The 43,842-nt window shown below is 68.9% G+C and carries 41 protein-coding genes (1 of these 41 only partly in view); 16 read left to right on the top strand and 25 right to left on the bottom strand.

Annotation, left to right across the window (positions count from 1 at the left end):
* Positions 1 to 377 precede the first annotated feature (377 nt).
* Positions 378 to 1,631, top strand: coding sequence for a Mur ligase family protein (locus ACWDTS_RS20720; RefSeq protein ID WP_197256944.1), 1,254 nt, complete (start codon positions 378 to 380; stop codon positions 1,629 to 1,631).
* Complete coding sequence (locus ACWDTS_RS20715) at positions 1,624 to 2,337, top strand: type 1 glutamine amidotransferase (RefSeq protein ID WP_197256946.1); 714 nt, start codon at positions 1,624 to 1,626, stop codon at positions 2,335 to 2,337. Before ACWDTS_RS20720 ends, ACWDTS_RS20715 begins: the two co-directional genes overlap by 8 nt.
* 10 nt (positions 2,338 to 2,347) lie before the next feature.
* Here ACWDTS_RS20715 and ACWDTS_RS20710 read toward each other — a convergent pair whose 3' ends face one another.
* The 6 genes from ACWDTS_RS20710 to ACWDTS_RS20685 all read right to left on the bottom strand — a co-directional run bounded on the left by ACWDTS_RS20710 (position 2,348) and on the right by ACWDTS_RS20685 (position 8,130).
* The gene (locus tag ACWDTS_RS20710; protein WP_450118936.1) at positions 2,348 to 3,187 is read right to left on the bottom strand and encodes an alpha/beta fold hydrolase; all 840 of its coding nucleotides are present in this window, start codon (positions 3,185 to 3,187) and stop codon (positions 2,348 to 2,350) included.
* Positions 3,188 to 3,288: 101 nt separating this feature from the next.
* Positions 3,289 to 3,717, bottom strand: a complete 429-nt coding sequence (locus ACWDTS_RS20705) for a hypothetical protein (RefSeq protein ID WP_248674254.1) — start codon at positions 3,715 to 3,717, stop codon at positions 3,289 to 3,291.
* Between the two features lie 46 nt (positions 3,718 to 3,763).
* Positions 3,764 to 4,327, bottom strand: a complete 564-nt coding sequence (locus tag ACWDTS_RS20700) for a hypothetical protein (protein WP_197256950.1) — start codon at positions 4,325 to 4,327, stop codon at positions 3,764 to 3,766.
* A 183-nt stretch (positions 4,328 to 4,510) separates the two neighbouring features.
* Positions 4,511 to 6,094 carry a fatty-acid--CoA ligase FadD5 gene (gene fadD5 / locus ACWDTS_RS20695; RefSeq protein WP_248674255.1) on the bottom strand — a complete coding sequence of 528 codons (1,584 nt, stop codon included), beginning with the start codon at positions 6,092 to 6,094 and terminating at the stop codon, positions 4,511 to 4,513.
* A gap of 264 nt (positions 6,095 to 6,358) precedes the next feature.
* Positions 6,359 to 7,147 (bottom strand): enoyl-CoA hydratase, encoded by a 789-nt coding sequence (locus ACWDTS_RS20690; RefSeq protein WP_248674256.1) that lies wholly within the window; start codon positions 7,145 to 7,147, stop codon positions 6,359 to 6,361.
* Positions 7,144 to 8,130, bottom strand: a complete 987-nt coding sequence (locus ACWDTS_RS20685) for an NAD(P)H-dependent flavin oxidoreductase (RefSeq protein WP_450118935.1) — start codon at positions 8,128 to 8,130, stop codon at positions 7,144 to 7,146. The genes ACWDTS_RS20690 and ACWDTS_RS20685 overlap by 4 nt, the downstream gene beginning before the upstream one ends.
* Before the next feature lie 220 nt (positions 8,131 to 8,350).
* On the opposite strand from ACWDTS_RS20685, the gene ACWDTS_RS20680 reads away from it, so the two are divergent.
* From ACWDTS_RS20680 to ACWDTS_RS20670, 3 genes are read left to right on the top strand one after another with little or no spacing between them, the layout of a single operon-like run.
* Positions 8,351 to 9,628: a TetR/AcrR family transcriptional regulator gene (locus tag ACWDTS_RS20680; RefSeq protein WP_450118934.1), complete on the top strand. Its 1,278-nt coding sequence runs from the start codon at positions 8,351 to 8,353 to the stop codon at positions 9,626 to 9,628.
* Positions 9,625 to 10,731 carry an NAD(P)-dependent alcohol dehydrogenase gene (locus tag ACWDTS_RS20675; protein WP_450118933.1) on the top strand — a complete coding sequence of 369 codons (1,107 nt, stop codon included), beginning with the start codon at positions 9,625 to 9,627 and terminating at the stop codon, positions 10,729 to 10,731. Before ACWDTS_RS20680 ends, ACWDTS_RS20675 begins: the two co-directional genes overlap by 4 nt.
* An 11-nt stretch (positions 10,732 to 10,742) precedes the next feature.
* The gene (locus tag ACWDTS_RS20670; protein ID WP_197256962.1) at positions 10,743 to 11,219 is read left to right on the top strand and encodes a DUF4334 domain-containing protein; all 477 of its coding nucleotides are present in this window, start codon (positions 10,743 to 10,745) and stop codon (positions 11,217 to 11,219) included.
* Positions 11,220 to 11,318: 99 nt separating this feature from the next.
* Here the strand turns inward: ACWDTS_RS20670 and ACWDTS_RS20665 are convergent, their stop codons facing one another.
* A complete protein-coding gene (locus tag ACWDTS_RS20665; protein WP_197256964.1) occupies positions 11,319 to 12,173 on the bottom strand; it encodes an oxygenase MpaB family protein in 855 nt (284 codons plus the stop codon).
* Positions 12,174 to 12,267: 94 nt separating this feature from the next.
* Entirely contained in the window at positions 12,268 to 12,978 is a 711-nt protein-coding gene (locus ACWDTS_RS20660) for a GntR family transcriptional regulator (RefSeq protein WP_197256966.1), read from the bottom strand.
* A gap of 223 nt (positions 12,979 to 13,201) precedes the next feature.
* Between ACWDTS_RS20660 and ACWDTS_RS20655 the strand changes: the two genes are divergently transcribed.
* A complete protein-coding gene (locus ACWDTS_RS20655) occupies positions 13,202 to 14,710 on the top strand; it encodes an aldehyde dehydrogenase family protein (protein WP_197256968.1) in 1,509 nt (502 codons plus the stop codon).
* 73 nt (positions 14,711 to 14,783) lie between these two features.
* Positions 14,784 to 15,686, top strand: a complete 903-nt coding sequence (locus ACWDTS_RS20650) for an oxygenase MpaB family protein (RefSeq protein WP_450118938.1) — start codon at positions 14,784 to 14,786, stop codon at positions 15,684 to 15,686.
* Between the two features lie 94 nt (positions 15,687 to 15,780).
* Here ACWDTS_RS20650 and ACWDTS_RS20645 read toward each other — a convergent pair whose 3' ends face one another.
* The 4 genes from ACWDTS_RS20645 to ACWDTS_RS20630 all read right to left on the bottom strand — a co-directional run bounded on the left by ACWDTS_RS20645 (position 15,781) and on the right by ACWDTS_RS20630 (position 18,896).
* Positions 15,781 to 17,256 carry an MFS transporter gene (locus ACWDTS_RS20645; RefSeq protein WP_450118932.1) on the bottom strand — a complete coding sequence of 492 codons (1,476 nt, stop codon included), beginning with the start codon at positions 17,254 to 17,256 and terminating at the stop codon, positions 15,781 to 15,783.
* Positions 17,257 to 17,337: 81 nt separating this feature from the next.
* Positions 17,338 to 17,853: a TetR/AcrR family transcriptional regulator gene (locus tag ACWDTS_RS20640; protein ID WP_231611642.1), complete on the bottom strand. Its 516-nt coding sequence runs from the start codon at positions 17,851 to 17,853 to the stop codon at positions 17,338 to 17,340.
* 101 nt (positions 17,854 to 17,954) lie between these two features.
* Complete coding sequence (gene recR / locus ACWDTS_RS20635; RefSeq protein WP_450109704.1) at positions 17,955 to 18,563, bottom strand: recombination mediator RecR; 609 nt, start codon at positions 18,561 to 18,563, stop codon at positions 17,955 to 17,957.
* A 9-nt stretch (positions 18,564 to 18,572) separates the two neighbouring features.
* Positions 18,573 to 18,896 (bottom strand): YbaB/EbfC family nucleoid-associated protein, encoded by a 324-nt coding sequence (locus ACWDTS_RS20630; protein ID WP_072813514.1) that lies wholly within the window; start codon positions 18,894 to 18,896, stop codon positions 18,573 to 18,575.
* 76 nt (positions 18,897 to 18,972) lie between these two features.
* On the opposite strand from ACWDTS_RS20630, the gene ACWDTS_RS20625 reads away from it, so the two are divergent.
* A complete protein-coding gene (locus ACWDTS_RS20625) occupies positions 18,973 to 19,713 on the top strand; it encodes an Rv3717 family N-acetylmuramoyl-L-alanine amidase (protein ID WP_450118931.1) in 741 nt (246 codons plus the stop codon).
* 26 nt (positions 19,714 to 19,739) lie between these two features.
* On the opposite strand, the gene ACWDTS_RS20620 is transcribed toward ACWDTS_RS20625, so the two are convergent.
* Positions 19,740 to 20,174 (bottom strand): SRPBCC family protein, encoded by a 435-nt coding sequence (locus ACWDTS_RS20620; protein WP_450118930.1) that lies wholly within the window; start codon positions 20,172 to 20,174, stop codon positions 19,740 to 19,742.
* Between the two features lie 144 nt (positions 20,175 to 20,318).
* Here ACWDTS_RS20620 and ACWDTS_RS20615 point away from each other — a divergent pair, with 144 nt between their 5' ends.
* Positions 20,319 to 21,764 carry an FAD-binding oxidoreductase gene (locus tag ACWDTS_RS20615; RefSeq protein ID WP_450118929.1) on the top strand — a complete coding sequence of 482 codons (1,446 nt, stop codon included), beginning with the start codon at positions 20,319 to 20,321 and terminating at the stop codon, positions 21,762 to 21,764.
* On the top strand, positions 21,761 to 23,080 hold the full coding sequence (locus ACWDTS_RS20610) for a class I SAM-dependent methyltransferase (RefSeq protein WP_307846603.1): 1,320 nt from the start codon (positions 21,761 to 21,763) through the stop codon (positions 23,078 to 23,080). Before ACWDTS_RS20615 ends, ACWDTS_RS20610 begins: the two co-directional genes overlap by 4 nt.
* A gap of 38 nt (positions 23,081 to 23,118) precedes the next feature.
* Here the strand turns inward: ACWDTS_RS20610 and ACWDTS_RS20605 are convergent, their stop codons facing one another.
* The 6 genes from ACWDTS_RS20605 to ACWDTS_RS20580 form a co-directional block, all read right to left on the bottom strand.
* Positions 23,119 to 24,156, bottom strand: a complete 1,038-nt coding sequence (locus ACWDTS_RS20605) for a type IV toxin-antitoxin system AbiEi family antitoxin domain-containing protein (protein ID WP_450118928.1) — start codon at positions 24,154 to 24,156, stop codon at positions 23,119 to 23,121.
* A gap of 122 nt (positions 24,157 to 24,278) precedes the next feature.
* Positions 24,279 to 26,423, bottom strand: a complete 2,145-nt coding sequence (locus ACWDTS_RS20600) for a 3-hydroxyacyl-CoA dehydrogenase NAD-binding domain-containing protein (protein WP_450118927.1) — start codon at positions 26,421 to 26,423, stop codon at positions 24,279 to 24,281.
* 23 nt (positions 26,424 to 26,446) lie between these two features.
* Positions 26,447 to 27,661: an acetyl-CoA C-acetyltransferase gene (locus ACWDTS_RS20595; RefSeq protein ID WP_197256982.1), complete on the bottom strand. Its 1,215-nt coding sequence runs from the start codon at positions 27,659 to 27,661 to the stop codon at positions 26,447 to 26,449.
* Between the two features lie 173 nt (positions 27,662 to 27,834).
* Complete coding sequence (locus tag ACWDTS_RS20590; protein ID WP_450118926.1) at positions 27,835 to 28,473, bottom strand: response regulator; 639 nt, start codon at positions 28,471 to 28,473, stop codon at positions 27,835 to 27,837.
* Positions 28,470 to 30,431, bottom strand: coding sequence for a histidine kinase (locus tag ACWDTS_RS20585; protein WP_450118925.1), 1,962 nt, complete (start codon positions 30,429 to 30,431; stop codon positions 28,470 to 28,472). Before ACWDTS_RS20585 ends, ACWDTS_RS20590 begins: the two co-directional genes overlap by 4 nt.
* A gap of 40 nt (positions 30,432 to 30,471) precedes the next feature.
* The gene (locus tag ACWDTS_RS20580; RefSeq protein WP_450109713.1) at positions 30,472 to 31,158 is read right to left on the bottom strand and encodes a hypothetical protein; all 687 of its coding nucleotides are present in this window, start codon (positions 31,156 to 31,158) and stop codon (positions 30,472 to 30,474) included.
* A gap of 349 nt (positions 31,159 to 31,507) precedes the next feature.
* Between ACWDTS_RS20580 and ACWDTS_RS20575 the strand changes: the two genes are divergently transcribed.
* On the top strand, positions 31,508 to 33,343 hold the full coding sequence (locus ACWDTS_RS20575) for an Hsp70 family protein (RefSeq protein ID WP_450109714.1): 1,836 nt from the start codon (positions 31,508 to 31,510) through the stop codon (positions 33,341 to 33,343).
* A 79-nt stretch (positions 33,344 to 33,422) separates the two neighbouring features.
* On the top strand, positions 33,423 to 34,739 hold the full coding sequence (locus ACWDTS_RS20570; RefSeq protein ID WP_450118924.1) for a DUF7373 family lipoprotein: 1,317 nt from the start codon (positions 33,423 to 33,425) through the stop codon (positions 34,737 to 34,739).
* A 69-nt stretch (positions 34,740 to 34,808) separates the two neighbouring features.
* On the opposite strand, the gene ACWDTS_RS20565 is transcribed toward ACWDTS_RS20570, so the two are convergent.
* On the bottom strand, positions 34,809 to 37,064 hold the full coding sequence (locus tag ACWDTS_RS20565) for a DNA polymerase III subunit gamma and tau (protein ID WP_450118923.1): 2,256 nt from the start codon (positions 37,062 to 37,064) through the stop codon (positions 34,809 to 34,811).
* Between the two features lie 168 nt (positions 37,065 to 37,232).
* Here ACWDTS_RS20565 and ACWDTS_RS20560 point away from each other — a divergent pair, with 168 nt between their 5' ends.
* Complete coding sequence (locus ACWDTS_RS20560; RefSeq protein ID WP_450118922.1) at positions 37,233 to 37,868, top strand: PadR family transcriptional regulator; 636 nt, start codon at positions 37,233 to 37,235, stop codon at positions 37,866 to 37,868.
* Between the two features lie 129 nt (positions 37,869 to 37,997).
* Positions 37,998 to 39,332 carry an ammonium transporter gene (locus ACWDTS_RS20555; protein ID WP_450118921.1) on the top strand — a complete coding sequence of 445 codons (1,335 nt, stop codon included), beginning with the start codon at positions 37,998 to 38,000 and terminating at the stop codon, positions 39,330 to 39,332.
* A gap of 84 nt (positions 39,333 to 39,416) precedes the next feature.
* Here the strand turns inward: ACWDTS_RS20555 and ACWDTS_RS20550 are convergent, their stop codons facing one another.
* Both ACWDTS_RS20550 and ACWDTS_RS20545 read right to left on the bottom strand, forming a co-directional pair.
* The gene (locus ACWDTS_RS20550; RefSeq protein WP_197254479.1) at positions 39,417 to 39,779 is read right to left on the bottom strand and encodes an HPF/RaiA family ribosome-associated protein; all 363 of its coding nucleotides are present in this window, start codon (positions 39,777 to 39,779) and stop codon (positions 39,417 to 39,419) included.
* A gap of 147 nt (positions 39,780 to 39,926) precedes the next feature.
* Positions 39,927 to 40,505, bottom strand: coding sequence for an FMN-dependent NADH-azoreductase (locus ACWDTS_RS20545; protein WP_450118920.1), 579 nt, complete (start codon positions 40,503 to 40,505; stop codon positions 39,927 to 39,929).
* A 129-nt stretch (positions 40,506 to 40,634) separates the two neighbouring features.
* Between ACWDTS_RS20545 and ACWDTS_RS20540 the strand changes: the two genes are divergently transcribed.
* On the top strand, positions 40,635 to 41,405 hold the full coding sequence (locus tag ACWDTS_RS20540; protein ID WP_450109722.1) for a 2-phosphosulfolactate phosphatase: 771 nt from the start codon (positions 40,635 to 40,637) through the stop codon (positions 41,403 to 41,405).
* A 19-nt stretch (positions 41,406 to 41,424) separates the two neighbouring features.
* Here ACWDTS_RS20540 and ACWDTS_RS20535 read toward each other — a convergent pair whose 3' ends face one another.
* Positions 41,425 to 42,060: a glyoxalase gene (locus ACWDTS_RS20535; protein ID WP_450118919.1), complete on the bottom strand. Its 636-nt coding sequence runs from the start codon at positions 42,058 to 42,060 to the stop codon at positions 41,425 to 41,427.
* A gap of 162 nt (positions 42,061 to 42,222) precedes the next feature.
* On the opposite strand from ACWDTS_RS20535, the gene ACWDTS_RS20530 reads away from it, so the two are divergent.
* On the top strand, positions 42,223 to 42,741 hold the full coding sequence (locus ACWDTS_RS20530) for a DUF421 domain-containing protein (RefSeq protein WP_450118918.1): 519 nt from the start codon (positions 42,223 to 42,225) through the stop codon (positions 42,739 to 42,741).
* 95 nt (positions 42,742 to 42,836) lie between these two features.
* Here ACWDTS_RS20530 and ACWDTS_RS20525 read toward each other — a convergent pair whose 3' ends face one another.
* Both ACWDTS_RS20525 and ACWDTS_RS20520 read right to left on the bottom strand, forming a co-directional pair.
* On the bottom strand, positions 42,837 to 43,412 hold the full coding sequence (locus tag ACWDTS_RS20525; RefSeq protein ID WP_450109725.1) for an HhH-GPD-type base excision DNA repair protein: 576 nt from the start codon (positions 43,410 to 43,412) through the stop codon (positions 42,837 to 42,839).
* Positions 43,413 to 43,433: 21 nt separating this feature from the next.
* Positions 43,434 to 43,842, bottom strand: partial view of a hypothetical protein gene (locus ACWDTS_RS20520; RefSeq protein WP_248674277.1) — the end only. It continues 1,016 nt past the right edge of the window; the window shows 409 of its 1,425 coding nt (coding positions 1,017–1,425); its start codon lies beyond the right edge, outside the window; its stop codon occupies positions 43,434 to 43,436.

Below are 43,842 nucleotides of genomic sequence, written 5' to 3'. Positions count from 1 at the left end.
CCGCGGTGGTTTTCCTGGCGCTTACGGGTTCGGCTCTCTCCTAAGGCGCCTGCGGCGCCGGTGTGCCTTTGTGGCGGTCGGAGGCGCCACAAAGGCACACCGGCGCGGAGCGCCGCTCCACGTGCCGGCACCGCCCGGGCGAGGCAATCGGCAGCTCTTCGCCCCGATCCCGGTCGTCTCGTTCTCGAGCACGGAACTCACCTCCGCCGGCCGTCTCCCCCTCGATCCCTGCGTCCGGTGCCAGGGAGCACGCGCGGCACATGCTCGCACCCGCCCACGGCCGGTCTGTGAGCGATTCCGGCCGTCCGGTCGCGGTGTGACCGCACGTACACCACTCGGCTCCGCAGCCCGAACGCAGCTGTGGAAAACTCGCCGGGGTGGGTACTAGCACTGGAATCACCACGCGCGGCCGGTTGGCGTTGCGCGCGGCGAAGGCAGCCGCGTGGGCGTCGCAGAAGGCCGGACGCGGCAAGGGCTCGATGATCGGCGGGCTGATCGCCCTGAAGATCGATCCGACGCTGATGAAGCAGCTCGGTCACGGCCGGAGAACGGTGCTCGTCACCGGCACCAACGGCAAGTCCACCACGACCCGCATGACCGCGGCCGCGCTCGCAACTCTCGACGACGTCGCGACGCAGCCGGACGGGGCGAACATGGACGCCGGCATCGTCTCCACCCTCGCCTCGAACCTCACCGCGCCGCTCGCCGCGATCGAGGTCGACGAGCTGCACACACCGCACGTCGCCGACGCACTCGATCCGCAGGCGATCGTGCTGCTCAATCTCAGCCGCGACCAGCTCGACCGCGTCGGCGAGATCAACATGATCGAACGCAAATTGCGCGCGGGTCTGCAGCGTCATCCCGATGCCGTGATCGTCGCGAACTGCGACGACGTCCTCGTCACCTCCGCGGCCTACGACAACCCGAACGTCGTGTGGGTGGCGGCGGGTGCCGGCTGGGCCAACGACTCGGTCAGCTGCCCCCGCTCCGGCGAGCCCATCGTCCGCGACGGCGACCACTGGTACAGCAGTGGCTCCGATTTCGCTCGGCCCCAGCCTCATTGGTGGGTCGACGACGAGAACCTGTACGGCCCGGACGGGCTGGTGCTGCCGATGAAGCTGACCCTGCCCGGTCGCGCCAATCGGGGCAATGCCGCGCAGGCGGTCGCCGCCGCCGTCGCGCTCGGCGCCGATCCGGCCGAGGCGGTCGCCGCGGCCTCGATCGTCGAAGAGGTCGCCGGCCGGTATTCGACGGTGCAGGTGGGCCCGCATTCGGTGCGCATGCTGCTGGCGAAGAACCCCGCGGGCTGGCAGGAAGCGCTGTCCATGATCGACCCGACCGTCGACGGTCTCGTCATCGCCGTCAACGGTCAGGTGCCGGACGGCGAGGATCTGTCGTGGCTGTGGGATGTGCGGTTCGAGCACTTCGACGGTGTGCAGGTCGTCGCGTCCGGTGAACGCGGAACCGATCTCGGGGTCCGCCTCACCTACGCGGGCGTCGAACACACACTGGTGCCGGATCCGTTGCGCGCCATCGCGTCCTGCCCTCCCGGCCGGGTGGAGGTACTCGCCAACTACACCGCGTTCCGGGATCTGAACACTGCGCTCGCGAAGGGATCTGCACATGCCTGAGTCGACCGTGCGCATCGGCCTGATCCTGCCCGACGTGATGGGCACCTACGGGGACGGCGGCAACGCCCTCGTGCTGCGGCAACGTCTGCGGATGCGCGGATACGACGCCGAGATCGTCCCCATCGGCCTGGAGGATCCGGTGCCGGATTCGATGGACCTGTACACACTCGGCGGCGCCGAGGACTCGGCGCAGCGGCTCGCGACCCGGCACCTGCTGCGCTACCCGGGCCTGCAGCGCGCCGCCGAGCGCGGCGCACCGGTGCTGGCGATCTGCGCGGCCATCCAGGTGCTCGGCCACTGGTACGAGACGTCGGCGGGCGAACGCGTCGACGGTGTCGGCCTGCTCGACGTGACCACCACACCGCAGAAGACCCGCGCGATCGGCGAGATCGTGATCTCCCCCGCCGTCGAGGGCCTCACACAGCCGCTCACCGGATTCGAGAACCACCGTGGCGGAACGACTCTCGGGTCGTCGGCGCGGGGCCTGGGCCGAGTGACCCGCGGCGTCGGCAACGGTGTCGGCGACGGCCTCGAAGGCGCTGTGCAGGGCTCCGTGTTCGGTACGTACCTTCACGGCCCGGTGCTGGCCCGCAACCCGGAGTTGGCCGATCTGCTGCTGGCGCGCGCGCTCGGCGTCGACGCACTGGCACCGCTGGATCTCCCGGAGGTCGAACAGCTGCGCCGCGAGCGCCTGCGGACGAACTGACCGGACCGGTTCAGCCCCGGCCGCCGACGTGCTCGACGACGAGTTCGGCGAGCGCTTCGGGGACCTCGTCCGGGATCCAGTGGCTCACACCGGGCAGTGTCTCGAACCGGAACGGGCCGGTGACCCAGCGACCGCTCGCCGCGGGGCCGGACCGTCCGATCGCGAAGTCGCCGTCGCTCCACACCATCAGCGTGGGCACCGGCACCCGGCCGACGGCCTCGCGCGGCGACCACACCGACAACGCCCGATACCAGTTCAGACCTCCGCGCACCGCGGCACGATCCGCCAGTCGCGCCGCGTCGCGGGCGGCGGCATTCGCCGGCTGACCGCTGCGCCGCAGCACCCGGCGTGCCGTCTTCTCGTCGGCGAACAACCGCTCGGGCAGCCCGGGCAGCTGGAAGAAGAGCATGTACCAGGATCGGAACAGCTGCAGGCTCGTGCCCAGCGCCCGGACGAACGCGGCGGGATGCGGCACCGACACGGCGGTGAGCGACCGCACCAGGTGCGGATGACGGGCGGCGGTCGCCCACGCGACGACCGCGCCCCAGTCGTGTCCGACCACGTGGAGCGGCCGCCCGATCCGGTCGATGAGCGCCGCCGTGTCGGCGACGAGTTCGGACTGCCGGTAGTCACGGCGCCGGCGCGGGCGCGCGCCGGGCGAGTAGCCGCGTTGGTCCGGTGCGATCGTGCGGTACCCGCGGGCGTGCAGCAACGGTGCCACCCCGTCCCACGAGCGGGCGTCCTGCGGGAATCCGTGCAAGAGCACTATCGGTTCGCCGTCGAGCGGTCCGTGGTCGCGGACGTCGAAGGTCAGTCCCGCCCTGCTGAACGATTCGATGCGCTCCGGCACCCGGCCCCCCGTTGCGATCTGTCCCCGAACCGCGAACTGCCCCTGAACAGGGGTTCGGCCCGAATATTCGCTTTACGCGAACTCCGGGCCGGATCTCTGCTTCACGAGCCTCTGTCGTCCTCGGACGTCTGCTCGATTCGCACCAACGATGTTACGCGCGTCACAATCGAGAGCGCAAGTGCATTTCCGGCCGCGATCGCCTGATCGGCCAGCGCCGACACTTCCGGTCGTTGCACCAGCTCGCGCACGGCCGTGACCGGGGCGAAGAGCCACTCGACCGTGCCGACGATCTTCTCGACGCCGACCAGCGTCGCGTCGACCCTGTCGATCGAGCCACCGAGGCGATCGACGACGGTCTCGAAGTCCCCGAGCCTCGAATCGAAGGAGGCGAGCACCCGGTTGAACTCGTCGAGCGATGCCGCGATCCCGCCGGAGACGTCGTCGATCCGAGCGATCGTCGCGTCGGCGTTCAGCGCTGCGGCGGTGAGACGCCGCAGCCGGCTCGGATCGTTCGGCCTGGTCTGATCCACCACGTCGGCTCCCCCTCCCCCCGCTCACGGCTCTCGCCGTGGGCTGTCACTTCGCGTCGGCACCGTCCAGCAGCCACCGGTCGCCATCACGCTCCAGCGTGATCAGGAACCGCGTCGCGTCGGTGCGCCCCTCCGGCACGGCCACGTTCTTCACATCCTGGTCGAGGAACACCAGTACCGTCGCGCGGTCGCCGTCGACGGTTTCGACGGCGGCGTGATCGGCGCGCGCGACCGAGCTGCCCTGTCCGTTCTCGACCAGCGACCGCAGCTCGCCGGCGACCGTGTTGTACTTCGCCGCGAACTCGTCCGTGGAGATCTCGGTGACCGCGGCGATCGAGGCGTCGAAACCCTGGAAGTCGTAGGTGCCCAGCGTGATCGCGTACTCGCGGGCACTGTCGAGTGCCTCGGTGCGCAACCGGTCCGCCGACTCGGCCCGCCACCACAGCACGGCGAAGGTCCCGGCGGCGATCGCGAGCACGAGAACCAGGCCCCTCACGATCCACTGCCGGCCCGAACCGGCCTTGGTCGACGTCCGCTCGGGAACCTCGATCGCTTCGAAAGGTGCTGTCACCTCTGGAGCCTTGCCGTCCGACGTATCCGTCGTTGCCATCAGTCGCGCAGTCCTTCCAGCGATTTCCGCCGTTTCTTGAAACTCGACACCGGGGGCAGCGGTTTGACCGCTGCCCCCCCGGTCCGGACACGATGCCCCTGTCGTCGTGTTCCGAAATCCCCCCGACCATCCCCCGACCGGGGGCACACGGCTCCCCCCGCCATGTGCCCCCCAACTCGACCGTCAGCCCTGCACGACGGCCGAGAGTCCTCCACGCAGTTCGTGCTTGACGACCTTGCCGCTCGCGTTGCGCGGCAGGGCCTCGACGATCACCACTTCCTTCGGGTGCTTGTAGCGCGCCAGGTTCTCGTCGAGGTACGGCTGCAGTTCCTCGATCGTGAGATCGTCGGCGCCGGGAGCCAGTGCGACGACCGCGACCGGAACCTCACCCCACTTGGCATCCGGACGGCCGATCACCGCGGCCTCGAGCACCTTCTCGTGGCCGTACAGGACGTTCTCGACCTCGGCGCAGTAGATGTTCTCGCCGCCGGAGATGATCATGTCCTTCTTGCGGTCCACGACGTAGACGAAGCCTTCTTCGTCGACGCGCACGAGGTCGCCGGAGTGGAACCAGCCGCCCGCGAACGCATCCGCGGTCGCAGCCTCGTTGTTCCAGTACTCGCGCATCATGGTCGGTCCGCGGTAGACGATCTCACCGACCTCGCCGGGCGCGACGTCGTTCATCTCGTCGTCGACGACGCGAGCCTGGATCGTCGGGATGACCTGGCCGACGGAACCGAGCTTGCGAATCGCGTCCTCGCCGTTGAGAACACACGTGATCGGCGACATCTCGGTCTGCCCGAACACGGCGACGTTCGACGCCTCCGGGAAGGTCTCGGCCATGGCCCGCAGGATCGTGTCCGAACTCGGTGCCGCTCCCCAGGAGATGTTGCGCAGCGAGAGCTTGCGCGGATTCGCCTGCTGCGCAGCACACATCGCCTGCCACTGCACCGGAACGAGGAACAGACTCGTGACTTTTTCGGCCTCCAGGACGTCGAGCAGCGTGTTCGGGTCGAACGCGCCGACCGGGTAGATGACGGTCGTCTGACCGAGCATCAGACTCGGGGCCATCGAGCCGAGCGCGGCGATGTGGAACATCGGCGACGCACAGAAGCTGATCGTGTCGTCACCGAAGTTGTGGAATGCGCGGATGCAGGTGAGGGACTGTGCTTCCATATTCGAGTGCGTCAGCACCGCGCCCTTGGGCCGGCCCGTCGTTCCCGAGGTGTACATGATCAGCGCGGGCGTGTCGTTCGGAATATCCAGGGGCTCGTGCGCTTCCCCTTCTTCCGCGACGAGATCCTCGTAGGCCACGGCGTCGCCCTGCGGGTCCGCGCCGACGGTGACGACCAGGTCCAGGCCCTCCGACTGCGCACGCGCCGCATCGGCGAGCGGGACGAGCGGTCCCTCCACGACGATGGCCTTGGAACCGGAGTCCGCGATGAGGAATGCCACCTCGGGCGGCGTGAGCCGGAAGTTGACCGGTACGGCGATCGCGCCGAGCGCGTTCGCGGCGAGCACGGTCTCGAGGTACTCGGGGCGGTTGAGCATCAGGATGATGACGCGGTCGCCGAAACCGACGCCGCGCCGCGACAGTGCGTCGGCGAGCTTGTCGACCCGCTCGTCGAGCTGCGCCCAGGTGATCGACTCACCCTGGAATCGCAGCGCCGTGCGCTCGGGGATCATCAGGGCGTGGCGGGCGACCTGGTTGTTCCAGTTGTTGTTGCGGAAGCGCGTGGACTCCGAGCGTGCGGAGGTAGCGGTCATCGACTGTTCCTCTCGAGGGGACGGGGAGCGAACCGGCGAGGTCGGCACCGTTACGTTGTGACACACATTACAGATGCCGAGGGGTCTGCGCCAGGCCCTTTGTTAACGTGGATTCTCGAATTCTTCGGACGTTCACGGGCACGTGATTCCGGAGGAACTGCGGCCCGCAGCATCTCGTAATCCGCTGGCCAGAGCGGTGTGCGCCGGTAGCGTGGGCCGCCGGAGCACACCGCGAACCAGCGGTGACAAGTGCATCGTCGGTCGTCAGGCGAAACGCGGGGGTCGCTTCTGCAGCATCGCGGTGGCACCCTCGAAGAAGTCCGCGGACGTCAGCAGCTCCGTCTGGCCGGCCTTCTCCCGTTCGAGTGCCTCGTCCAGCGCACCGAGCGTCGCTGCGTTCAGCGCCTGTTTGGTCAGGGCCAAGGCGCGTCGCGGTCCCGCCGCGGTCCGTGCCGCGACCGTCCGGACGTGGTCGAGGAGCTGATCGTCCGGCAGGGTCTTCCCCACGAGACCGAACCGGTCGGCGTCCGCCGCGGAGACCCGGTTGCCGAGCAACGCCATCTCGGCTGCACGGGCCCGCCCGATCGCCGCCGGGACGAGCAGGCTCGACCCGCCGTCCGCCATCAGGCCGACGTTGACGAAGGAGAGGAAGAAGTACGCGCTCTCGGCGGCGTACGTGAAGTCTGCGGCGATGGCGATCGACACCCCGAATCCAGCGGCCGGTCCGTTGACCGCCGCGATGACCGGAACCGGCACGGTGGCGATGGAGCGGATCAATGCGTTCGCGGTGTCCATCGTGACCGCCGGATCGGACGGGTTCTCCGCTCCCGCAGCCAGATCCGCGCCGGTGCAGAACGCCGTGCCCTCGCCCGTGATGACAATTGTGCGGACGTCCGGATTCTCGCCCGCCGCGTCGACGGTGTCTCGCAGGGCGCCGATCGTGGCGAGATCGACCGCGTTCATTCGCTTGGGCCGGTCGATCGTCAGCCACAGAACGTTGTCGATCAGCTCCGACCGCAGGCCCTGCACGGCCGCCTCACCGCCGCCGGTCATGCCTGCACCGCCGCCGGATCGAGGAAGCTCGTGAGGCGACCTGCGATGATCGATTCCGCCTCCGTGACCATCCGCTCGACGAGCTCAGCCACGGTGGGGATGTCGTCGATCAGGCCCTGGCACTGCCCGGCGGTCCAGATGCCGGCGTCGATGTCGCCTTCCTCGAAGACCTTGCGACCCCGGGCGCCCGCCACCAGGTGCTGGATGTCCTTGAATTCGGCTCCGCGGGACTCGATCTCGACTACCTCGGCGCTGACCACGTTGGCCGCGACCCGTGCGGTGTTGTGCAGGGTGCGGAAGATCAGCTTCGTGTCGAGTTCGCTGTTCGCGACGATCTGCTCCTTGACCGCGTGCGCGACGGGCGACTCGACGGTGCACATGAACCGGGTCCCCATGTTGACGCCGTCGGCGCCGAGTGCGAGTGCCGCGACGAGACCGCGGGCGTCGGCGATACCGCCGGAGGCGATCACCGGAATCCGGAGCTTGCGGGTCGCGGCGGGGATCAGCACGAGGCCGGGCACATCGTCCTCACCGGGGTGGCCGGCGCACTCGAAACCGTCGATGCTCACCGCGTCGACACCCACCCGCTCGGCCTTGACGGCGTGGCGCACGCTCGTGCACTTGTGGATCACCTTGATGCCGGCGTCCTTGAAGAACGGCAGGTGATCCACCGGGTTCGACCCGGCGGTCTCGACAATCTTGATGCCGGACTTGATGATCGCCTGCCGGTATTCGGCGTAGGGCGGCGGCGTGATCGACGGCAGGATCGTCAGGTTCACGCCGAACGGCTTGTCGGTGAGTTCGCGGGTCCGTGCGATCTCGCGCACCAGATCCTCGGGTGTGGGCTGGGTGAGGGCGGTGATGAATCCGAGCGCCCCCGCGTTCGCCACCGCGGCGACGAGTTCGGCGCGGCCGACCCACATCATGCCGCCCTGAACGATCGGATGCTCGACGCCGAACGCCTCGGTAAATCGGGTTCTCACAGGTCCTCCCGGGATCCGCGCAATGTCGTCGGAAGGGCGGGGACGCACAGCCCGCCCGTCACTAAGTCTGAGAATCGTCATTAACTTTGATTCTCACCTCGCGCTTTGTCAATACGTTGTGTACTGCAGTTTTCCCGAAGTTCGGGTGCTTCCTGATGCTGTCGGGCGTGGAGTAGGATTGTTACCTTAGAGACAGAGACCCCGAACGCGAGGAGGCCCTGTGGCCGAACAGGCACAGGTCGAGAGTCGCCCGAGCCGCACCCGCGCAGCCGACGATTCCAACCGGCCCGCACCCCGGCGCCGCCCGAAGAACCGGAAGGCGCAGATAGCCACGGTCGCGGCCGAGGCGTTCAGCGAACGCGGATACCACGGGGTCAGCGTCGACGAGATCGCCGCGGCCGTCGGCATCTCCGGTCCCGCGCTCTATCGGCACTTCCCCAACAAGTACGCGTTGTTCCTGCACGCGGTGACCGCACTGACCGAGGCTCTGCAGGCCGCCGTGGCCGCGCCCGATCCGGACTCCGACGCCGCCGGACTCGGTCCGCAGGACGAACTCGACCGGCAGCTGCTCGCGACGATCCGCACCTCCATCGACAACCGCCGCACCGGCGGTCTGTACCGCTGGGATCGGCGGTACCTCACGAAGGAGGACCGCGCCGAGATCGACCGCATGATGCGGGACATCAACAGCCGCATCGGCGAGACGATCGCCGGGGTCCGGCCCGGCCTGGCCAGGTCCGACTACGTGCTGCTCAGCAGCGCGGTGCTCAGCGTCATCGGCTCCATCACCGCCCATCGGGCTCCCCTCGCGAGCCGCCGGCTCGAGCAGCTGCTGCTCGGCGCGTGCCATGCCGTGATCGGCACCGAACTCGAGCCGGACGAGCCGCAGACGGACGAGCCCACGCGGGGTCCGGGACTCGCGGTCGCCAACCGGCGTGAGGTGCTCCTGCGCGAGGCGATCCTCCTGTTCGATGCCCACGGGTACCACGAGGTGAGCATCGAGGAGATCGGTGCGGCCGCGGGTATCAACGCCTCCGGCGTCTACCGGCACTTCGCCAGCAAGGCGGATCTGCTCGCCGCGGCCTTCCACCGGGCCGCCGACCGGCTGGCCGTCGCCGTCGGTTCGGCGCTCGCCGAGTCCACGACTCCGTCCGAAGCGATCGACGCGCTCACCGAGGTCTACGTGCGATTGGCGTTCGAACGCAGCGAGCTGATGTCGGTGTACTTCGCCGAGATCGGGAATCTGCCCGACTCCCATCGCGCGGACCTTCGCAACGTGCAGCGGCTGCACGTCGACGAGTGGGCCCGCCTGGTCGGTGAGGTGCGGCCCGAACTGTCCGCGGTCGAGTGCCGTTTCCTCGTCCACGCGGCCCTCAATCTGGTCCTCGACAGCGGCCGGCTCGTGCGATTCGATCCGGCTCCGTCGAACCTGAAGCGCGTGCAGCAGTTGATGCTTGCCGTCCTGCTCGGCGACAACACCGGGCAGGCCGGCGCATGACCCGCACCGCGACCGCGGCGGTGCTGCGCGCGCACGGCAGCGCCCCCGCCCTCGAAACCGTCACCGTCCCGGACCTGCGCCCCGACGAAGTGCTCGTGCGCATCGCGGGCGTCGGCATCTGTCACACCGACCTCACCGCCGCCGACGGTGGTGTTCCCCTGCCGCTGCCCGCGGTGCTCGGGCACGAAGGCGCCGGCATCGTCGCCGAGATCGGCTCGGAGGTCACCGAACTCGCGGTCGGCGACGCGGTGGTCCTCGGATTCGACTCGTGTCGTACGTGCCGCAACTGCAGCCGCGGTCGACCCGCCTACTGCACCCGGTTCGCACCCCTCAACTACGGGGGCCGCCGACCCGACGGCAGCACCACGATGCACGACGCCGCGGGCGAACCCGTCCACGGCAACTGGTTCGGGCAGTCGTCGTTCTCGTCGCTGGCGGTCGCGACCGCGCGCAACGCCGTGCGCCTGCCCGACGACGTGCCGGTGGCGCTCGCGGGGCCCCTCGGCTGCGGCCTGCAGACCGGCGCCGGCACGGTACTGAACACGCTGCGACCCGAGCCCGGCTCGTCGATCGCGGTGTTCGGGCTCGGTGCGGTCGGCATGGCCGCGATCGCGGCGGCGAAGATCGCCGGATGCACCACGATCGTCGGAATCGATCCGAATCCGCGGCGGCACGACGTCGCGGGGCAACTGGGCGCGACCACCGTCCTGTCCCCGGACGAGAACACGGCGCGACGAATCCGCGAACTGACCGGAGGCGGAGCCGATTTCGCGGTCGAGTCGGTCGGGTCCGAGACGGTGATCCGGCAGGCGCTGTCGTCGCTGGCCAGTCCCGGAACGTGCGCCACGCTGGGCCTGCGCGCGGGACGCAACCCGATCACCGTCGACCAGACGCACCTGCTCAGCGGTCGCACCCTGACCGGGGTCATCGAGGGTGACAGCGATCCGCACGTGTTCCTGCCACAACTCGCCCGGTTGTGGCGCGAGGGCCGGTTCCCGGTGGACGCGCTGGTTCGGACGTTCCCGTTCGAGAAGTTCGGCGACGCACTCGCCGCGGTCGAGGCGGGCGAAGTCGTCAAAGCGGTACTGACATTCGAACAGTGAAGGAGTTTGGGATGACGGTCCAGGAGGACGTCGCGGCCCTGCGTGCCCGCACGGATCGCATCGATCCGCGTGAACTCGACGCGGTGTGGGACCGACTCGAACCGGCCACGATCGACGATCTGGTCGGATATCGGTGGCGCGGATTCAGTTTCGACACCGGTCACCACACGCACCAGATGCTGGGCGCGGCACGCTGGTACGGCAAGTCGTTCGCCTCCGCCGAGAGCGCCCAGCCGTTGCTGTGCTACGATGAAGACGGAAACCTCTTCTCCGACAAGGCCACCGGTCGCGGCGGCGCGTCGCTGTGGGAGGTGCGGTTCCGCGGTGAGGTCACCGCGACCATGGTGTACGACGGCATGCCGATCTTCGACCACTTCAAGAAGGTCGACGACGACACGCTGATCGGCGTGATGAACGGCAAGGGCCGGCTGGTCTTCGACAACGGCGAGCACTACTGGTTCGGCCTCGAGCGCGACGTCGCTCTCTGAAACCCGTTGGTGGGGGCCGACATCCGGCCGGACCGGATGTCGACTCCCGTTACCCGGTAGTGCGCGGGACCTCGCCGAGGCGAGCGCAACGTCCGACGATCAGATGATGTGCTTGTCGGCGGCGAAGCGGCGGCGCATGTCGCGCAGGTAGTAGGTCGCCGACAGCTGCCGGATCGGACGGGGCACCTTGACGTAGACGGCTCCGATCGTGGCCATGAGACGGTCGAAGCGGCGCTGGTCGCGGGGACTCCACGGGAGCGCGAACTCGTCCCGGATACGCTGCGGCAGAAGGCCGATCGTGAGGAACCGCTGCAGCGGCATGGCGAGGCGCACCGGCAACGGCGAGTCGCCGCCGCTGAGCAGCACGCGGGTGTACGCGCGGACCTTGTCGTCGACCTGGAGGGTTGAGATCTTCTCGTCCCAGTAGGCGTCGAACTCGGCCCGGGTCGCCGGCCACATCTCTTCCTTGACCTGCAGCGCGGTGCCGTAGACCGCGGACTGCCGGTAGATGCGCTCGGCGTCGGCGTCGGACAGCTTCCCGAAGAAGCGCTCGTACATGTTCAGACCGTTGCGGTACAGCGTTGCCGCGACCCACAACTGCAGCTCGGGATCGAATGCGCTGTAGGTCTCCGAGCGCACCGGCACGTGGGCCTTGTTGACCAGCCGGACGATCGCCTTCTTCTCCTCCTCGGTGCCGAGGGTGACGGCGTAGACGTAGGTCATCGTGGTGCGCAGACGGTCGAGCGGCCGCTGCAGGGTCGTGCTGTGGTCGGCGACGCCGTACCCGACCCCACGCTCGGCGAGCTGCAGCAGCACGGTGGCGCCGGCGCCGAGGAGCAGCATGGACTCACCGACGAAGTCGTTCAGGTTCACCGAGCCGGGCGGGATCGGCGGCACCGCCGCCGGCGTTTCCGGCGCAGACGTTTCGACACGCTCTTCCGTACGGGTCCCCATCGGTTCGTCCTCTTCTCAGCGAAATTCCGAGTGCTACACGGTCACCCAATATTGTGCACGGGTGTGTGCAGATTTCACAAGGGGTCGAACGGCCCTACTCCGCGGACCCGAAACCGACGCGCTCGAGATGCGTCACGAGGCGCTTCGCGGCGTCGTCGAACAGGGACAGGGTTTCGCCTCGCACGGCGTCGCGGTCGCGGGTACGCAGAGCGGCGATCAGGCGCCGATGCGATTCGACGGCCCGCTCGCCCCACCCGATATCCCCTGCGTAGAGGCGGTACGGGGTGTTGCGGGCGGCGCTGCCGAGGAACCAGGCCAGCTTCGGACTGTGCGCGAGGCGGTTGAGTTCCCGATGGAAGACGAACTCGGCATCCGCGATTCGCTCGACGTCCGGATCCCCACCCCGGGACGACGAAACCGCCGCAGCCAGAGCCTGATTGAGCTCGTCCAGGCGATCGAGATCGGCCTCCTTCGCACGATCGACGACGCGGAGAGCCAGCTCCACCGCGATGCGCCCCTGCAACCAGAAGACGTCGGCGACGTCGCCGGACCCGAACGGTGCGACGACGTACCCGCGGTTGGGGACCGACTCCACCATCCCCTCCCCCCGCAGCGTCAGCAGCGCCTCGCGCACGGGCGTGACGCTGACGCCCAGGTCGGAGGCGGTTTCGTCGAGCCGGACGAAGTCGCCGGGACGGAGTTCACCGGACATGATCGACCCGCGCAGATGCGCCGCGACCTCGTCGGACAGTTGCGGCCGTCGCGCCGATCCCGTGCCGCGGGACGTGCGTGTGGGTGCAGCCATCGCCTCTCCTCATCCTTCTCTCGCGCAACGATCCGATCGCGGGCAACAGGCGAATAGGGCGTGGCCGGTTGTCATTTCGCCTTTTCGCGCTCCCGGATCGGGCGAATACGGCCACACCTGCCCACGAGGGGTTGTCGACGCGGGACGCGCAGCCTAGTGTGAAACGCATTACCAGGAATCGCATCAAATATATGTGATGCGCTCGGCCAAGGAAGCGGCGCCAATGACCCAGGAACTGACCCCCACCGAGACGACAGGAGAGGCGGCCACCACGTTCGCCAGCCTCGATCCGCGCAACGGCAATGTGCTCGCCGAATATCCGATCGCCACCACCGCAGACGTCGCCGGCGCGGTCGAACGCGCTCGGACCGCCGCCCGTTGGTGGGACGCTCAGGGCTTCCGCGGCCGCCGCGACTGGCTGCTCGAATTCAAGAAGGCCATCGCGGTGGACGCCGACTCGCTCGCGAGCGTCGTCTCTGCCGAGACCGGAAAGCCGCACGGCGACGCGTTTCTCGAAGTGATGCTCGCCATCGAGCATCTCGACTGGGCGGCGAAGAACGCGAAGAAGGTTCTCAAGGCGCGCAAGGTGCCGTCCGGCCTCGCGAGCTTCAACCAGGCGGCGACGCTCGAATACAAGGCGCTCGGCGTCGTCGGCGTCATCGGGCCGTGGAACTACCCGGTGTACACCCCGATGGGTTCGATCTCGTACGCCCTCGCCGCCGGCAACGCCATCGTGTTCAAGCCCAGCGAACTCACGCCCGGCGTCGGCAAGTGGCTCGAGACCAAGTGGAACTCGATCGCCCCGACCCAGCCGGTCTTCCAGGTGATCACCGGTCTCGGTGAGACGGGCGCGGCACTCGCCCGCTCCGGCGTGGACAAGATCGCGTTCACCGGTTCCGGCCCGACCGCCCGCAAGGTCATGGCAGTGTGCGCCGAAACCCTCACCCCACTCGTCGCCGAGTGCGGCGGCAAGGACGCGATGATCGTCGCCGCGGACGCCGACCTGGACAAGGCCGTGCAGTTCGCCGCGTTCGGTGCCTTCGGCAACGCCGGCCAGACCTGCGCCGGCGTCGAGCGCGTCTACGTCGTCGAGTCGGTCTACCAGCAGTTCCTGGACAAGTTCGTCGCGGCCGTCGAGCGGGCCGTCCCCGGCGGCACGGACGATTCCACCTACGGCCCGATGACCCTGCCGCGCCAGATCGACGTCGTGCGCAGCCACGTCGAGGACGCCCTCGCCAAGGGCGGCACCGCCGTCGTCGGCGGCCCCGAGTCCGTCAAGGAGCGGTACGTCGAGCCGGTGATCCTCACGAACGTGCCGGAGACGTCCAGCGCGGTGTGTGAGGAGACGTTCGGCCCGACCGTCGTCGTCAACAAGGTGCGCGACCTCGACGAGGCCGTGGAGCGCGCGAACGGCACCAGCTACGGTCTCGGCGCGTCGATCTTCACCAAGAGCAAGTCGCGGGGTCGCGCGATCGCCGAACGCCTGAACAACGGCATGGTGTCGGTGAACTCGGTCCTCGGTTTCGCGGGCATCCCGTCGCTGCCGTTCGGTGGCATCGGCGAGTCCGGTTTCGGCCGTATCCACGGTGCCGACGGCCTGCGCGAGTTCAGCCGCCCGAAGGCCGTCACGGTCGAGAAGTTCAAGGCTCCTCTGAACCTGATGTCGCTCGAGCGGTCCGAGCGGGACATGAAGATCTCCGCCGCCATGCTCAAGTACATGCACGGTCGGTGATCGCGTGACCACGACACGTCCGTCCACCCGCCGCACCCGCAAGCCCGCGGTCGCGGCGGTGCCCGCGGCCCGCATCGAGAAGGCGGGTTCGTTCCCTGCGCCCGATCGTGATCCGCATCCGAAGCGCGGGCGCCTCGGGTGGCTGAGGGTGATCGAGGGTCTCGACCCCGTCACCCACCATCAGGACATCATGCGCATCACGGCGGGCTACGAGTTCCCGTGGGACTACCAGCGCTCGCTCGAGTTCGCTCTGTTCCGCACCTACTGCGTGCCGACGATCTCCGACTTGCTGGCGCGCACCGGGGAGTTCGAGAAGCGACCGCAAAAGCGGTACGACGACACGTCGCTGCTGATGGCCGAGCTGATCGAGCACGGCTACGACTCCGATCGGGGCCGCGAGTCGCTGCGCAACATCAACCGGATGCACGGGATGTACACGATCGACAACGACGACATGCTGTATGTCCTGTCGACGTTCATCTACGACCCGCTGGACTGGATCGACCGGTACGGCTGGCGGCGGCTGCATCCGAACGAGCGCCTCGCCTCGTTCCACTTCTACCGCCAGGTCGGGATCCGGATGGGCATCAAGGACATCCCGGAGTCCTTCCAGGAGCTCCACCGTTTCAAGACGGAGTACGAGCGGACGAAGTTCGTCTACAGCGACTCCAACAACAAGATCGGCACGTACACGCTGCGGCTGTTCGAGTCGTGGTACCCGTCGGTGCTCCGGCCGGTCGTCGCGTCGGCGGTGTATGCGCTGATCGACGAGCAGATGGCGACGGCGTTCGGATTCGAGCAGGGATCGCCGCGGTCGCGGGCGATCGCCGAGTCGGCACTGCGTGCGCGGTCGGCACTGGTGCGCCTGCTGCCGAAGCGCCGGGCGTCGGTGTCGGCGAAGAACCCGCAGAACCGCACGTATCCGGGCTATCCGGTCGGTTACCGGCCGCGCGATCTGGGCGTCGGACACCACTGATCCGGCCGGATCCCGAATCCACTCGGCCCCCGTTCCTCCGCCGGTTCGATCGAATCGGACGGGGAAACGGGGGCCGAGTGGTTGTTCGCTGTGATCAGGCGATGCAGCTGCGACGCCCGCGTGCCGGCAGCGCGAAGGCGGCGGCGAACACGATCACCGCGCATGCCCCGCACGCGAGGTAGGCGAGCGTGAATCCGGTGCCCGAGATCCCGCCGGCCAGGGTGTACGCAGCGAGGATCGAGGCGACCGTCGCGCTGCACACGGTGCTGCCGACGGTGCGCAGCAGCACGTTCACGCCGTTGGCGGCGGCATTCTGCGTGGCCGGGACCGCACCGAGGATGAGCAGCGGCAGCGTGCAGTAGACGAAGGTGGTGCCGACCGCGGCGACGAACACCGCGGCGACGACCGTCCAGACCGGCTTGTCCGGCACGGCATGGACGGCATACCCCGCGATGAGGAACAGCGCACCGGCGAACATCGCGGCGCGTGCGCCGAACCGGTCCGCGACGCGCGCCGCGACGAGCGCGAAGATCATCATCGCGAAACTCGCGGGCAGCTGGCACAGCGCGGCCTGCAGGATCGTCAGCCCGTAGCCGGCTCCCTGTTCGGGCGAGGCCTGCAGCAGCTGAGTGGTGATGAGCGTGTTGCCGTAGAACGCGAAACCGACGACGAGCGCCGTCAGGTGCGGGACCAGGACCGCCCGCTTCGCGGAGACACGCAGGTCGACGAGGGGGTTTCCGTTGCGCAGCTGCTGCATACCCCACAGCAGGAAGAGCACGATCGCGGTCGCGAACATCGTCAGCACCGCGGGACTGGTCCACCCCCACGTGCTGCCCTGGGTGATCGGCACCAGCAGGCACACCAGGGCCCCGGTGAGACCGACGGCGCCGACGGCGTCGAAGCGGCCGCCGGTGCGGGTTCGGGATTCGCGGATGAAGATCACTGCCGCGGCGAGCACACCGGCGCCGATCGCAGTGGTGACCCAGAAGAGCACGTGCCAGTCGGCGTACTCCACGATGGTCGCGGCGAACGGGATACCGACGGCGGTACCGATACCGAGGGTGGCGCTGAGCACGGCGACGGCACGGTCGACGCGCTCCCGGGGCAGTTCGTCCCGGAGGATCGACATGCCGATGGGCAGCACCGCGGCACCGGCGCCCTGCAGCCCGCGGGCCAGGATGAGCAGGCCGATCTGCGAGGTCAGCGCGCAGATCAGGGAGCCCAGCGTCATGAGTGCGAAGGCGGTGACGAGCATCCGCTTCTTGCCGATCATGTCGGCGAGGCGCCCGAAGATGGGGGTCATGATGGCGCCGACCAGCAGTGTCGTGGTCAGCAGCCAGGACGCGGCGGTGGCGCCGGCACCGGTGAGGGCCGGCATGCTCGGCAACAGCGGAACCATGACCGTCTGCATGATGGCCTGGAACACCGCGCCGACGGCGAGAATCGGGAAGACGAAACGCGACGAGCCGCCGTCGGGGGCGGTCGTGCGGGAAGGTGCGACTACTGGTGAGGACAACCGGTCTGTGCGCGGGAAGCGGATGCGCAAGGGGAGAACCGATGCCTGAGTCATCAGAAACTCCTTGCCTGTAGTAAATAATTGTTCACCACTGTAGGTGAACGGTCATTTACCTCACAAGGTGTGAGAGCTTTTTCACTCGCCGTCGAGCAGTTTCTGCACCAGAGGCGCGTACAACGGCAGCACGTCGTCGACCGTCCCGGTCGCGAGCTCTCGCATCATCCGGCGCCGCATGATCGCCAGTCCCATCACCATCGACATCGCCAACTCCGCCCGCAGCCGCGCGTCCGGGCCGGGCAGACGCGCGGCGAGCGCGTCGATCATCTGCGTCGAGTAGTTCTCCCGCAGGGTGCGGTTGCTCTCCTCGCTGGTCCCGCTCATGAACAGGATGTTCATCGACAGCGGACGATAGGGCTCGCTCGGTCGCGCGAGCAACGACACCATGTGCTCGCCGAGGCGTTCCACGGGCGCGTCGAACAGTGTTTCGGCGCCGCTGTGGAAATCGATCAGTTCCTCGAACAACTGCTCCTTGGAGCCGAAGTACTTGATGATCAGCGAGGCGCTGACCCCGGCATCCTCGGCGATGTCCTTGAGCGTGATCTCGCGGTACGGCCGGGTCGCGAACGCGACACCGGCCGCGTCGACGATCAGCTTCCGGGTCTCCTCGGCGGTCCGGCGGCGGCGGTGTTCCGGCGCTCCCGCTTCCGGCGCTCCCGCTTCCGTCGGCGCCGTGTCCCTGGGCACCGACACGGCTACAGCGTCCGGCGACCGGACAACGCCCGGCCGAGGGTCAGTTCGTCGGCGAATTCGAGGTCGCCGCCCATCGGCAGACCCGACGCGAGCCGGGTGACGGTCAGCCCCGGGAAGTCGCGCAGCATCCGCACCAGGTACGTCGCCGTCGCCTCCCCCTCGGTGTTCGGGTCCGTCGCGATGATGACCTCGGTGACGTCGACGCCGTCCTCCTGGTTGCCGATGCGGGTCAGCAACTCGCGGATGCGCAGCTGGTCCGGGCCGATCCCGTTGAGCGGATCGAGCGCACCGCCCAGCACGTGGTAGCGGCCGCGGAACTCCCGGGTGCGTTCGATGGCCTGCACGTCCTTGGGTTCTTCGACAACGCAGATCTGGGTGCGGTCGCGCCGCGGGTCCGCGCAGATCCGGCACCGTTCGTGATCGGACACGGTGCCGCACACCTCGCAGAAGCGCACGCCGTCGCGCACTCTCTGCAGGGCCGCCTGCAACCGGTCGATCTCCGGCGGCTCCACCGACAGCAGGTGGAACGCGATGCGCTGGGCGCTCTTCGGGCCGACGCCCGGCAGTTTCCCGAGTTCGTCGATCAGGTCCTGGACGGGTCCCTCGTACACGCCGGTCCTCTAGAACCCGGGCAGGCCCGGGATACCGCCCCCGAGACCGCCGGCCAGCGGGCCCAGCTTCTCCGCGGCGATTTCCTGTGCCTTCGCGGACGCGTCGGCGATCGCACCGACCACCAGATCCTGCAGCGTCTCGACGTCTTCCGGGTCGACGACCTTCGGGTCGATGTGCACGGCCACGACCTCACCGGTGCCCTTGACGGTCGCGGTCACCAGGCCGCCACCGGCCTGACCGGTCACCTCCGCCTCGGCCATCTCGGCCTGCGCGGACATCAGCTGCTGCTGCATCTGCTGGGCCTGGGCGAGGAGCTGTTGCATATCGGGCATTCCACCGGGCTGCACGAGCACGTCCTTTCAGCAAGTTTCCACCGCCAGCGTAGTCGCTCGCCGGTACCGTGACGGAATGCGTGCGCGCCGGTGGTCGGGATGGATCGTCCCAGTTGCTGTTGCTGCGGTGCTGGTTGCCGGGGGCGGCCCGGCGCCGGCGCAACCGGGAAGCGGCCCGCTCGCCGGCCGCACCGTCTATCTCGACCCGGGGCACAGCGGCGCGAACGACGGCACCCTCACCACCCAGGTCCCCACGGGACGCGGCGGCACCAAGGACTGCCAGACCACCGGGACCGCCACCGACGACGGATACGCCGAGCACACCTTCAACTGGCAGCTGGCGGAGCTGGTCCGCGACGACCTCGTCGCGCTCGGAGCCCGGGTGCTGCTGAGCCGGTCCGACGACAGCTCGGTCGGCAGCTGCGTCGACCGGCGTGCGATCGAAGCGAACGAGGCCGGGGTGGACGCCGCAGTCAGCCTGCACGCCGACGGCGCCGCCGCCGACGCCCACGGCTTCCACGTGAACTACTCGGCGCCGCCGCTCAACGAAGTACAGGCCGGGCCGTCCGTCGCGCTGGCGACCTCGATCCGCGACGCACTGCTCGCCGCAGGAGCCACGCCGTCGACCTATCTGGGCGCCGACGGGCTGCTCGGCCGCGACGACCTGGCCGGCCTGAACCTGTCGCAGCGCCCGTCCGTGCTCGTCGAGGTGGGCAACATGCGCAACCCCGGCGACGCCGCGCGCATGGCCGATCCCGCGGGCCGCGCTCAGCTGGCCGGTGCGGTCGTCGCGGGGATCGCGGCGTTCCTCGGGTGACGACCGACCCCCGTCGAACCCTGCTGTCAGTCGACTTCGCGACGAAGGTTCTCGAGCACCTGCTGCTGGATCTTGCGCAGCCCGAGCGGAGCGAAGGTGCGTTCGAAGTAGCCGCCGATGCCGCTCCCACCCTTCCACTGGGTCAGCGTCACGACGGTCGACCCGGTGCCGTTCGGCACCACGCTCCACGTGGTGACCAGCGTCGAATTCGCGTCCTCTTCGGTGATCGTGCTGCCCGACACCGACACCTTCGCCTCGATGTCGCGGACGCGCTTCTCGGTGGCGTGCAGTTTCCACCGCGCGACGGTTCCGGTGCCCTGACCGCCCGAGACGACCCGGTAGTCGGTGTAGTGGTCGGAGAGGATGCGCGGTCGCACCGTCTCGTAGTCCGCGAGGGCCGCGAGCACCCGCTCGGGAGCCGCCGCGAGCTGAATCGAACTGCTTGCGCTGACCTGCGCCATTGGGGTCCTCCTGGTGTCGTGTCTCGGCCGTCTGCGGTCGCACCGACCGGCAACTCGTCGAGTCCGCGCGGTAACCGGACGTACTCGACACTCCGGTCTATTGTGGATTGCGCCCGCAGACGCCGAGCCCGCAGGGGGAGCCGAATGCCGAGTACGCCACGTCAGATCGTTCCGACCGGTGTGCCGGCGCACCGTGAAGGCGTGGACCGCCTGCTTCGTTCCTACCGCAACATCCCCGGCGACGCACCGGTTCGGCTCGCGAAGAAGACCTCGAATCTGTTCCGCGCCCGCGCAGAGATTTCCGCACCCGGCCTGGACGTCTCCGGTCTCGGCGGGGTGATCTCCGTGGATCCGAAGGCGCGCACCGCCGATGTGGCGGGAATGTGCACCTACGAGGACCTCGTGGACGCCACGCTCCCCTACGGTCTTGTGCCGCTCGTGGTGCCGCAGCTCAAGACCATCACGCTCGGCGGTGCCGTCACCGGGCTCGGGATCGAGTCCACGTCGTTCCGCAACGGCCTTCCGCACGAGTCGGTCCTGGAGATGGACATCCTCACCGGTGCCGGTGAGATCGTCACCGCCACCCCGGACAACGAGCACGCCGACCTGTTCCGGGGCTTTCCCAACTCCTACGGTTCGCTCGGCTACGCAACGAGGCTGCGCATCGAACTCGAGCCGGTGAAACCCTATGTTGCGCTGCGGCACCTGCGGTTCGATTCGCTCGGCGCGCTGCAGGCCGCACTGGACCGCATCGTCAACGAACGCAGCCATGCGGGCGTGCCGGTCGACTATCTCGACGGCACCGTGTTCTCGGCGACCGAGAGCTACCTGACTCTCGGTACACAGACCGACGAGCCGGGTCCGGTCAGCGACTACACCGGCGAACACATCTACTACCGCTCGATCCAGCACGCTTCGGTCAACCATCCCAAGACCGACCGCCTCACGATCCGCGACTACCTGTGGCGGTGGGACACCGACTGGTTCTGGTGCTCACGCGCATTCGGCGCCCAGAACCCGCGGATCCGGCGCTGGTGGCCGAAGAGTCTGCTGCGCAGCAGCTTCTACTGGAAGCTCATCGCACTCGACCACAAGTACGGCATCGCCGACCGGATCGAGGCCCGCAAGGGGAACCCGCCCCGCGAGCGCGTCGTCCAGGACGTCGAGGTGCCCATCGAGCGCACCGCAGAGTTCATGCGGTGGTTCCTCGCCGAGATCCCGATCGAACCGGTGTGGCTGTGCCCGCTGCGGTTGCGTGATCGCAGCGCCCCGTCCGATGCGTTGTCGTTCGACGCGCAGCGGCCGTGGCCGATGTACCCGCTCGAGCCGAAGCGCACCTACGTGAACGTCGGATTCTGGTCGTCGGTTCCGGTCGTCCCCGGCAACATCGAAGGAGCCGCAAACCGGACGATCGAGCGGAAGGTCGCCGAACTCGACGGCCACAAGTCGCTGTACTCGGATTCCTACTATTCGCGGGAAGAATTCGAAAAGCTCTACTACGGCGGGGGCGAATACCCGGCGCTGAAACAGAAGTACGACCCCAGGTCCCGTCTGCTGGACCTCTTCGCGAAGGCGGTGCATCGAAAGTGACCACATTCAAATCGGCGCCGACAACCCGCAGAGCGGGTGGACACGACGACAAGCTGAATCTGGCGGAGATCGTCGAGATCGTGACCGGCGGCGACATGCCGCTGCGATTCACCGCGTACGACGGGTCCGCCGCCGGACCGGAGGACTCCCCGTTCGGCCTGGCCCTGAAGTCCCCGCGCGGTGCCACCTACATCGCGACCGCCCCCGGCGACCTCGGGATGGCCCGCGCCTACGTCGCCGGCGATCTCGAACCCGAAGGGGTGCATCCCGGCAACCCCTACGAACTGCTGAAATCGCTGGGCGACCTGCACTTCGAACGCCCGCCGGCGCTGGTCCTCGCCCAGATCGCACGGTCGCTGGGTCGTGACCTGCTGCGGCCGATCGCCCCGCCGCCGCAGGAACACCTGCCGCGCTGGCGCCGGATCGCGGAGGGCCTGAGGCATTCCCGCAGCCGCGACGCCGAGGTCATCCACCACCACTACGACGTGTCGAACGAGTTCTACGAAATGGTGCTCGGCCCGTCCATGACCTACACGTGCGCCCTGTTCGAGTCCGAGGACCAGACGCTCGAGGAGGCGCAGGAGAACAAGTACCGGATCGTCTTCGAGAAGCTGAACCTGAAGCCCGGCGACCGCCTGCTCGACATCGGTTGCGGCTGGGGCGGAATGGTCCGGTACGCGGCGCGCCGCGGCGTCAAGGCGATCGGCGCGACGCTGTCGCGCGAGCAGGCGGAGTGGGCGCAGAAGGCGATCGCCGCGGAGGGACTGAGCGATCTGGCCGAGGTGCGGTTCTCCGACTACCGGGACGTACCCGAGACCGGCTTCGACGCCATCTCCTCGATCGGGTTGACCGAGCACATCGGCGTCAGCAACTACCCTGCGTACTTCGGGTTGCTGCACAGCAAACTCCGCGAGGGTGGCCTGCTCCTCAACCACTGCATCACCCGTCCCCGCAACAACGGGAAGGTGAAGGCCGGCGGGTTCATCGACCGCTACGTCTTCCCCGACGGCGAGCTGACCGGTTCCGGCCGGATCATCACCGAGGCGCAGGACGTCGGCTTCGAGGTGCTCCACGAGGAGAACCTGCGTCAGCACTACGCCCTGACGCTCAAGGGCTGGTGCGAGTACCTCGAGGCCAACTGGGATGCGTGCGTCGCCGAGGTCGGTGAGGGCACGGCCCGCGTATGGGGCCTGTACATGGCCGGATCCCGGCTCGGATTCGAGCGCAATATCGTTCAGCTGCACCATGTTCTGGCGGTCAAGCTCGGCGCCGACCAGCGGCCCCTGACCCCGCTGCGTCCCTGGTGGAAGCCGTAGGCGGCTCCGCCGCCCGTGCGTGGTTTCGGTAGCACCCACTACCGAAACCACGCACGACACTCGCAGGGGCCGGGAGCGTCGCGCACCCACCCCAGCCTGGTCAGCACCGCTTCGACCTCCCGCGCGACCTCGCACGGCGCCGACGCGACCTCCTGATAGCCGAAGACCAGCCGCGCCCGTCCGGCCAGTTCGGCGGCGTTGTCGCGACGCCGGTCCCGGAATGCGACCTCGACCATCGAATGCGCCCACCGGCCGTCCAGCCGAACCGTGAGCGGGCATCCGGCGGCGTCGTAGGTGCAGTCCTCGTACAACGTCCGGCCGTCGACGACCGTCGGGGCCTGCCGGGTCGCGACGGGCAGTGCGTGCGCCTGCTCGACGTCGATCGCGTAGTGATATTCGAGGACGGACTGCACACCGTCCGCCAGCAACGTCAGGGCCTCGGTGATCGGACCGCGGTAGCGGTACGGTGGCCGTTCCTCGATCCGCCGGCGCACATCGTGCAGTCGCAGCCCGGCGTTCGTGACCGTGGAGATCAGCGACATGTACGCCTCTCGCGGAGACGCTTGCGCCGTCGCCAGATCCAGTGCCGTGTCGACCTTCGTCGTGCGCGGCAACCGTGCGTCGACACCGATGTAGGCGTGCGCGCGGGACCGGTGCACGACGACCCCGGGATGCAGCGAGGCGGACGGTTTCGACACCGGCAGTTTCGCCTTCGGCCCGGCTGCCCGGACGGTCGCGCGTTGTGGCAGTGCGGATTTGCCGACCGGGACCGTGATGTGGACGGGTGCGGTGTCGTCGACGGGCAGCATGCCCCAGACCTCCGCCGCCGTGCGATGACTGAGCATCGCCGGACCGCCTCCGTACAACAGCGCAGCTTCGAGCACCATCGTCCGGGTGAGCGGTCCGCTGCTGACTGCGTAGACACCCTGCAGCACCCGTTGCCAACGCCCGGTGTCGAGCAGGTGCCGGACCGCTCCCCTGCCGATACCCGCCTCCGTCAGCTCGGCCTGGGTGACCAGACCGGTGCGGTCGTCGAACAGCCTCTGTACGTTGCTTTTTCCGAAATCATCCCCCATGCGGTCGATGATGACCGACGCGGAGACGGGAAAGGCTCCCGACCGGGGTCGGGAGCCCTTTCCTGTGGATAACTCGTGCGTGGTTTTGGTAGCTGCTGCTACCAAAACCACGCACGGGCGCGCTAGCGCAGGGAAGCCGGCGGGGTGAAGCGCTCGCCGTACTTGGCGGCGAGTTCCTCGGCCCGCTTGACGAAGCCTTCCTTGCCACCCGGGTAGCCGACGATGAACTGCGCGACACCACCGGTCCAGGCCGGGAAGCCGATGCCGAGGATCGAACCGATGTTGGCGTCGGCGGTCGTCTCCAGAACGCCCTCGTCGAAGCACTTCTGGGTCTCGATCGCCTCGGCGAACAGCATGCGGTCGATCAGGTCCTGCAGCGGCACGTCGAGCGTCGCCTCGGTCTGGTAGTGGTCGCGCAGACCCTGCCAGATGCCGAGACGCTTGCCGGTCTCGTCGTACTCGTAGAAGCCGGCCTTCTCGAGGCGGCCCGGACGGCCCTGCTCGACCATCCAGTCGACGACGTCGAGCGCGGGGTGGCGGGTGGTGCCGAGCTTGGTGTCACCCTTGGCCGCGGCCTCGGCCGTTTCCTTCGCGATCTTCTGCATGAGCTTCATGTTCAGCTCGTCGGTCAGCTGCAGAGGCGGAGCCGGGTAACCGGCCTGCGAGCCGGCCTGCTCGATCGTCGAGGGCTCGATGCCCTCGCCGAGCATCGCGATGGCCTCGTTCACGAACGTGCCGATCACCCGCGAGGTGAAGAAGCCGCGGCTGTCGTTCACGACGATCGGGGTCTTGCGGATCGCGAGCGTGTAGTCGAACACGCGGGCCAGCGCCTCGTCGGAGGTCTTCTCGCCCTTGATGATCTCGACCAGCGGCATCTTGTCGACCGGGGAGAAGAAGTGGATGCCGATGAAGTCCTCGGGGCGCTTCACACCGGTCGCGAGACCCGTGATCGGCAGCGTCGAGGTGTTCGAGCCGAGCAGCGCGTCGGGATCGACGATGTCCTCGATCTCCTGGAACACCTTGTGCTTGAGCTCGGTGTTCTCGAAGACGGCCTCGATGACGAAGTCGACGCCCGCGAAGTCGGCGGCGTCGGCGGTCGGCTTGATGCGATCGAGCAGAGCCTTCGACTTCTCCTCGGTGGTCTTGCCACGCGAGAGGGCCTTGGCCTCGATCTTCTCCGAGTAGCTCTTGCCACGCTCGGCGGCCTCGAGGGTGACGTCCTTGAGGACGACCTCGAAACCGGCCTTGGCGGAGACGTACGCGATGCCGGCGCCCATCATGCCCGCGCCGAGCACGCCGACCTTCTTGATCTCACGCTTCGGCACGTCCTTCGGACGCGAGGCGCCCGAGTTGATGGCCTGCATGTCGAAGAAGAACGCCTGGATCATGTTCTTCGCGACCTGGCCGGTGGCCAGCTCGACGAAGTAGCGGGACTCGATGGTCGACGCGTTGTCGAAGTCGACCTGCGAGCCCTCGACCGCCGCGGCCATGATGGCGCGCGGAGCCGGCATCGGAGCACCCTTGAGCTGCTTGCGCAGGTTCGCGGGGAACGCCGGGAGGTTCGCGGCGAAGGCCGGCGACGACGGGGTGCCACCGGGGATCTTGTAGCCCTTGACATCCCACGGCTGCACGCCGCCCTCGGGGTTGGCCTTGATCCACGCCTTCGCGGCCGGGACGAGTTCCTCGATGCTGCCGACGACCTCGTGGATCAGGCCGAGTTCCTTGGCCTTGACCGCGTTGTACTTGTTGCCCTGCAACAGAACCGAGAGCAGCGCGGTCTGGATACCGAGCAGGCGGACGGTGCGGGTGACGCCACCGCCACCGGGCAGCAGGCCGAGGCTCGCCTCGGGCAGACCGATCTGCACGCCCTTGACGTCGGCGGCGATGCGGTGGTGGGTCGCGAGGGCGATCTCGAGGCCGCCACCGAGAGCGGCACCGTTGATCGCGGCGACGACGGGCTTGCCGAGGGTCTCGAGGCGACGCAGGTCCGCCTTGATGTCCTGCACCTCGTCGAACGTCGCCTGCGCGTCGTCGGGTCCGATGGCGATGAGGTTGCGCAGGTCGCCGCCGGCGAAGAAGGTCTTCTTCGCGGAGGTGATCACGACACCGGTGATCGAATCCTTCTCGGCGACGAGACGATCCACGGTCGCCTTCATCGAGGACTTGTAGAGCGCGTTCATCGTGTTCGCGCCCTGGTTGGGGTCGTCGAGGGTCAGCACGACGATGCCGTCGGCGTCCTTATCCCAGGAAATCATGTTGTCGCTCACTGTTTTTCAGATTCCTTCCGGTGTCAGACGCGCTCGATGATGGTGGCCACACCCATACCGCCACCGATGCACAGGGTGACGAGGGCGCGCTTGGCTCCGCGACGCTCGAGCTCGTCGACCATCGTGCCGGTGATCATGGCGCCCGTGGCGCCGAGCGGGTGGCCCATCGCGATGGCGCCGCCGTTGACGTTGAGCTTCTCGTCCGGGATGTTCAGATCCTTCTGGAACTTCAGGACGACGGAGGCGAAGGCCTCGTTGATCTCGAACAGGTCGATGTCGTCGACCGTCAGGCCCGCCGCGGCGAGGACCTTGTGCGCGGCCGGGGTGGGGCCGGTGAGCATGATCGTCGAGTCGGCACCGGAGGTGGCGGTCGCGACGACGCGGGCACGCGGGGTCAGGCCCAGGTCCTTGCCGGCCTGCTCGGAACCGACGAGCACCAGCGCGGCACCGTCGACGATGCCGGAGCTGTTGCCACCGTGGTGGACGTGGTTGATCTTCTCGACGAAGTGGTACTTCTGCATGGCCACGGCGTCGAAGCCGCCCATCTCACCGATCGTCGCGAACGACGGGGCGAGCTTGCCGAGGCCCTCGAGGGTGGTGTCGGGGCGCATGTGCTCGTCGTGGTCGAGGATGGTCAGGCCGTTCTGGTCCTTGACCGGCACGACCGACTTGGAGAAGTAGCCACCGGACCACGCGGCAGCGGCGAGCTGCTGCGAACGCAGGGCGTAGGCATCGACGTCCTCGCGGCTGAAGCCCTCGATGGTCGCGATGAGGTCGGCGGAGATGCCCTGGGGCACGAGGTAGCTGTCGTAGTTGGTGGCGGGATCGAGCATCCACGCGCCACCGTCGGAGCCCATCGGGACACGCGACATGGACTCGACACCGCCGGCGATGACCAGCTCGTCCCAGCCGGAGCGCACCTTCTGCGCAGCCAGGTTCACGGCCTCGAGGCCGGAGGCACAGAAGCGGTTGAGCTGGAAGCCGCCGGTGGTCACGGGCAGGCCGGACACGGTGACCGCGGTGCGCGCGATGTCGGCACCCTGGTCGCCGACCGGGCCGACGACGCCGAGGATCAGGTCGGAGATGCGGTTCTCGTCCAGGTCGGGGAAGCGAACACGCAGCTCGTCGATCAGGCCCGTAACCAGGGAGATCGGCTTGACGGAGTGCAGCGACCCGGTCTTCTTGCCGCGGCCGCGCGGAGTTCGGATGGCTTCATAGATGAATGCCTCTGTGGTCACAGTGCGGGGTTCCTTCCCGTGCTTTCGAATGTGACGGGCGTTGTCCGCTGTGACAGCAGCCACGCCCAACCTCCACCACCCTAGGAGCGTCCGGTCCGGCGGTTAAGGACCGAACCGATCGGAGTCCGTGACCGAAGCGAGCGAGCGCTCGGGTGCGGGACGGACGGGTCGCGTCAGATACCGAGACCGGCCTCGCGGGCCCGCACGATCGCGGTCGCGCGGTCGACGGCACCGAGTTTGCCCAGCACGTTCGACACGTGGTTGCGCACCGTCTTCTGGCTCAGGACCAGCCGCCGCGAGATCGTGGCGTTGTCGTAGCCGCGCGCGACCAGGTCCAGCACCTCGCGTTCGCGATCGGTCAGTTCGGGGAACGCACCGCGCGCGACCGTGCGGGACGTGGCCATCACACCCAGCGCCTTCTCCGCGACCGAGGCGCCGACGATCAGTTCCCCGCCCGCGACCGCACGGATCGCGCGTTCCACCCCGGACGGATCGGCACCTTTGACGAGGTATCCGCGCGCCCCGGCCCGCATCGCCGCGACGAGCAGATCCGCGTCCTCGTGCATGGTCACCATCAGCACCCGGAGTGCGGGATATTTCGCGACGAGACCGGTGGTCGCTTCGATGCCGGAACCGTCACCGAGTTCGATGTCCATCAGCACGACGTCGACGTCCGCGGTCACCACGTCGAGGGCCTGGCTCACCGAGCTGGCCTCGGCGACCACGTCGATTCCGTCGAGGGTGCCGAGCAGTGCGACCATCCCGAGCCGGAAGACGGGATGGTCGTCGACGACGGCGACACGGATGCTCATGACCCTCCTGCCGGAACTGCCGGTGACGTGGCCGTCCACGGCAGACGAGCACGCACGACGGTGCCGTGCGGGTGTGCTTCGGTGATGTCGACGACCCCGCCGACGTCGCGGGCACGTTCGCGCATGCTGTGGGTGCCGACGCCGACGCGGGCGTCCGGTCCCCTACCGCGACCGTCGTCGCTGACCTCGACGGTGAGCAGGTCTCCGGTGGTGTGGATGCGGACCGTGCATCCGCGAGCACCGGAATGCCTGCGCGCGTTCGTGACCGCTTCGACGGTGATGCCGTACGCCGCGGCGGCCACCGCCCGGGACAGTCCGGCCGGAGCGTCGGCGTCGACGTCGATTTCGAACCCGATGTGCGAATGTGTGCCGGCGAGTTCGTCGACCGCGGCGACGAGTCCCAATTCGTCGAGCACCGGCGGGAGCAGCCCCCGCGACAGTTCCCGCACGCCCTCGACCTGATGGTCGAGTTCGCGCAGCAGCGCATCGATCAGTTCCAGGGCGGCCGTCGGGTCCGTGGCGGCGAGGTTGCGGGCGCCCTGCAGCCCGAGCCGGATTCCGGCCAGGGACGGGCCGAGCCCGTCGTGCAGTTCCCGACGGATGGTGCGCCGCTCCTCGAGGCGTGCCTCCCTGAGCTGGTGCCGCGCCGCGTCGAGTTCCTCTGCGGACCGCAACACGACCAGCCCGGCTTCCACGACGGTGGCGAGCTCACCGAGCGCGCGCAGGCTGCGGGGCCCGAGGGCTTCGCCGGGCGGCGCGGTCACCGAAAGGGTTCCGGACTCGAGCGTCATCTCCTCGACGCGACCGGTGGGTTCTCCCCAGCGGGCGAGGATCTCGCCGTCCCGGCTCACCGTGACCGATTCGAGCCGCAGCGCGGTGCCGATGCCCGCGGTGAGGTCGCCGAGGAGTCGGCGGGGAGTGCCGGCGCCCGCGAAGTGACGGCCGAGATTCTGTACCGCGCGGGCGGAGTCGATACCGTCGCCGTACACGAGGCGGTGCACGCGGCGGGTCAGGTGGCTCCGCACCGGCTGCACGGCCAGCGCGACCGCGGTCGCGGCGATGGCCTGGGCGACGACCGAGCCGTCCGTCGGCAACATCAGCGACGCGGTCACCGCGACCACGAGATACCCGGCGGCGAGCACCGCGACGAGACTGCCGGCGAGCGCGGCGCGGCTGACCGCGAAATCCAATCCCCACAGTCGTTGCCGCAGCACCACCACGAGGATCGCGACGGGGTAGAACGCCTGGGTCGCCAGGTGGATCAGCGGAGTGAGCATCCACGGCAGGCCGGGGACGGCGAGCGGAATGTAGGAGGCCGTCATCAGCGCCGCGCCGAGTGCGAGCCAGCCGAGCCCGGCGGACTCCGCCGCCGGAGCGGTGCGGCGCCGCCACAGCACGTGCGCTGCGGCGAGGAACCCGACCACCACGACGGGCAGCACCAGCCACAGGTCGGCGGTTTCGGTGTACGTGCGGGCCCACCAGAACCATACGGTCGCAACAGTTCCGGCGGTCACGCCGATCCGCTCGAGCTGCCCGAGCGTGCCGTCCCGGACCAGCCACGGCACCACCAGGAACAACGCGAGCGTTCCCGGGATCCACGCCGAATTCTGCAGGGGCGCGAGCGCGCCGACGAACGGCAACTCGGGTCGCACGAGCGCGAGCCGCGACCACGCGTAGGACAGCGCCGCGATACCCGGGCCGATCGCGGCGACCGCCGTGATGATCGGCACCGGATGCACGCGACGCGCGAGCACCACCCCCGTGACCGTGCCGTACACGGCGGCACCGACGACGTCGACGAGGAAGAACAACTGATCGGCGTCCAGCGTCGGCCGGGCGCCGAAGAACACCACGACCGACACGACCGCGAGCGCCCAGGCCAGGACGGCGACGACTGCGGCGGGCACCGGTGCTCCACCGGTGCCCGCCGACCCCTCGTTCTCGTGCGCGACTGTCATGGTGCGCCGAGTATCCCCGATTCCCCCCGCATTTCGTGATTCACCGCGTCCGCGCGGCGACCGCGAAGCCGACCCCGGCCACGAGAACCCACACCGGACCGACGAATCCGGCCAGGTACTGCAGCGGCGAGATGCCGGTCAGCAGCGTGAGGCCCCCCAGCACCACGCTCGCCCAGCCCAGCCAGCGCGGGACGGCACCGTGCCGCAGCGACGCGACCGCGACCGCGAGACCACTCACCCCGGCGCCGACCCACAGCCACGGAATGGTGCCCATCCAGTGCGAGGCGACCACCGCGACCTCGGGAACCATCTGTCCCGGCTCGCCGAGCCCGAACAGCAACTCGGTGTCGAGACCGGTCCCGAGCAGGGTCGCCGCCGACGTCAGCACCAGCCCGAATGCCGCGACGGCCGGCAGGATGCTGAACTCGGGCAGCGCGATGCGTAGGCGTCGCTGCAGACCCGCCGCGAACACGAGCAGCAGCACGGTGCCGACCATGAGCGTCAGGTGCATGACGAGCATCGCCGTGCGCTGCTCCGCGAACTCGGCGGTGATGGCGACCGCGTTGCCCGCGGTTTCCTCGTTGTAGGCGGCACTCATCGCCATGCTGGCCTGGATTCCGACCACCCCGGCCAGGCCCGCGACCGCGCCTGCCCAGGCCCACATCGACCCCACCGGGGGCCGGGGACTGTCGACGGTGTCGCGCTGTGCAGCGCTGTCGATGCTCATGTTCACCCCTCCGCTCGGGCGCCCGGTGCGCCCGTCGACAAGGACAGTGCTGCGCTCGGCGTCCCGGGCACGAGGGACAGCCGTCCCGATTTCCCGGGACGGGACGGCAACCCGAGGTGATGTGCGCCACAGCGCGACTCGCGGTTCGGGGCTCCGACGTGCGCGAATGCGGTGAGGTGCCACCGATGTGGAAAATTCCCGGGGGCAAGCGGGAACTTTTCGGCGGGGCCGCCCCTCTCATCCTCGACACACGGATACGACGCGAAAGCGAGGTCGGGATGAGCAGCGGGCACCTCTCCGGTCTCGCCCGGCCGGGTCGACGTGACAACCACACCGTAAGGGGAGAACGATGAGCTGGGTCCTTGCCGTCGACTTCGGCACCTCGAACACATCGGCCGCTCACCGCATCGGACCGGACCGGGTCGAGTCGCTGCCGCTGACCCACACCAGCAACCTGATGTCGTCGTCCGTGTACATCGACCCGGCCCACGCGATCTCGACCGGCGACGTCGCGGTGAACCGGGCGTCCGTCGACCCCGCCGGCTTCGTCGTCGCCCCGAAGGCACACGTGTCCGACCGGTCCGTGCTGGTGCGCGGTCAGGAAGTTCCGGTCGCCGCGATGATCGCGGCCGTGCTGCGCACCGTGTACGGGCAGTCGCTGCAACGGCACAACAACCACCCGCCCGCGGAGGTGGTGCTCACACACCCCGAAGCGTGGTCCGAGCGGGAACTGTCGGTCCTGCGCGAAGCGGCGTCGATCGCCGGGCTCGGCGGCAACGTGTCGCTGATCTCCGAACCCCGCGCCGCGGCGTTCTACTACTCACGCCAGCACGACGCCAAGATCGTCAAGGGATCGACCATCGCGGTGTTCGACTTCGGCGGCGGCACCCTCGACGTCGCGGTGCTCACCGCGACGAACGAGTGGACGTTCGAGGTGCTGCGCGCGGGCGGCGACAACGCCCTGGGTGGCAAGAACCTCGACGCCACGATCTCGCGCTGGGTGGACCGGCAGCTCGCCGACGAGGACCCCGATCTGGCGGCATGGTTGCGCCGGCCGGAGGGTCTCGACGCCCGCCGCAACCTCGACGATCAGATCCGTCGCGCCAAAGAGCTTCTCTCCCAAGCGCCTTCGGCGACCATTCGGGTCACCGGCAACGGCGCCGACATGACGTTCACGCTGACCCGGGACGAGTTCGAGCAGCTGATCGAACCGCAGATCACCCGCGGGGTGCAGCTGGCCGCGTCGGTGCTGCGAGACGCCGGCATCGACCGCGGTGGTCTGCAGGCGCTGTATCTGACCGGCGGCTCGTCGCGCATCCCCTACGTGCACCGGCGCCTGGCCGAACTCGGCCCGATCGCCACCCTCGACGACCCGAAAACCGTCGTCGCCAAGGGCGCGGCCGGGTTCGTCGCGGGTGGCCGCGTCACCGAACCGCCGGCGGACCGGCAGACCGTGGCGCTGGCGCGCGATCACGCACCCGGCCCCCGCCACGCCGCCCCGACCGGCCGGACGCAGCCCGCACCCGCCGTCTTCGCCGACGCCGCGACCCCGGAGACCACCTCGGCCGGGAAGCGCAAGCCGCTGCTGGTCGGCGCCGGTGTTCTCGTGGCGGCCGCGGTCGCCGCCGGCGGCGTCTACGCCTTCGCCCAGAGCGGCGGAACCGGTGGAACGTCCACCGCCTCCGCGGACACCGTCGAAACGACGACGGTGCTCGCCTCCGAAGGCGGTCTGCCGCCCGCCACGGCGGACTCCACCTACATCAGCGAATCCACCGACGACGTCACCTCGATCCTGCCCGCCAAGCTCATCACGTCGTCCGTCTCGTGCGAGAAGGCCGGGTTCAGCATGGAGAACGCCCTGCGCGTCGACTGCGACATCGATCCCGCGTCGTCCCTGGGCAAGACGATCGGCATGGGAGAGCACGACTACGTGACGGTGTCCGCGTACCGCGACGACCAGTACGCCCGATCGACCCTGATCCGCATGCGCGACAAGCCGATCACCGGCTACACCTCGGTTCTCTCCGAGGATGGTAACCGCATCATCGAGTACCAGCCGTCCGACCCGTACACCTCCTTCTTCAACGGCATCGACAAGACGAAGGGTCTCGTGATCAGCTTCTCGATCGCACCCGTCGACAAGGGACTGACGCTCCTGCGAGAGCTCGGTTTCCCCACGTCCTGAACCAGTTTCACCCCCCGATCTCTCGCCGCAGTACGGCACGAGAACGACGGCACACCAGAACGACAAGGAGTTCCACATCATGCGTACGTCACGCATCCTCACGGCCGCCGCAGCGGCAGCCGCTCTCGCCCTCACCGGGTGCAGCAGCGACGTCGAGGGCACCGCCGTCGACAGCGAGACCGCCGCGCTTGCAGCAGATTCCGGTGCCGAGCAGCAGGCGGACTTCGACATCGACTCCCTCGACACCGGCGGATACAACACCGTCCCCAAGGACTTCGAGGCGGAAGGCCAGCTCGCCGGCGACTTCGGTCCCGCCGTCGAAGGCCAGCGCATGGCCGAGTTCGTGGTTGCCCCGTACACGATCGACCCGAAGCTCGTCTCGGGCGGCGGCATGAACCAGGGCGTCGGCGTCGGGGGTCTCGCGAAACTCGGGCTCCTGAGCGACAGCGTCTCCGAGATCTCCGACAAGTACGAGATCATCACCACGTTCAGCGACTTCCAGGACTACGCCGACGGCTCCCACGGCCTCGGGATCTCCGTCGTCCGACTCCCGGACGAAGCATCCGCTGCCGCCATCGTCGCCGACCTCTACGCCGACGAACTCACCGACGGCAGCGGCGGGGACGACATCTTCGCGTCGGGGGCCGGCACTCCGGCCACACTGCCCGGCCTGCCCGATACCAAGGCCGTGACCTTCCGGTGGGAAACCGGCTCCGACACGGTGTCCTCGTACACCGTCAACGGCCCTCACTTCATCTACACCTACGCCACCACCACCCCCGACGACCCCGAGTGGGCGAAAGACATCACCACGCGCGCGCTCGAGAAGCAGATTCCGCTGCTCGGCAGCTTCCCGTACACGCCGACGCCGGAAATCCCCGAACTGGTGGTCGACATGGACAAGGTCCTCGCCCGCGCCGTCGGTTACACCGAGGAGGAGACGACCCGGAACTCCGAACTCGCGGTGTACGGCCCGCTGGGCTGGCTGCACTTCGACAGCAACCCGGCACAGACGGCCGAGCTCTTCGAGAAGACCGGCACCGACCGGGTCGCCATGGCGAACTCCACCGTGTACCGCACGGCAAGCCCGGAGGACGCCGAGACCGTTCGGGACGCGTTCCTGGCGCAGACCCAGAAGAACTACTCCGAGATCACCGAGGACGCGTCGGTGCCGCAGTACGTTCCCGACACGACGTGCATGAGCGGTGACGTCGCCGAGGGCCGGATGTCGGTGTGCTACATGACCTACGGTCCGTACGTCGCCGAGATCCAAGGCTTCCGGCCGATCGGCAACACCGACCCCGAGCGGGACTCGTTGCGCACGATGTCGCAGCGCATCGCGACCCAGTACGTCAAGTTCGTCAAGGCCGAGGAAATGGGTCTGGGCGAGAACTGACCCCGTTCCCGCCTGTGCCCCTGCCGCCGACCGCGGCAGGGGCACAGCCGTTTCACCGGCAGGGCGGGACTACTTCTCCTCGATCCGCTTGGCGCCGAGGATGTCCTTCAGCAGTTCGAGGGCAACGTCCTCGGGGTCGCGACGAGTCGACGGATCGCCCGGGGTCGCGGCCTCGGCGAACATCTCCTCGACGTCGGCCTCCGTCACCGCCGACGGGTCCGGGGGCGGAGCATCGTACGCCCCTTCCGGCCCGGGATCGTCCGGAAGATCCGGTGCTTCCGGAGGCGGAATGTCGTCGTAGTTCGGCCCCGGCTGCTCGGGGCGGGCCGGACCCGGACCCTTTTGCTCGTCGGGACGCGGCTGGGCCGCAGCACGATTGGCCTGGCTCGGCCTCGAGAACCTCGGCTGCCCGCTCGGCCGCGACTGTTGCTGCACGGGAGCGGCTTTCACGGGTGCCGGAGCGGCCGACCCGTGCACACACGTGACCTCGAAGTCGACGCCGAACACCTCGCGCAGCGCATCGGCGACGACGGAGGCATTGCGCGGTTCCGCGAGACGCTTCACGAGCGGCATCGAATCGTGGACGAGGACCACGCACGTGCCCTCCACGTCGCGCACCGACGCGCCGGACAGCATGACCTCGACCGTGCGGCTGCGGGCACGCACCTTCGCGCGCACCTCCGACCACACCGCGCGCAGGCCCGCGGCGTCGGGACCCGAGGCCGGCTGCGGCGGTGCGGCGGGCCGGGGTTTCGGCTGGGGTTCCGGCTCCGGTTCGCCGCGATCGGCGACCGCGCGGGCCGGCTGTGGCGGCGAAACCGGCTCGGGCTCGGGAGTTTTCGATTCGACCGGACGCGCAGCCGGTTCGGGGACCGGCGCCGGTTCGGGCGTCACCGGTTCCGGAGGTGCCACCGCAGCGGGCTCTGCCTGCGGCGCCGGACGTGCAGGCTCCGCCTGCGGCGCCGGACGTGCAGGCTCGGCCTGCGGAGCCGGACGTGCGGGTTCCGCCTGCGGAGCGGGCGCTGCCTGTTCCATCGCCCGACGCTGCGACGGCCGCTGGAACCGGGCGGCGGGTTCGTCGGGTGCGATCGGCGCGACCGCCGGTTCCGGCACCGGGCGCGGCGCGGCCGCCGGGGCCGCAGCACCGGCAGGGGCCGCAGCACCCGCCGCCGGGACGAACCCCTGTTCGAGCCGCTCGAGCCGTTGCAGCACAGCGGTTTCCGCATCGGATACAGCCGGCAGCAGCATTCGGGCGCACATCACTTCGAGCAGCAGGCGCGGCGCGGTCGCGCCGCGCATCTCCCCGAGACCCGCGTGCACGATCTCGGCGTACCGCGTGAGCGTGGCCGGTCCGATCCGGTCGGCCTCGTCGCGCATCCGGTCCAGGATGTCGCCCGGCGCGTCGACGAGACCGCGGTCGGCGGCGTCGGGCACCGAGCGGAGCAGGATCAGGTCCCGCAGGCGCTCGAGCAGGTCCACCGCGAAGCGCCGCGGATCGTGCCCCGCGTCCATCACCTTCTCGACGGTGCCGAACAGTGCCGCCCCGTCCCCGACCGCGAGCGCGTCGACGGCCTCGTCGATGAGCGCGACGTCGGTGACACCGAGCAGCGCGAGCGCGCGCGAGTAGGTCACGCCTTCGGGCCCGGACCCGGCGAGCAACTGGTCCATCACCGACAGCGAGTCGCGGGGCGACCCTCCGCCCGCCCGGATGACCAGCGGGTACACGGCGTCCTCGACGGGCACGTTCTCCTGCGTGCAGATGCGCTCGAGCAGTCCGCGCATCGCGGTCGGCGCGAGCAACCGGAACGGATAGTGGTGGGTGCGCGACCGGATGGTCGGCAGCACCTTCTCCGGTTCGGTCGTTGCGAACACGAAGATCAGGTGCTCCGGCGGTTCCTCCACGATCTTGAGCAGAGCGTTGAAGCCCTGCGTGGTGACCATGTGCGCCTCGTCGACGATGAAGATGCGATACCGGGACTCGGCCGGGGCGTAGAACGCGCGGTCGCGCAGTTCGCGGGTGTCGTCGACACCGCCGTGGCTGGCCGCGTCGAGTTCGATGACGTCGAGGTTGCCGCCTCCACCGGGACCGAGCGCGACACACGAGGCGCAGACCCCACACGGCTTCGACGTCGGACCTTCCACGCAGTTCAGGGACCGCGCGAGGATGCGCGCCGACGAGGTCTTGCCGCAACCGCGCGGCCCGGAGAACAGGTACGCGTGATTGATACGTCCCGTGTCGAGGGCGGTGCTGAGGGGCTCGGTGACGTGCTCCTGCCCCACCACCTCGGCGAAGGTCGCCGGTCGATACTTCCGGTACAGGGCCACGCGCCGAGACTACCGGCGCACTCCGACACGAGGGCCGAGTGGTCGCCACCGGGCGGTCCGGGCAGGTGGAGACGGTCCGTGATCGAGACCACACACTCCCGACGCTTGCGTTAACGATATATCGCGTTCTATCTTGATGGTGTCGAACAAACAGAAAGGGCGTACACAATGCGCAACGAACGACACTTCGGCGGACAGCGCCGACACAGCACCCCGGATGGCGAATTCCACCGCGGCCGGCGCCGCGGCGACGGACCCCGGCGCGGCGAGCATCCCTTCGGCGGACCCCGCCCGCATCGCGGCGGCGGAGAGGCCCGGGGCGGCCGACGCCATCGCGGGCGCGCCCAGCGCGGCGACGTCCGCGCCGCCACCCTGATCCTGCTGGCCGAGCAGCCCATGCACGGCTACCAGCTGATGCAGGCCATCACCGAGCGCACGGGCGGAACCTGGCGTCCCAGCCCGGGTGCGGTCTACCCGACCATCTCCCAGCTCGAGGACGAAGGCCTCGTCCACGTCGAGGTCGACGGCGGACGCAAGCTCGCCTCGCTCACCGACGCCGGACGCCGCTACCTCGAAGACCCGGCCTCCGCGGTCACCGACCCGTTCGCGGGATTCGCGACCTCGGCGGACACGCCCGATCTGCGGAGCGCGCTGGCCGAGGTCCATCACGCCGCACGCTCGGTCGCCGTCAGCGGCACCGACGAACAGATCGCCGCGGCCCGCGACATCCTGGCCGACGCGCGACGCGCGCTCTACCTGCTCCTCGCCGAAGGCCCCGCTCCGAAAGCGTCGGACGACGCATAACGGACATAAATACGGCGGGTGAGATTTCCGTAACGCGTTCGCAACACCACCGCCCCTCGGAGGAAACGCCACGGTCGGATCGTCGAATCCCGGTGCATTGAGATTCAGTGCCCGTGAGGAGATTCGCTCGTGCCCTCGACAATCGATGCCGGTGCCACCGCGTGGTTGCTGGCAAGCACCGCCCTCGTCCTGCTGATGACCCCGGGTCTCGCGCTGTTCTACGGCGGCATGGTGCGGTCCACCGGCGTGCTCAACATGATCATGATGAGTTTCGTCTCGATCCCGCTGGTGACGGTGACCTGGCTGATCGCCGGCTACAGCCTCACCTTCGACGACGACCTCGGCGGCGGCCTGCTCGGCGGGCTCTCCCACCTCGGGATGAGCGGCATCTCCCCGACCACCGTCCACGGACAGATCCCGGAGATCCTGTTCGCCACGTTCCAGCTCACCTTCGCGATCCTCACCGCAGCACTCGTCAGCGGCGCGATCGCCGACCGCGCCAAGTTCTCCGCGTGGATGCTGTTCGTGCCGGTCTGGTCCCTGCTCGTATATGTGCCGGTGGCGCACTGGGTCTGGGGACCGGACGGCTGGATCGCGCGGCTCGGCGCACTGGACTACGCGGGCGGGCTCGTCGTCGAAATCGTCTCCGGCGCATCCGGCCTGGCACTGGCCATGGTTCTCGGCCCGCGTCTCGGTTTCAAACTCGATTCGATGCGACCACACAATCTTCCGCTGGTGCTGCTCGGCGTCGGCCTGCTGTGGTTCGGCTGGTTCGGATTCAATGCGGGCTCGGCGCTGGCAGCAGACGGCAAGGCCGCCGCGATCTTCCTCAACACGCTCGTCGCGGGGTGCACCGGCATGCTCGGCTGGCTGTTCGTCGAACAGCGCCGCGACGGACACCCCACCACGTTCGGTGCGGCCTCCGGCGTCGTCGCCGGTCTGGTCGCGATCACCCCGGCGTGCGGCACCGTCGGGGTGATGGGCGCGGTCGTCGTCGGCGCGGTTGCGGGTGTGGTCTGCTCGTTCGCGGTGGGCTGGAAGTTCCGGCTCGGTTACGACGACTCGCTCGACGTCGTCGGCGTGCACCTCGTGGGTGGCATCGTAGGCACCATCCTCATCGGACTGCTCGCGACCGCGGTGATGACCGACGGCCCGACCGGCCTGTTCTACGGCGGCGGCCTCGCCCAGCTCGGCAAGCAGATCCTCGCGGTCGCGGTGGTCGGCCTCTACGCGTTCGGGGTCACCTACGCCCTGGGCAAGGTGATCGACCGGTTCTTCGGGTTCCGTGTGGACCGGGAGGCCGAGTCGACGGGCATCGACCTCGCCCTGCACGCCGAATCCGCGTACGAGCACGGCGTCGTCGGGCACGGACCGATCGGTGGGGGCGCCGCGGCACACTCCCCCTTCTCGATCCCGCCCCGCGACCTTCGCCGGGAAAAACAGGACGAACAGCCCCAGAAGTGACCGGCTTCCGGCCGGACCCGGAACGACGATCGCCCCACCGCTGTGTGCGGTGGGGCGATCGTCGTCATGCGCGCGGTGGTCGGATCAGAGTGCGTCCTTGTCGACCGGCATGTGACGGATGGACGGTCCGCCCTTGTGGTTGCCGGAGCGACCGAGCCGGGAGTCGAGCTGCTTCTGCAGGCGGCCGACGGCACCGTCGAAGGCTTCCTTCACCGAACCGGCGTGGTGGGTGACCGCGATCGGCTGCTGACCTGCGACGCGGGCCTCGAGCACGCAGCGCTTGTCGTCGACGCCGGTCTTCGCGGCGTTCTCGTCGCCGAGATGGACCTCGACGCGGGTGATCCGATCGCCGAAGCGCTCGAGAGCGGACTCCACTTCACCTTCCAGCCTGCGGACGATGTCCTCGTCGACCTGGATGTTGCCGTCCTTGTTGAGCTGGACCTGCATGGTTATCCCTCCTTTTCGGGCGCGCCGGGACGGTGACCCGCCTCGGCGTAGTACCCACTTCGATCACACCCGATACGAGGGGGTTCGGCAAATCTCCGGCCGGTCGTGTCCGGCCCACCGGCGCCGGACGTCCCGAACCGGACAGCGTCACGCCCGGGAGCCCAGTTCGATCGCCAGGGTGCGCACGGATTCCTCTGCGGCGGAGCGGCTTTCCTTCGCCTGCCCGGCAAGCGGAGCGAGCGGTGCCAGCCGGTCGGCGAGAGTGAGTTCGGCGGTTACCACCTCGACGGCCATTCCAAGCGACACACCGAGAACCTGCTGCAGCGGCGGAACCGTGTGGTCGGTGCCCTCCCCCGGCGTGCCGGGCGCGTACGTGTTGCCCCGGCTCGACACGATCACGACGGGCTTGCCTGCGAACGGGCGGTCCGGGTTGTCGAACGGAACCGTGGTTCCGAGAACGTGGATGTAGTCGATCCACGCCTTCAGCGTCGACGGCAGCGACCAGTTGTACATCGGGGCACCGATCACGACGACGTCCGCGGCCGCTACCTCCGCGATCAGCTCGGCCTGCAGCTTCTCCGCCGCGGCATCGGAGGCTTCGCCGTCCACGCGCAGACGCGCCGCGTCGGTCAGGTGCGGCAGCGGCTCTCGGTGCAGATCGCGGCGGACGACGGTGTGATCGTCACCGAGGCCACGCCACGTCTCGGCAAACAGGGGACGAAACAATTCGCATATCCGCTCGGGCTCCAGCCATCCTTCCCCTCGATCGTCTCAGCGGATGACTGAGCCCCACGCGGATACGATTCCGCCGCATCGGTATCCGCGATCACAGCGGTGCTGTGGCACGCTGACCGGATGAATCCGGCACACACGCAACGCGACTTCGGCGTCCGATTCGAGTGGGGCCTGCCGGGAGCCGCGGCCGTCGCGGGCGGTGTCGACATCACAAGCAGCGCCGACATCGCGGTGGTCGTCGACGTGCTGTCGTTCACCACGACCCTGTCCGTCGCACTCGACCGAGGCGTGGAGGTGTTCCCGTACCGCTGGAACGACGACGGTGCCGCCGCTTATGCGGCCGAACGCGACGCGGCGCTCGCCATCGGTCGTCGAGCAGCCGGTCCGGGCGCGGTCAGCCTGTCCCCTGCCACGATTCGCGCGGCCACCGGGCTCGAGCGGCTCGTGCTGCCGTCCCCGAACGGATCGTCGATCGCGTACGAACTCGGTAGGTCGGCGCCGCTGTGCGTCGCCGCGTCGCTCCGCAATGCCGGCGCCGTGGCCCGGTGGATCGACCGGAACCACCCGGGATCGGTAGTCGCGGTCGTCGCCGGCGGGGAGAAGTGGCCCGATGGATCCCTCCGTCCGGCTATCGAGGACCTGTGGGGCGCCGGAGCCGTGATCGCCGGGCTCTCCGTTCACGGCCCGCGGTCGCCGGAGGCGCAGGTCGCGGCGGACGCCTGGGCGACGGTGTCGGAGCGGGTCGCCGATGCGCTGCACGACTGCGCGTCGGGGCGCGAACTGATCGCCGCCGGTTACGCCGGCGACGTCGCGGTCGCGGCGGAGGTCGGGCGGAGCGAGTCCGTCCCGGTCCTGCGCGACGAGCGATTCGTCGACGCAGCGCGAACCTGAGACCTGCGGATGCAGGCCCTCAACCCACGACAGCCTCCCAGACGTAACCGTCCGGATCGACGAATCCTTCTGCGGTGCAGCCGATGACGATGCGATGCGAACCGGTGCCGTCGGCCGGAACCCCGAGAAGCTTTGCCAGACCCCGGCGCTTGTACAGCGCGAGCGTGACGGGACTCGATGCGTCGGAGACGAATTCGGCGTACCTGCCACCGAAGCTCCTGCCGGCGACGAGTCCGCGCTCGACGTAGAACTTCTTGGCGACCTTCACGTCGTCGACACCGAGCAGCAGGACGAACTCGTCGATGTTGCGGGTGGCGGGGCCGGTGTCCTTCTTCGCCGACGTCGCGATCTTCCAGATCGTGCCGTCCGGCGCCTGGACGGACCCGCCGTAGCCCCAGAGGGACTTCGCCGCCGGTTTGGTCACCTCGGCGCCGGCATCGATGGCGGCGTCGAGGAATGCGTCGACGGTCGCGGGGCCGGAGACCGTCAGTGCAAGCGTGAACCCCCGGAAACCGGAGGTGTTTTCGGCGGTCTCCCGAAGTCGGATGCAGGAGTCGACCCCGAACGCCTTGTAGAAGCGACGCGCGGCGTCGACGTCGGCGACCTCGAGCGTGACGGATGTGATGGACGTGGTGGGTGCTGTTGTGGTCGTCATGTCCACCACGGTAGGAACCGAGGGGCGCCGCGGGCTTCTCGATTCCTGACCGGTTCGTCCGGCCGTCGTCCCGCGGACCGATCCCGTCCGAACAGGCCACACGCTCACGCAGTCGTGGACACCATCGATACGGCACCTGTCACCGGAACTGCGGGAGGACCCATGGACTGGACCACGACCTTGATGCCCAGCATGCCGACCGTGGAACTGATCACCCGGGGAGTCATCACCTTCCTCGCACTGATGGTGCTGCTCCGGATCATCGGTCAACGCGAATCCGGCGGCATCGGCCTGACCGATCTTCTCGTGGTCGTACTTGTTGCCGACGCGGCAGGAGCCGGGATGATGGCCGATGCCCAGTCGGTCGGCGACGGACTGGTGGTCGCGGCCACCATGTTGTTCTGCAGCGTCGGTATCGACGCGGCCGCATATCGGTGGCCGCGTCTGGCACGACTCGTCAAATCCCGGCCGCGGCCCCTCATCACCGACGGTCAGTTCAATCGCCGGGCGTTGCGTCGCGAGTTCATGACGGAACAGGAAGTGCTGTCGCAACTCCGGTTGCACGGCATCTCCGATGCGGACGAGGTCGCCCGCGCCTATCTCGAACCGAACGGGATGATCAGCATCATCCCGAGGTCGGGCGCCGGAACCGTCGAGCCGCCGGAGGGGCCACGGGTGTGAACCTTCCCCGTTTCCGAGCGAGCGGTACACCCGTCTCCTTCAACCGACCGAATGTACCGCTCGCTCGGAAGAGAAGGGGGTTGATGGACCGGACGCTAGCCCTTCTTGGCCGCCGCCTTCGCCGACTTCTTGAACTCGCGCACCTCCTGCAGCGACTTCTCGTCGACGACGTCGGCGATGGATCGGCGGGATCCCTCCTGGCCGTAGTCGCCGGCGGCCTCGCGCCAACCCGCCGGCTGCACACCCATCTGCTTGCCGAGCAGCGCCAGGAAGATGCGAGCCTTCTGGTCGCCGTAGCCGGGCAGCGCCTTCAACCGCTTCAGGACCTGCTTGCCGTCAGGATCTCCCGACGTCCAGATGGCCGACACATCGCCGTCGTATTCGTCGACGATCGCGGCGCACAGGGCCTGGATCCGCTGTGCCATCGACTTCGGGAACCGGTGCACGGCCGGGGGTTGCGCGCAGACGGTGACGAAGTCGTCGGGATCGGCTTCCGCGATCGCGTGCACGTCGAGACTGCCGAGCCGGTCGACGAGCTTCTTCGGGCCGGCGAAGGCCGTCTCCATCGGAACCTGCTGGTCGAGGAGCATGCCGATGAGCAGTGCCAGCGGGTCGGAGGCGAGCAGCGCGTCGGCGTCCGGGTCCCCGACCAGATTCAGCGTCGATGCCATGGGTTGATCATGCCCTGCCCGTTATCGCCGTCGCCACAGTACGGCGACGGCGATCGCGACGACGGTGAGCGCCAGCGTGGCGCTGAAGGCGTACAGCCAGTGCGGGAACAGCGTCGGTTCCGATTCGGCGGGAACCGCTGCGAGAGCCGCGAACAATGCGACGACCGCGATGACCGATGCCGCCGCGGACCATCCGCGGGCGAGCCGCGAGTGCCGCTGACCGCGCAGTTCCACGCTGCGTCGTACCGCGTGCTCGATCACCTCGGCCGCCTCGGCGAGTTCTCCGTCGAGGGCGGCGATGTCGTCGGCCACGCGGCGCACCAGCAGCGACCGCAGCTGCGTCGGCTGTGTCCACGAATGGAACCGGTCGTCGTGTATCGATTCCTTGCGCAGCAGTGCCCGCTCCATCTTGCGGGCCTGCATCGCGGCG

The organism is Rhodococcus sp. NPDC003383, assembly GCF_053589115.1.
Note: the sequence above shows the minus strand (reverse complement) of the source record. Positions and strands in the feature narration are given on the sequence as shown.

Bases quoted from the DNA above. Each gene is read 5' to 3' on its own strand.
- ACWDTS_RS20715 (WP_197256946.1), top strand. From the start codon at position 1,624: ATGCCTGAGTCGACCGTGCGCATCGGCCTGATCCTGCCCGACGTGATG.
- ACWDTS_RS20700 (WP_197256950.1), bottom strand. From the start codon at position 4,327: ATGGCAACGACGGATACGTCGGACGGCAAGGCTCCAGAGGTGACAGCA.
- fadD5 (WP_248674255.1), bottom strand. From the start codon at position 6,094: ATGACCGCTACCTCCGCACGCTCGGAGTCCACGCGCTTCCGCAACAAC.
- ACWDTS_RS20690 (WP_248674256.1), bottom strand. From the start codon at position 7,147: ATGACCGGCGGCGGTGAGGCGGCCGTGCAGGGCCTGCGGTCGGAGCTG.
- ACWDTS_RS20675 (WP_450118933.1), top strand. From the start codon at position 9,625: ATGACCCGCACCGCGACCGCGGCGGTGCTGCGCGCGCACGGCAGCGCC.
- ACWDTS_RS20670 (WP_197256962.1), top strand. From the start codon at position 10,743: ATGACGGTCCAGGAGGACGTCGCGGCCCTGCGTGCCCGCACGGATCGC.
- ACWDTS_RS20665 (WP_197256964.1), bottom strand. From the start codon at position 12,173: ATGGGGACCCGTACGGAAGAGCGTGTCGAAACGTCTGCGCCGGAAACG.
- ACWDTS_RS20660 (WP_197256966.1), bottom strand. From the start codon at position 12,978: ATGGCTGCACCCACACGCACGTCCCGCGGCACGGGATCGGCGCGACGG.
- ACWDTS_RS20655 (WP_197256968.1), top strand. From the start codon at position 13,202: ATGACCCAGGAACTGACCCCCACCGAGACGACAGGAGAGGCGGCCACC.
- ACWDTS_RS20645 (WP_450118932.1), bottom strand. From the start codon at position 17,256: ATGACTCAGGCATCGGTTCTCCCCTTGCGCATCCGCTTCCCGCGCACA.
- ACWDTS_RS20630 (WP_072813514.1), bottom strand. From the start codon at position 18,896: ATGCCCGATATGCAACAGCTCCTCGCCCAGGCCCAGCAGATGCAGCAG.
- ACWDTS_RS20625 (WP_450118931.1), top strand. From the start codon at position 18,973: ATGCGTGCGCGCCGGTGGTCGGGATGGATCGTCCCAGTTGCTGTTGCT.
- ACWDTS_RS20620 (WP_450118930.1), bottom strand. From the start codon at position 20,174: ATGGCGCAGGTCAGCGCAAGCAGTTCGATTCAGCTCGCGGCGGCTCCC.
- ACWDTS_RS20615 (WP_450118929.1), top strand. From the start codon at position 20,319: ATGCCGAGTACGCCACGTCAGATCGTTCCGACCGGTGTGCCGGCGCAC.
- ACWDTS_RS20605 (WP_450118928.1), bottom strand. From the start codon at position 24,156: ATGGGGGATGATTTCGGAAAAAGCAACGTACAGAGGCTGTTCGACGAC.
- ACWDTS_RS20590 (WP_450118926.1), bottom strand. From the start codon at position 28,473: ATGAGCATCCGTGTCGCCGTCGTCGACGACCATCCCGTCTTCCGGCTC.
- ACWDTS_RS20585 (WP_450118925.1), bottom strand. From the start codon at position 30,431: ATGACAGTCGCGCACGAGAACGAGGGGTCGGCGGGCACCGGTGGAGCA.
- ACWDTS_RS20580 (WP_450109713.1), bottom strand. From the start codon at position 31,158: ATGAGCATCGACAGCGCTGCACAGCGCGACACCGTCGACAGTCCCCGG.
- ACWDTS_RS20575 (WP_450109714.1), top strand. From the start codon at position 31,508: ATGAGCTGGGTCCTTGCCGTCGACTTCGGCACCTCGAACACATCGGCC.
- ACWDTS_RS20570 (WP_450118924.1), top strand. From the start codon at position 33,423: ATGCGTACGTCACGCATCCTCACGGCCGCCGCAGCGGCAGCCGCTCTC.
- ACWDTS_RS20560 (WP_450118922.1), top strand. From the start codon at position 37,233: ATGCGCAACGAACGACACTTCGGCGGACAGCGCCGACACAGCACCCCG.
- ACWDTS_RS20550 (WP_197254479.1), bottom strand. From the start codon at position 39,779: ATGCAGGTCCAGCTCAACAAGGACGGCAACATCCAGGTCGACGAGGAC.
- ACWDTS_RS20540 (WP_450109722.1), top strand. From the start codon at position 40,635: ATGAATCCGGCACACACGCAACGCGACTTCGGCGTCCGATTCGAGTGG.
- ACWDTS_RS20535 (WP_450118919.1), bottom strand. From the start codon at position 42,060: ATGACGACCACAACAGCACCCACCACGTCCATCACATCCGTCACGCTC.
- ACWDTS_RS20530 (WP_450118918.1), top strand. From the start codon at position 42,223: ATGGACTGGACCACGACCTTGATGCCCAGCATGCCGACCGTGGAACTG.
- ACWDTS_RS20525 (WP_450109725.1), bottom strand. From the start codon at position 43,412: ATGGCATCGACGCTGAATCTGGTCGGGGACCCGGACGCCGACGCGCTG.